Genomic DNA, 57,435 nt, shown 5'->3' on the forward strand with positions numbered 1-57,435 from the left:
TGCGGGGGCGCGCCACGCGCACCCCGCACGCAGCGCACCACGCGCGCAGCGCACGCGTCAGCGCAGCCGGGCCTTCAGGTACGGGGCGGTGCGGCTCGCCGGCGAGGCCGCCACCCGCGCGGGCGTCCCCTCGGCGACGACGCGGCCGCCCTCGCCGCCCCCGCCCGGCCCGAGGTCGATGACGTGGTCGGCGGACGCGACCACGTCCATGTCGTGCTCGACGACCACCACGGTCGCGCCGCCGTCCACCAGGGCGTGCAGCTGCCGGTCCAGCAGCTCGGTGTCGGCCGGGTGCAGGCCGGTCGTCGGCTCGTCCAGCAGGTACAGCACGTGGCCGCGGCGGGCGCGCTGCAGCTCGGCGGCCAGCTTGATGCGCTGCGCCTCGCCGCCCGACAGCTCCGTCGCCGGCTGGCCGAGCCGCAGGTAGCCGAGGCCGACGTCGCGCAGCGCCGCCAGCGCGCGGGCGGCCGGGGCGACCTCGGCGAGGAACCCGGCGGCCTCCTCGACCGTCATCGCCAGGACGTCGGCGACGCTCGCGCCGTGCCAGGTGATCTCCAGCGTCTCGGGGTTGTAGCGCGCACCGCGGCACACCTCGCACACCGCGTAGGTGGACGGCAGGAACAGCAGCTCCACCGACACGAACCCCTCGCCCTGGCAGTTCTCGCACCGGCCGCCCGGCATGTTGAACGAGAACCGGCCGGCGCCGTACCCGCGCGCCCGTGCCTCATCGGTGGCGGCGAACCGCTTGCGGACGGCGTCGAACAGGCCGGTGTAGGTCGCCAGGTTGGAGCGGGGCGTGCGCCCGATCGGCCGCTGGTCGACCCGCACGACCCGCTGCACGTCGCCGCCCGCCTCGGCGTGCTCGGCGAGCACGTCCACGAACGTCGACTTCCCCGACCCCGACACCCCGGTGACCGCGGTGAACACGCCGAGCGGGACGTCGGCGTCCAGCCCGCGCAGGTTGTGGCGGGTGACGCCGCGCAGCTCCAGCGCCCCCGACGGCTCGCGCGGCGCCCGCCGCGGACGGGCGGCCTCCCCGAACAGGAACCGGCGCGTGACCGACTCCGGCACGTCCCGCAGGCCCTCGACGGGCCCGCTGTGCAGGACCCGGCCACCGTGCACGCCCGCGCCGGGACCGACGTCCACGACCCACCCGGCGCGGCGCACCACCTCCATGTCGTGCTCGATGACGAACAGGCTGTTCCCCGCCGCCTTCAGCCGCTCCAGCACCGTCATCAGCGCCTCGGTGTCGGCGGGATGCAGGCCGGCGGACGGCTCGTCCAGCACGTACACCACGCCGAACAGCCCGGACCGCAGCTGCGTCGCCAGCCGCAGCCGCTGCAGTTCCCCCGCCGACAGCGTCGGCGCCGGGCGGGACACGGCGAGATACCCCAGGCCCAGCTCCTCCAGCACCTCGATGCGGGCGGTCAGGTCGCGGGCCAGCACGGCCGCGGGCCCGTCCCCGGCCAGATGGGGGCGCAGCACGTCCGCCAGCGCCGACAGCGGCAGCGCGGCCAGCTCGGCGATGCCGCGGCCGGCGAAGGTCACCGCCAGCGCCTCGGGCCGCAGCCGCCGCCCGCCGCACACCGGGCACACCGCCGCGACCAGGAACGACTCGGCGCGGCGGCGGCGCGCCTCGCTCTTGGAGTCGGCATAGGCGCGCAGCACCAGCCGCTTGGCGCTGGAGTAGGTGCCCTGGTAGGGGCGGTGGATGCGGTGCGCCTCCCGGACCGGGTGGACGGTCACGACGGGCTGCTCGTCGGTGAACAGGATCCAGTCGCGCTGCTCGCGTGGCAGGTCCCGCCAGGGCCGGTCGATGTCGTAGCCGAGGGCGTCCAGGATGTCGCGCAGGTTCTTGCCCTGCCAGGCGCCCGGCCACGACGCGATCGCCCCCTCGCGGACGCTCAGCGACGGGTCGGGGACCAGCGACTCCTCGGTGACCTCGTGGACCTCGCCGAGGCCGTGGCAGCGCGGGCACGCGCCGGCGGCGGTGTTCGGCGAGAACGCGTCGGAGTCCAGCCGCTCGGCGCCCGGCGGGTACTCCCCCGCCCGCGACATCAGCATCCGGAGCGAGTTCGACAGCGTCGTCACCGTCCCGACCGACGACCGCGACGACGGCACCGACCGGCGCTGCTCCAGCGCCACCGCCGGCGGCAGCCCCGTCACCTCCTCGACGGCGGGCGCCGCGACCTGGTGCAGCAGCCGCCGCGCGTACGGCGCGACCGACTCCAGGTAGCGGCGCTGCGCCTCGGCGTACAGCGTGCCGAACGCCAGCGACGACTTGCCCGACCCGGACACGCCGGTGAACGCCACCAGCGCGTCGCGGGGGATCGCGGCGTCCACGCCGCGCAGGTTGTGCTCGCGGGCGCCGCGCACCCGCACGAACGGGTCGTCGGCGGCCTGCATGATCAGCACACTACCGGCCCGCCGCCGCGCGCCGGCGCGCACCGCCGCGCCGGGGCCGCAGGTCAGGGGCGGCGGCCCACCCCGCCGAACACCAGGAACCGTTCGGGGTCCCGCACCTCGTCGCCGTCGTCGGGACGCCACAGCGGCACGTACACCAGGCCCGGGTCCAGCAGGTCCCAGCCGTCGAAGAAGCGCAGGATCTCCGCGTGCGACCGCGACACCGCCGGGGAGGTCGCCCGGTCGTACAGCTTGCCGATCGCGGCGGTCTTGCCCGGCTGCGCCTCGTGGGTGAGGTGGGACAGCACCAGGTGGCTGCCCGGCGCGCCCGCGTCGCGCAGCGCCGCGGCGATCCCCGCCGGGTCCTCGTCGTCCTTCACCAGGTGCAGGGCCGCGACGAGCAGGAACGCCACCGGCTTGGACAGGTCGACGACCCGGTTCAGCTCGGCGTGCTCCAGGATCTCCGCGGGCCGGCGCATGTCCGCCTGGACGACGGTGGCGCGGTCGTTGCCCGCAAGGATCGACCGGCTGTGCGCGACGGCCACGTCGTCGTTGTCGACGTACACCACCCGGGCGTCCGGATTGACACTCTGCGCGACCTCGTGCACGTTGCCCTGTGTGGGGATCCCCGACCCGATGTCGACGAACTGGTCGACGCCGGCCCGCGCCGCCGCGCGGACCGCGCGGCGCAGGAACGCCCGGTTCGCGTGCGCCAGTTCCCGCGCCCGCGGCTCGATCCGCAGCAGCCCGGTCGCGAGGTCACGATCGGACGCGAAATTGTGCCCTCCGCCGAGCAGGAAGTCGTACACCCGTGCGACGCTTGGCCTCTGACTGTCGACCTCGGGTGGGATCCACTCGGAGTCCATGCATCGTCTCCCTTTTCCGCCGAGGGGGCTCGTCCGCGGGGGATTCAGCGTAACGGCAATCACACCGCGGCGACCCTGACGCAGCCGACCGTGAAGGACCGATGTCAGAGCCATTCGCAGCGCACGCCGGCCCGGTGACCGTCCTGCTGACCCCGGACGGCGAGGTCACCGCCTGCGGCGACGGCGCGGCGCGCCTGTTCGGCTGCCCGGCGGCGGCGGCCGTGGGCGCGCGGCTGCCCGACCTCCTCGGCGCCGCGTCCGCCGAACCGCTCGAGGCGGCGCTCAAGCAGGCCGCGGCGGGCCGCCCGTGGCGCGGGACGCTGCCGCTTGCCGGCGGGCCGCTGGAGGTGTCGTGCGACCCGATGGCGGCCGGTTCCGGCCGCACCCTGGTGGCGCTGACCGTCGCGCCGCCCTGGGCGGCCGGGCTGGAGCTGCTGAACGAGGCCGGCCGCAGGATCGGCTCCACCCTGGACCTGCACCGCACCGCCGCGGAGATCGTCGGGGTGACGGTGCCGCGGTTCGCCGACGCGGGCGCCATCTACGTCCTGGAGTCGCTGCTGGCCGACGGGCGGCCCGCCCCGCCCGCCGGCGGCGCGGGCGGCGCGCACGGACCGGCGGTGGTGCGGCGGCTCGCGATCGCCTTCGCCGAGGACGACCCGAGCGGCTGGGCCCGCGAGTTCCCCGTCAACGAGGTCATCGTCTACCCGCCCGACACCCCCTACGCCCAGTGCGTCGGCGGCGCCCGGATGGTCGAGTTCGGCAGCGACGCCATCCCGGACGCGATCGCGCACCGCACCGGCCCGTCCATGGACGGGCTCCTCGACCACGTGTCGCTGCTGGCGGTGCCGCTGGTGGCGCGGGGACGGGTGCTGGGGTTCGCGGTGTTCAGCCGCAAGCGCGGCCGGCCGCCGTTCGCGCCCGCCGACACCGCGCTCGCCGCCGAGCTGGCGGCGCGGGCCGCGACGTGCGTCGACAACGCCTGCCTGTACCGGCGCGAGCACCGCACGGTGACCGCGCTGCAGGCGACCCTGAAGCCGGGCCGCGTCACCGCCCCCGCCGGGCTGGAGATCGCGCACCGGTACGTGCCGGCGGGCGGTGACGTCGGCGGCGACTGGTACGACGTCGTCCCGCTGCCGGACGAGCGGGTCGCGATCGTGATCGGCGACTCGGTCGGGCACGGGGTGACCGCGGCCGCCGCGATGGGCCAGCTGCGGATCGCCGCGCACACCCTGGCGGGCGGCGGGCTGCCGCCCGCCGAGGTGCTGACCCGGCTCGACACGATCGCGCAGGGCCTGGACGCCGCGCAGTTCGCCACCTGCCTGTGCCTGGTCTGCGACCCGGCGACGATGCGTTGCGAGCTGGCGTGCGCCGGGCATCCGCCGCCGCTGCTGGCCCTCGCCGACGGGACGGCCCGGCACTTCGCCGTCCCGCACGGGCTGCCGCTCGGGGTGTCGGACCCGGCGCACCCGCCCGAGTACGAGCAGCTCTCCGCGGTCATCCCGGCGGGCGCGACCCTCGCGTTCTACACCGACGGGCTGGTGGAGAGCCGGATGCGCAACGTCGACGAGGGCATCGCCCGGCTGGCGTCCGCGCTCGTCGCCTCGCGGTCGGAGTCGCTGGAGGCCACCGCCGACGGCGTCCTGGCCCTGCTGCCCGACCAGCAGGGCCACGACGACATCGCCCTCCTCCTGGTCCGCGCCGCCGCCCCCGAGAGCGCGAACCGCTGACCCCGCCGGCCGACCCCACCGGCCGACCGGGCCGGCGGCGGCTACAGGCCGGGGATCAGGTGGTTGCGGAAGGCGTCGACGAAGTACTCGTGGTCGCGGCGCACGACCTCGGCGTAGCCGGTGCCGAACGCGACCATGTCCTCGACGAACGCCGACTCGTCGGCGCCGATCACCGCGTTGATGGCGTCCTCGACCTGGAACCCGACCAGGGTGTGGTCGGAGTCGGTGTCGGACACGCAGTGCACCTTGGCGGTGGCGCGGCCGAGGTCGTCCAGGACCGACAGCATGTCCTCCGGCTCGGTGAGCCCGCCCCAGTCCAGGTCCTCCTCGTAGGGCGACAGCTCCTGCACCACGTAGCCGACCCCGTCGATCTGGGTGTAGCCGAGCCACGGGTCGGTGTTGGCCTGCAGCGCCCGCCGCGACACCGCCGTGCGGTGCCCGTGGTGCTGGAAGTACTCGCGGATGCGCGCGTCGTCGACGACCCGGCTCGGCGCGGCGACGTTGCCCTGCTTCATCGACAGGATGACGTCGTTCTCCAGCGCCTGCGTGTTGCCCTCCACCAGGATGTTGTACGCCGACAGCCCCGCCGACCCGATCCCGAAGCCGGACGCGCCGACGATGTCCTTCACCTGGTAGGTCAGGCTGCCGAACCGCTTCTCCGACGGGATGGTGCGCAGGTAGTCCTGGTAGGCGGCCTCGACCTTGGCGCGCTCGGCGCCGTCCAGGCGGCGGACGCCGGCGCGGTCGCGGAACCGGCGGTCCGGGCCCTCCACGACCGTCATGCCGTCCAGCAGCCCGATCCGGGTGCCGCCCATCGCCTCGATCAGCACGTCCCGCACGTAGCCGTCGGAGTTGTCGAGGGTCAGCGCGAACTTCTCGTCGCCCTCGTGGGCGGCGAACAGGCGGACCTGGTCGACGTAGGCGCGCACGTAGGTCTCGATGAGCCGCCGGATGTCGGCGTCGGAGATCGCCTTCTGCCAGGCCAGCAGCGCCAGGCTCGCCACGAGCCGCTTGACGTCCCAGGTGAAGTGCCCGACGTAGGCCTCGTCGAAGTCGTTGACGTCGAACACGAACACGCCGTCGTCGTTCATGTAGGTGCCGAAGTTCTGCGCGTGCAGGTCGCCCTGGATCCACACCCGGCTCGTCCGCTCGTCGGCCCACCGGTCGTCGTCGTGCTGGACGTCGGCGTAGAACAGGCAGGCGCTGCCGCGGTAGAACGCGAACGGGTCGGAGGCCATCTTGCGGAACCGGCGGCGGAACTCGGCGGGGCTGCGCTCCATGAGGTCCGAGAACGCCTGGACCAGCACGTCCACGATCTGCGTCTGCCGCTCCTTGGGATCGCGCCCGTGCAGTTCCCCGATGACGCTCGCCATGCTCTCTCCCTCGATGATCACCTGATCCCCGCCGCTTCCGGGGGATTCGGCGATCATTCTGCCGAATCCGCCCCCGCCCGGGCGGTGAACAGCGGGAGAAGGGCCGGTTCCGACCGCAACAGGCCGAGCGCGGTCTCGGCGTGGCCGGGGACGTAGCCGTTGCCGATCAGCATGGTCACGTCGGCGGCCAGGCCCTCGGCGCCGAGCGCGGCGGCGGAGAACGACGTCGCCATCGAGAAGAACACCACGGTCCCGCCGGGCGCGGTGGCGAGGATCGCGCCGTGCTCGCAGCCCGGCACGTCCACGCACACCACGGTGACGTCGGCGGGCTCGCCGATCGCGGCGGCGACCGCGACCGGGTCGCGGGCGTCGGCGCGCACCACGGCGTCGGCCAGGCCGGTCGCGGCCAGCCGTTCCTCCTCCTCCGCGGTGGGGACGAGGCCGATGGTGCGGGACGCGCCCGCGCGGCGCGCCGCCGCCAGCGACAGCGAGCCGCTCTTGCCGGCGCCGCCCAGCACCGCCACGACCGGGCGTTCGCGGGCCGCGACGACCCGCTCGGTGAGCGCGGGCGCGCCGCACACGTCCATCACGGCCAGCGCGACCGGCACCGGCAGGTCGGCGGGCAGGACGGCGGCGATGGAGCGGGCGAACAGGATCGCGTGGCCGTCGGCCGGGACCTGCTCGGACCGGCCGTCCCAGCGGGCCAGTCCGTCGGTGACCGCGAGCGGGGTCAGGGTCAGCGAGACGAGGGTGGCGACGCGGTCGCCGGGCTCCAGCCCGAGCGGGGAGTCCGGGCCGGCCTCCTCGACGGTGCCGACGAGCATCCCGCCCGAGCCGGTGACCGGGTTGTGCATCTTGCCGCGCTCGCCGATGATCCGCAGCACCTCGGCGCGGATCGCGTCGGGGTCGCCGCCGTGCGCGGTGTGCAGCTGCCGGTAGGACGCGGCGTCCAGGTTGAGGCGCTCCACCCGGACGCGGACCTCGTCGGGGCGGATCGCCGGATCGGTGTCCAGCCGCGCCGCCGCCTGCGGCAGCACGCCCGCCGGCTCCAGCACCCGGTGCAGCCCCACCGCGGTCCCCGCTCCCGCCGCCGTCCCGGTTCCGCTCATCCCCGCGCCCCTTCGCAACGTCCGTGTCCCGTGTGATCCATGGTGATGCCCCGGAAGATATACCGAGTACCTCTGGTTTCAGTGGAAGTCTTCCCGTAACGTCGGCTCCATACAAGACTTTTATGCGATCGATGTGACGCGAGGAGGCGGTCGACGATGACCACTGCCCTGCATCCGGACCCGGACGCGGCCGTCCGCGGCGCCGCGGCCCACCGGGACGCGGCGCGCCAGCCCTACGCCTACCGGCGCCGGCCGCTGGAGGAGCCCGACTGGCGGCGGCTGCCCGGCTGGAAGGACGTCACGGACGCGGAGTGGGAGTCGGCGCAGTGGCAGCGCTCGCACTGCGTGAAGAACCTCCGCCAGCTCCGCGCGGTCATGGGCGATCTGCTGGACGAGTCGTTCTACGCCGACCTGGAGCGCGACCAGGCGGAGCGGGCGACGATGTCGATGCTGCTGCCGCCGCAGATGCTCAACACGATGGACACCTCGTCCACCGAGGCCTTCTACGCCGACCCGGTGCGCCGGTACATGCTCCCGGTGTTCAGCGACCGGCGCACCGACTGGCCGTCGCATCCCTACGCCACCCGCGACTCGCTGCACGAGGCGGAGATGTGGGCCGTCGAGGGGCTGACCCACCGCTACCCCACCAAGGTGCTGGCCGAGCTGCTGCCGACCTGCCCGCAGTACTGCGGGCACTGCACCCGGATGGACCTGGTCGGCAACTCCACGCCGAACGTCGACAAGCACAAGTTCACGATCCGGCCACCGGACCGGCACGAGGCCATGCTCGACTACCTGCGCCGCACGCCGGGCGTCCGCGACGTCGTGGTGTCCGGCGGCGACGTGGCGAACCTGCCCTGGCCCCGACTGGAGTCGTTCGTCGACGCGCTGCTGGACATCGACAACATCCGCGACATCCGCTTGGCCAGCAAGGCGCTGATGGGCCTGCCGCAGCACTGGCTGCAGGACGAGGTCCGCGCCGGGATGGAGCGGCTGGCGGCCAAGGCGCACGAGCGCGGCGCGCAGATCGCGATCCACACCCACGTCAACGCCGCCGGGTCGGTGACGCCGCTGGTCGCCAAGGCGGCGCGGGCGATGCTCGACACCGGCATCCGCGACGTCCGCAACCAGGGGGTGCTGCTGCGCGGCGTCAACGACTCCCCCGACGCGCTGCTCGACCTGTCGTTCGCGCTGCTCGACGAGGCCGGCATCATGCCGTACTACCTCTACATGTGCGACATGATCCCCAACAGCGAGCACTGGCGGCTCGCGGTCTGGGAGGCGCAGGAGCTGCAGCACGCCATCATGGGCTACCTGCCCGGCTTCGCGACCCCGCGCATCGTGTGCGACGTCCCCTACGTGGGCAAGCGCTGGGTGCACCAGCTGGCGGACTACGACCGCGAGCGCGGCGTGTCCTACTGGACGAAGAACTACCGCACCGGGCTGGAGCTGTCCGATCCGGACGCGCTGACGCGCCAGTACGAGTACTACGACCCGATCTACACGCTCCCCGACCGCGGTCAGGAGTGGTGGCGGGAGCGGGCCGAGGCGGCGTGACCGCCAGGCGCCTTTACATTGTAGATCTGTTCCATGGGTGATCGGGCGGAATATCCTCGGACGGGTGACCTCTGAGCCGACGTCCCCTTTCCCGATCGGCGCCGCCGCGGCGGTGGCCGACCTGGAGGACGACCCGCATCCCCTGCTGGCCCGCCTGCGCGCCGCCGAGCCCGTCTCCTGGCTGCCCGCCCTCGGCGGCTGGCTGGTCACCTCGCGTGACCTGGCGCAGCGGGTGATGCGGGACGCGGCGGCCTTCACCGTCGACGACCCGCGCTTCTCCACCGCGCGGGTCGTCGGGCCGAGCATGCTGTCGCTGGACGGGCCCGTCCACACCCGGCACCGCGACCCGTTCGCCCGGCCGTTCCGGCCCGCGCGGACCCGCGAGCGGTTCACCGCGTTCGTCGAGGCCGAGGTCGCGCGGCTGGTCGGCGGGCTCGCGCCGGCCGGCCGCGCGGAGCTGCGCGGCGAGCTGGCCGGTCCGCTCGCCGTCGCGGTCGTCGCCGAGGCGCTCGGCCTGGAGGGCGTCGACGCCGCGACCATCCGGTCCTGGTACGGGGCGTTCGTCGAGGCCGTGTCCGCCATCACCGCGGGCGGGGACGCGCCCGCCCGCGCGGACGAGGCGTACGCGCTGCTGCGCGCGGCCGTCGAAAAGGCGATCACCGAGAAGGCGGTCACCGCGGACGCCCCCGGGTCGCTGCTCGCGGAGGCCGCCGCGGACGGGGCGGGCCTGACCACCGCCGAGGTCGTGGCGAACGCGGCGATCCTGATGTTCGGCGGCATCGACACCACCGAGGGGATGATCGCCAACACGGTGCTGCACCTGCTCGGCCACCCCGGCCAGCTCCGGCTCGTCCTGGACGACCCCGGCCTGCTGCCCGCCGCGATCGAGGAGTCGCTGCGGCTGGAGCCGTCGGCGTCGGTCGTCGACCGCTACGCCACCCGCGACACCGCCCTCGGCGGCGTCACGGTGCGCGCGGGCGACCTGGTGCGCGTGTCGATCGCGGGCGCCAACCGCGACCCCGCCGTGTTCCCCGACCCCGACCGGTTCGACGTGCGGCGCGCCAACGCCGGCGAGCACCTGGCGTTCGCGCACGGTCCGCACTTCTGCTTCGGCGCCCATCTGGCCAGGCTGGAGGCCCGCACCGCGGTCGCCGCGCTGCTGGAGCTGCCCGGCCTCCGGCTCGACCCGTCCCGCCCGGCGCGCGCGCACGGGCTGGTCTTCCGCAAACCGCCGCACCTGCACGTCCTCTGGGACCGATAGCGGCCGCACGGGCGCGGGCGCGGCGGGCCGGAACGGCGCCCGTTTTATGGGAGCATTCCGCTCATGATCGTGGAACGCCAGGTCGAGCTGCGCTTCGGGCTCGAGAGCCGGGAAGCCGGGACGCACACCAACCTGTCCGCCGTGCGCCAGGACGGCCGCTGCCTGTGGGTGGCGGGCGACGAGACCGCCACCATCGAGCGGCTCACCGCGACGCTCGACGGCGACGGGCTCGTCACCGGCTACGAGGGGCACACCACGGTCGCGCTCGCCGACCTGGTCGACCTGCCCGCCGGCCCCGGCGAGGAGGCCGACATCGAGGGCCTGGCGCGCGGCAACGGATGGCTGTGGGCGATCGGCTCGCACAGCCTGAAGCGCAAGAAGATCAAGCCGGGCCAGTCCGGGGCGAAGGCCCGCAAGCGGCTGGCGTCGGTGGTGCGCGAGGACAACCGCTTCGTGCTCGCCCGCCTCCCGCTGGCCGCCGGCGCGGACGGGCTGCCCGAGGTCGTCCGCGAGGACGGCGACCGCACCGCCGCCGTGCTCGGGCTGCACGGTGACTCCGTCACCGACCTGCTCGCGGACGACCCGCACCTGGCGCCGTTCCTGTCGATCCCCAGCAAGGACAACGGCATCGACATCGAGGGGATCGCCGCGCACCGCGACCGGCTCTACATCGGACTGCGCGGGCCGGTGCTGCGCGGCTGGGCCGTGCTGGTGGAGATCCGGCCGGGCACCGACCCCGACGACCCGCGCCGGCTGCGGCCGCTGCCGGTCGGCGACGGCAAGGCCCTGTACCGCACGCACTTCCTGGACCTGGGCGGGCTCGGCATCCGCGACCTGTGCCCGCAGGGCGACGACCTGCTGATCCTGACCGGTCCGAGCATGGACCTGGACGGCCCGGTGCGGGTGCACCGCTGGCCGGGGATCGCGGAGGTCGACGCGCCCGAGGTCGTCCCCGCCGAGGACCTGCCCCGCGTCGGCGACCTGTCCTACGGCGACGGCGACGACCACCCCGAGGGCCTCGCCGTCCTGGACGGCCTGCACGGGGAGGGAACCCGGCTGATGGTCGTGTACGACAGCCCGTCGTCCAAGCGGCTCACCGCGGGCGGCGGCGTGCTCGCCGACGTCGTCCGCCTCCCCGAGTAAGCGCTCGCTTTTCGAATCTGCTTGGATGGTGCCCGCAACCTGCGGGAACCGGAAGGGCGAGGCTGAGCATGATCGAGTGGTCCGAGGAAGACCTGATGATCCGGGACGCCGTGCGCGGCTGGATCGACGCGGAGGTCCGGCCGAACCTGGACGCCCTGGACTCCGGCGAGCTGCCGCCCTACGACCTGCTCCGGAGCCTGTACAAGACGTTCGGGATGGACGAGATGGCGCGCTCGTCCTTCCAGGCCCGGATCGCCAGGGAGCGCGAGGCCGGCGGGGACGGGGACGCGGCGAAGAAGGACTCCGACGGCCCCGGCGGCGGCAACGCGGCGATGACGATGCTGCCGGTCATCGAGCTGTGCAAGGTCGCCCCCGGCATGGTCTCGGCGATGGGCGTCGGCCTCGGCCTCGCCGCCGGGACGATCATGAAGCGGGGCACCCCCGACCAGAAGGAGCGCTGGGCGCTGCCCCTGCTCACCATGGAGAAGGTCGGCGCCTGGGCCATCACCGAGCCGAACTCGGGGTCCGACGCGTTCGGCGGCATGCAGGCCACCGCGAGGAAGGTCGGCGACGAGTACGTCATCAACGGTGGCAAGACCTTCATCACCAACGGCCCCTACGCCGACACGATCGTCTTCTACTGCAAGCTCGACGACGGCCGCGAGCCCCGCGACCGCGAGATCCTCACGTTCGTCCTGGACCGCGGCATGGAGGGCCTGGAGCAGAGCAAACCGCTGCGCAAGATGGGCCTGCACTCCTCCCCCACCGGCGAGCTGTTCCTCAACGACGTGCGCGCCGGCGCCGACCGGCTCCTGTCGTCCGGCTCGCAGGGCGGCAAGGAGTCGGCGAAGCAGAACTTCGTCACCGAGCGCGCCGGCGTCGCCGCGATGGCCCTCGGCGTCATCGAGGAGTGCCTGAAGCTGTCGGTCGAGTACGCCAAGACCCGCGAGCTGTGGGGGCAGCGGATCGGCGACTTCCAGCTCATCCAGCTCAAGCTCGCCAAGATGGAGGTCGCCCGCCTCAACGTGCAGAACCTGGTGTTCCGCCACGTGGAGATGCAGCGCTCCGGCCGCACCCCGACGCTCGCCGAGGCGTCGGCGATGAAGCTGTACGCCGCGCAGGCCGCCAGCGAGGTCGCGCAGGAGGCGGTGCAGCTGTTCGGCGGCAACGGCTACATGAGCGAGTACCGGGTCGAGCAGCTGGCCCGCGACGCCAAGTCGTTCCAGATCTACGCCGGCACCGACGAGATCCAGGTGACCCACATCGCGCGGGACCTGCTCTCCCGCTGACCCGGCACGGCACCGGAGAACCCGCGGAGGGGCACCGCGGGAACTCCGCGGAACGTTCCCGAACTTCCGGCGGCTTCCAGGCATCGAAAAGGTGGAGGGCGGGTGAGGGCGATCGCCCGCCCTCCGCCTGACGGCCATTCTGGACAGCCGACGACGGGGACTGGATACTCACAGCCATGGACGGTCAGCCCTCTTACCCGGTGCGAGCGTCCGACACCGAGCGGGACCGGGTGCTGCGCGTCCTCAGCGAGCGCGTGTCCGAGGGCCGGATGTCGCACGAGACGTTCGAACGCCGCGTCGACCAGGTGCTGCAGGCGCGCAGCCGCGCCGAGCTGGACGACATCGTGCACGACCTGCCCCCCACGAGCCGCGTCGTCGGCCGGCTGACCGGCCTGGTCGCGACCGTCTCGCAGGTGACCGCGCGGATCGAGGCGGCGTGGCGGGGCCCCCGGCTGCCGCGCTTCGTGCTGCCGCCCGCCGGGTCGTCCCGGATCGTGGTCGGCCGCGCCCCCGCCTGCCAGTTCGTGCTGACGGACCTGACCGTCTCCCGCTTCCACGCCGAGCTGTACCAGGCCGAGGAGGGCTGGATGGTCTCCGACCTGGGCTCGATGAACGGCACCCGGGTGAACGGCTGGCGGCTCACCGGCCCGGCCCGCGTCCGGCCCGGCGACGAGATCGGGTTCGGCAACGTCGGCTTCATCGTCGCCGCCCCCTGACGCGCCCCCGGCCCGCCCGCTCGACTCCCCGCCCTGACCGCCCGCCGCCCTCCCGGCGCCCCGTCACGCCCTCATCCGTGACCTCCGCCGTGCCCTCCCCTCGGGCCGCCCGCGCGGCCGCCCGCCCGGAACCGGCCGTCGCAGGGTCTTGACGTGTTCGTTAAGAGTCCTTACTTTCTCCTCCAAGTTAGGAAACCTTCTTAACTCTCCGAGGAGCCGCCGTGACCGCGCCCGTCCCCGGGACCCCGAGCCTGCTGCGCGCCATCAACGACCGCGCCGCGCTGGAGGCGCTGCTCGCCCGCGGCCCGCTCACCCGCCCGCAGATCTCCGACCTCACCGGCATCTCCAAGCCGACCGCCTCGCAGCTGCTCGCCCGGCTCGAGGAGGCCGGCCTCGTCGTGCGGGACGGCCTGCGCGAGGGGCTCCCCGGCCGGACCGCCGAGCTGTACCGCGTCAACGGGGCCGCCGCCCACGTGGCGGGCGCCGACGTCACCCCGGCCCGCATCAGGGTCAGCGTCGCCGACCTGACCGGGACGGTCGTCGGCGAGCACACCCTCCCCACCCCCGCCCGCACCGGCGTCGACGTGGTCGCCCGGATGGCGGAGGCCCTCGACAAGGCCGCCGCCGCGGCCGGGCTCGCCCGCACCGCGCTGAACCGGGCCGTCATCGGCATCCAGGGCGCGATCGACCCGTCCACCGGACGGCTCGGCTACGCCGCGCACATCCCCGGCTGGCACATCCCCGACCTCGTCGACACCCTCGCCGGCGGCCTCGGCGTCCGGATCGCCATCGAGAACGACGTCAACCTCGCCGCGCTCGCCGAGCGCGCCGGCGGGCAGGCCGCCGGGACCCGCGACTTCGTGCTGCTGTGGGTCGCCGACGGCGTCGGCATGGCCGTCGTGCTGGACGGCGCGCTCCACCGCGGCGCGACCGGCGGCGCCGGCGAGATCGGCTACGCGCCCGCGGTCGGCGCCCCGCTGATGCGCGACGTGCGCCGCACCCACACCGGCGGCGTGCACAGCCTCACCGGCGGCGCGGCCGTGCTGAAGCTGATGCGCGAGCACGGGTTCCGCGGCCGGGACGCGGCCACCGCGCTCGGCCGCGCCGCCGCCGAGGTCGGCGCGACGCCGGCGGGGACGCGCACCGCCGCCGACGCCGGGGCCCGCGCCGAACGCGCGCTGACCGAGCTGGCGACCCGCCTCGGCGCCACCCTCGCCACCGTCGTCGCCGTCCTCGACCCGGCCCTGGTCGTGCTCACCGGCGACGTCCTGCGCGCCGGCGGCGAGCCGCTGCGCGCCCGCGTCCGGCAGCACCTGCACAGCCTGACGATCCCGCGCCCCGAGGTCCGGCTCAGCTCCCTGCGGGGCAACCCGGTCGTCGCCGGCGCGCTGCAACTGGCCCTCCAGGAGACCCGCGACGAGGTGTTCTCCACGACCGTCCCCGACACGCCCCGTCCCTGAGCCGCCCCGTTCCTCAACCGCCCCCTCTCCGAACCGCCCCGTCCCCCGGACCGACCGCACCCATCCCACCCCACTCCCCCACAGCGGACGGCGGCACCGGCCGTCCCTCCCCCGAAGGAGAACCGGAGTGCGCACATCGACAACGCGCCGGCTCGCCGCGGCTTTGGCCGCCGCCGGGCTCGGCCTCACGGCCTGTACGGCCGGCGGCAACGGCGGCCAGTCCGGCGGCCCGAAGGTCGGGGACAAGCAGACCATCGAGGTCTGGCACGGCTGGAGCGCCCCGCACGAGGTGAAGGCGTTCCAGGACGCCGTCGCGGGCTTCCACAAGCTGCACCCGAACATCACCGTCAAGCTCGTCAAGGACCAGACCGACGACCGCATCACCAACGCCATCCGCGGCGGCAACCCGCCCGACGTCGTGTCGTCGTTCACCACCGACAGCGTCGGGCAGTGGTGCCAGAGCGGCGCCTGGCAGGACCTGTCCGGCGACATCGCCGGGTCCAGGCTCGACATGAACCAGTTCCCCAAGCCGGTCCAGCAGTACACGCAGTACAAGGGCCGCCGGTGCGCGATGCCGCTGCTCGCCGACGCCTACGGGCTCTACTACAACAAGGCCCTGATGAAGGGCGAGCAGCCGCCGCGCACGTTCTCCGAGCTGACCGCGCTGGCCAAGAAGCTCACCGTCCGCAACCCCGACGGGAGCATCAAGGTCGCCGGGTTCATGCCGTCGGCGCAGTACTACGAGCACCAGGTGCAGCACCTCGCCACCCAGTTCGGCGCGAAGTGGCTCACCCCCGACGGGCGCGCCGCCTTCGCCGCCGACCCCGCCGTCAAGGCGTACCTGCAGTGGGACAAGAGCCTCATCGACTGGTACGGCTACGACGACGTCAAGAAGTTCCTGCACTCGATGGGCCAGGAGTTCGAGTCGTCCAACCCCTTCGAGAAGGGCAAGGTCGCCATGGCCGTCGACGGCGAGTGGCGCACCAAGTTCATGCAGGAGGAGGCGCCGAAGGTCGACTACGGGACGGCGCCCGCCCCCGTCCCCGACGGGCAGGACGCCCGCTACGGCAGCGGATTCGTCACCGGCACCGTCATCGGCATCCCGCGCGGCGCCAAGCACCGCGCCGCCGCGTGGGAGTTCATCCGCTACCTGACGACCGACACCGGCGCGCTCGTCACCTTCGCCAACGCGCTCGGCAACGTCCCCACCACGATCGCCTCGCTGTCCTCGCCGGACCTGAGCCTGCCGCCGCAGTTCAGGACGTTCCTCGACATCTTCAAGAACCCCGCGAGCGCCACGACGCCGCCCACCCCGAACGGCAACGACTACGTCGTGAAGTTCCAGCAGTTCGTCCAGGACCAGTGGGAGCCCGGCAAGGCCGGCGACCTCGGCAGGGCGCTCACCGGCCTCGACGGGAAGGTCGACGCGTCGCTGAAGCTGGCCGGGGGCTGACGCCGTGGCCTCCGGCTCGCTGCGCCTGCCCCTGCGGCGCGGCCGGCTCGGGACGGCGTCCCGGGCCGGCCGCCGGCGGCGGCTGCGGGTGCTGGCGTTCCTGTCGCCGTGGCTGGCCGGGTTCGGGCTGTTCTTCGCCTACCCGCTCGCCGCGACCGTCTACTTCTCCTTCACCCGCTACAACCTGTTCACCTTGAAGTACGTCGGGCTGGACAACTACCGCTACCTGCTGCACGACGGCGACGCCTGGGCGGCGATGCGCAACACGCTGTGGCTGGTGGCGGTCCTCGTCCCGCTCCGGGTGCTGTTCGGGCTCGGCGTCGCGCAGCTCCTCACCCGGATCAGGCGCGGCGGCAACCTGCTGCGGGCGGTGTTCTACGTCCCGTACCTGATCCCGCCGGTGTCGGCGACCGTGGCGTTCGTGTTCGTGCTGAACCCCGGCACCGGCCCGTTCCCGGTGATCGCCCGCCATCTCGGGTTCTCGCTGCCGGACTTCTTCAACGACTCCGCGTGGGCCAAGCCCGGCCTGTCGCTGCTCGGGCTGTGGGCGGTCGGCGACGTCATGATCATCCTGCTGGCGGCGCTGCTGAATGTGCCCCGGTCGCTGTACGAGGCGGCCGCCATCGACGGCGCCGGCCCCTGGGCGCGGTTCCGGCACATCACGCTGCCGACGGTCTCGCCCGTCCTGGCGTTCGCCGCCGTCACCGGCGTGATCGAGACGCTGCAGTACTTCACGCAGGCCATGGTCGCCGGGAAGGTCGCCGCCGGGCAGGCCGACCTGCCCGGCACCCAGTTCGCGCCCGGCTACCCCGGCGGGTCGACGCTGACGTTCCCGCAGTGGCTCTACGACGAGGGGTTCCGGCAGTTCAACATGGGATACGCGTGCGTGCTGGCGCTGGTCATGTTCGTCATCGCGATGGCGTTCACGCTCCTCCTGCTGCGGCAGTTCCGCGCGTTCGCCGGAGAGGAGGCGCAGTGACCGCCACGACGGGAGCCGTCCCGGCCCACGGGGGGCGGGGCCGCCGCACGCTGATGTGGATCGCCACGCACGCCGCCGCGGTCGTCCTCGCGGTGATGTTCCTGGCGCCGCTGGCGTTCATGTTCCTCACCGCCGTGATGAGCGACTCGCAGGCGCTCAGCACCTCGCTGTGGCCGAGGGAATGGCACTTCGAGAACTTCCGCCGCGCCTTCAGCGGCGACATGGTGCGGTGGACGGTCAACAGCACCGTGTACGCGGCGCTGTCGACCGCGCTGATGCTGGTGTCCAGCGTCCCGGTCGCCTACGCGCTGGCGCGCTTCCGGTTCCGCGGCCGCAACCTCGCGCTCGTCGTGGTCATCTCGGCGATGATGCTGCCGCCGCAGGTGACGATGGTGCCGCTGTACATCGTGTGGTCCCGCTTCCACCTCACCGGGACGCTCTGGCCGCTGATCATCCCGCAGGCGTTCGGCGACGCGTTCTCCATCTTCCTGCTGCGCCAGTTCCTGGTGACGATCCCGCGCGAGTACGCCGACGCCGCGCGGGTCGACGGCTGCGGGGAGCTGCGCACCATGCTGCGGGTCGTGCTGCCGATGGCCAAGCCCGCGCTCGCGGCCGTCGCGCTGTTCCAGTTCTTCTACTGCTGGAACGACTACTACGGGCCGCTGGTGTACGCCAAGCCGGAGAACTGGACCCTCGCGATCGGCGTGGCGACGTTCCGCGCCGCGCACCACGTCGAGTGGAACCTCACGATGGCGGCGACGCTGCTGACCATCATGCCGGTGCTGGTGGTGTTCTTCCTCGCCCAGCGCGTGTTCATCCAGGGTGTGACGTTGACGGGAGTGAAGGGTTGAAGCTGACGGTCATCGGGGGCGGGTCCACCTACACCCCGGAGCTGGTCGACGGGATCGCCCGCGAGCGGGCGGCGCTGCCGGTGTCGGAGCTGGTCCTCGCCGACCCGGACGCGCGGCGGCTGGAGCTCGTGGGCGGGCTCGCCGCGCGGATGCTGGCCCGCGCCGGCCACCCCGCGAAGGTCGTCACGACCGGCGACCTCGACGCGGCCGTGGACGGCGCCGCGGTCGTGCTGGTCCAGCTCCGGGTCGGCGGGCAGGCGGCCCGGCGGGTCGACGAGACGCTGCCGCTGGAGTGCGGCTGCGTCGGGCAGGAGACCACCGGGGCGGGCGGGCTCGCCAAGGCGCTGCGCACCGTCCCGGTCGTGCTGGACATCGCCGAGCGCGTCGCCGCACGTGCCCCGGACGCGTGGATCATCGACTTCACCAACCCGGTCGGCATCGTCACCCGCGCGCTGCTGGACGCCGGGCACCGCGCCGTCGGGCTGTGCAACGTGGCCATCGGCGTGCAGCGCCGCGCCGCCGCGCTGCTCGACGCGGCGCCCGAGCGGATCGCGCTCGGCCACGCGGGCCTCAACCACCTGACCTGGGTGCGCTCGATCGCGCTGGACGGGCGCGACGTCCTGCCCGAGCTGCTCGACGGCCACGCCGAGGACCTGGCCGGAATGTCCGGGCTGCCCGCGCCGTTCGTGCGACGGCTCGGCGCAGTCCCGTCCTACTACCTGCGCTACTTCTACGAGCACGACCGTGTCGTGCGCGAGCAGCGCGGCGCGCCGACGCGCGCGGAGGAGGTCGCCGCACTGGAGCGCGACCTGCTCGCCATGTACGCCGACCCCGTCCTGGACACCAAGCCCGCGCGGCTGGAGGAGCGCGGCGGCGCCTACTACTCCGAGGCCGCCGTGCAGCTCGCCGTGTCGCTGCTCACCGGACGCGGCGACGCGCAGGTCGTCAACGTCCGCAACGGCGGCACGCTCCCGTTCCTGGACGACCGGGCCGTGATCGAGGTGCCCGCGCGGATCACCGCGTCCGGGCCGGTCCCGCTGCCCGTCCCGCCGCTCGAGCCGCTGTTCTCCGGGCTGGTCGCGCACGTGTCCGGCTACGAGGAGCTGGCGCTGGACGCGGCGCTGCGCGGCGGCGTCGAGCGGGTCGCGGACGCGCTCTTGGCCCACCCGCTGGTCGGGCAGCTCGCGTTCGCCGACCGGCTCGCCCGCGACCTGGTCGCCGCGAACCGCGCCCACCTGCCGTGGGCCGCCTGATGGCCGCAGCGCCGGCGCGGCGCCGGGACGAGGTGCTCGTCGCGGTGGACGGCGGCAACAGCAAGATCGACGCGGCCGTGGCGGGGACCGGCGGGGAACTGCTGGCGACCGCGCGCGGCGCCGGGTTCCGGCCGCAGGCCACCGGGCTCGACGGCGCCGTGGACGCGCTCGCCTCGGTCATCGGCGCCGCGCTCGCCGAGGCCGGCGTACCGCCCGGCGACGTCGTCCACCTCGCCGCCTACATGGCCAACGTCGACCTGCCGGGCGAGGAGGAGCGGCTGGAGGGGCTGCTGCTGGAGCGGGGGCTCGCGCCCACCGCGGTGGTCGGCAACGACACGTTCGCGCTGCTGCGCAGCGCGGTCACCGAGGGCTGGGGCGTCGCGGTCGTCTGCGGCGCCGGCATCAACTGCGCCGGCGTCGCCCCCGACGGCCGCACCGCCCGCTTCCCCTCGCTCGGCGAGCACACCGGCGACTGGGGCGGCGGCGGCGCGCTCGGCCGCGCCGCGCTGTGGCACGCCATCCGCGGCGAGGACGGCCGCGGCCCGCGCACCGCGCTGACCGGCGCGGTCGCCGCCCACTTCGGCGTGGACCGTGCCATCGACGTCGGGCTCGGCATCCACCTCGGCGAGTTCGACGAGGGGCGGCTCACCGCCCTCGCGCCGGTGCTGATCGACACCGCCGAGGCCGGCGACGCGGTGGCGCGCGAGGTCGTGCTGCGCCTGGCCGAGGAGATCGCCGTCCTCGGCTCGGTCGCGCTGCGCCGCCTCGGCCTGCTGGACTCCCCGGCCGACGTGGTGCTCGGCGGCGGCGTGCTCGCCGCCCGCCGCCCGCTGCTGATGGACGCGGTCGCCGAGCGCTACGCGGCCCTCGCGCCGCGCGCCCGGCTGATCGTCCCGGACGACCCGCCGCTGCTCGGCGCCGCGCTGCTCGCGCTGGACCATCTGGCCGCCCCGCGCGCCGCGCACGCGGCGTTGCGGGAGGCGTTCCGGCGACCGCGAGTCCGGTAGATTCGGCGCTTCGACCACGCCGCACCGGGCTCCGCCCTTGACGCTGTAAGGTGCGGCCCGACGAGGAGGAGGAGCGCCGTGCAGATCGGGTTCGCAGTACCGGTGGCGGGGGCGTGGTCCACTCCGGCCAACCAGGTGCTGATCGCGCAGCGGGCCGAGGAGCTCGGCTACCACTCCCTGTGGACGCTCCAGCGCGTCGTCAACCCGGCCGGCTCGGCCGACCAGACCTACCGCAACGTGCCCGACCCGCTCGTCACGCTCGCCTACCTCGCGGGCTACACCAGCCGGGTGCGGCTGGGCGTCGCCGTGGCGAACATGCCGTTCTACTCCCCCGCCATGCTCGCCAAGCAGGCGATCACCCTGGACCACGTCACCGGCGGCCGGCTGGACCTCGGGCTCGGCAACGGCTGGATGCCGGAGGAGTTCGCCGCGGTCGGCGCGTCGATGGAGCGGCGCGGCGCCCGCGCCGAGGAGTTCCTCGCCGCGCTGCGCGCGATGTGGACGGGCGAGCCCGGCGAGGTCAGCGAGTTCCACGGCGAGTTCTACGACGTCCCGCCCGTCACCATGGACCCCCGTCCGCTGCAGGAGCCCGAGCCGCCGGTCCTGCTCGGCGGCGCGTCGGAGGGCGCGCTGCGCCGCGCCGGGCGGCTCGCCGCCGGCTGGGTCAGCTCCAGCCGCGCCGACCTGGCCGCGATCGGCCGCTCGATCGAGATCGTCCGGGACGCCGCCGACAAGGCCGGCCGCGACTCGGCGGCGCTGCGGTTCGTCTGCCGGGGCGCGGTGCGGGTCCGCACCGAGGAGGCCGCGCCGCCCGAGGACGGCCGGCGCCCGCTCACCGGCACCTACGAGCAGATCATCGCCGACTTCGCCGCGCTGGAGGAGCAGGGCGTGACCGAACTGTTCGTCGACCTGAACTTCGACCCGGAGCTCACCGGGCCGGACGCCGACCCGTGGGACTCGATGTACCTGGCCCGCGAGGCGCTGGAGGCGTTCGCCCCGCGTTCGTGAGCGCGCGCGCCGCACGCGCCGGGGCGGCCGCCCGCGCGCGTCCTCACAGCGACGGGCGGCGCCCCTCCCACGGGGTGCTGAGCACGACGGTGGTCCGGGTGGCGACGTTCGCCGCCGCCCGGATCTGCTGCAGCAGCTCCTCCAGCTCGTTGGGGGACGCCACCCGGACCTTCAGGATGTAGCTCTCGTCGCCCGCGACCGAGTGGCAGGCCTCGATCGCCTCCAGGTGGGTCAGCCGGTCGGGCGCGTCGTCGGGCGCCGCCGGGTCGATCGGCTTGATCGACACGAACGCGGTGAGGGGCAGCCCGATCTGCTCGTTGTCGAGCTGGGCGGTGAAGCCCCGGATGACGCCGCGCTTCTGCAGCCGCCGCACCCGCTGGTGCACCGCCGACACCGACAGGCCCGTCCGCTTGGCCAGATCGGTGAAACTCATCCGCCCGTCGTCGGCCAGCAGCGCCATGATCTGACGATCGATCTCCTCCACGCGGGAAATCTAGCGTGCCGGGGCGGCGCACGTGACCCCAGCAGATCACAGATCAGCTCTAATCGCCCGTCCACCACCGGAAGCGGGCCCTGACGGCGGGGGGGTCAGCGCCGGGAGCCGCGCAGCGCGCCGCAGCTCCCCCGCACCACCAGCTCGGTCGGCAGCAGCAGCGGGCCGCCCCGGCCGCGCCGGGCCTGGTCGCGGAGCAGCAGCTCGCACGCCCGGTGGCCGATGTCGCGGCCCGGCCGCGCCACCGCCGTCAGCGGCGGGTCGCACAGCTCCGCCCACGCCACGTCGTCGACCATCGCGATCGACACGTCGGCGGGGACGCGCAGGTCCAGCTCCCGGGCCACCAGCACGGCGGCCTCGCCGAGCAGGTGCCCGGCGGCGAGCACGGCGGTCACGTCCGCGCGGCGCTGCAGCAGCCCCGCCGCGGCGGCGTACGCGGCGTCCCGCGCGGGCCGCGCCGCGACGACCAGGTCCTCCTCCACCGGGACGCCGAGCCGGGCCAGCGCGTCGCGGAACGCGCGCTCCCGCACGCCGGGACGCTCGCCGGGCGCGGCGCCGCCGAGGAACGCGATCCGCCGGTGCCCGAGCCCGGCGAGGTACTCCACCAGGGACCGGACGCCGCCGGCGTCGTCGGCGAGCACCGCGGGGATCTCCGGCAGGCCGGGCAGCACCCGGTCGGCGAACACCACGCTGGAGCAGACCCGGACGGCGGCGCGCCAGTCGGCCTCGTCCCCGGCGGGCAGCGCGATGATCCCGTCCACCCGCTGCTCGACGAGCCGGTCGACGATCTCGGCCTCCTGCGCGGGGTCGCCCTCCGACGCCTCCACGATCACGTGCCCGCCGAGCGTGCGGGCGCTGGCCAGCACGCCGGCGACCAGCTCGGCGTGGAAGGGGTCGGTGACGCCGGGCAGCACGAGGCCGATGCCGCCGCTGCGGCGCAGCTTGAGGCCGCGGCCGAGGGCGCTCGGCCGGTAGTCCAGCTCGGCGGCCGCGGCCAGCACCCGCTCGCGGGTCGCCGCGCTGACCGAGCCGCCGGAGAACACCCGGGACACCGTGGCGATGCCGACGCCCGCCGCGGCCGCCACGTCCTTGATCGTCGCCGATCGCCCGTCCCCCACCGGCCGCCTCGCCTCCCCATATCCGCAGATCTGCGATCTTATCCTGATCAACTCTCCCATGGAAACGATTCCATGTTGTTTACTCCAGCCATTGAGAGAAAGCCCTGCTGAGCAGGGGTGGATGGGAAACGTTTCCAAAGGGGGCGGGATGGCCGAGATCAAGCTGGACCAGGTGGACAAGGTCTACTCGGGCGGCGTCAAGGCGGTGGACGGCCTGGACCTGACGATCCAGGACGGCGAGTTCATGGTGCTGGTCGGCCCGTCCGGCTGCGGCAAGTCGACCGCGCTGCGGATGATCGCCGGCCTGGAGGAGATCAGCGGCGGCAAGATCTCCATCGGCGGCCAGGTCGTCAACGACCTGGCGCCCAAGGACCGCGACATCGCGATGGTGTTCCAGAACTACGCGCTCTACCCGCACATGACCGTCGAGCAGAACCTGGCGTTCGGCCTGAAGCTGCGCGGCACGCCGAAGTCGGAGATCAAGCAGAAGGTGCACGAGGCCGCGAAGATGCTCGGCCTCGAGCAGTTCCTGTCCCGCAAGCCCGCCGCCCTGTCCGGCGGCCAGCGCCAGCGCGTCGCGATGGGCCGCGCGATCGTCCGCGAGCCGCAGGCGTTCCTGATGGACGAGCCGCTGTCCAACCTCGACGCCAAGCTCCGCGTGTCCATGCGGGCCTCGCTCAGCCAGCTGCACGAGCGGCTCGGCGTCACCACCGTGTACGTCACCCACGACCAGATCGAGGCGATGACCCTCGGCTCGCGGGTGTGCGTGCTGCGCGAGGGCAAGCTGCAGCAGGTCGACACCCCGCAGCGGCTGTTCGACAACCCGGTCAACATGTTCGTCGCCGGGTTCATCGGCTCGCCCGCGATGAACTTCGTCACCGCCCGGCTCGACCGGGGCGACGGCGGCGCGCAGGTCTCCTTCGCCGGGTTCTCGCTGCCGGTGCCGGACGCGCTCCTCAACGACCGTCCCGCGCTGCGCGACTACATCGGCAAGGAGGTGATCCTCGGCGTCCGCCCGTCCGACTTCGAGGACGCCGCGCACGCCAACCCCGACTGGGCGCCGATGTCGGTGAAGAGCAGCGTCACCGAGGAGCTCGGCAGCGAGATCAACGTCATCTTCACCATCGACGCCCCGCCGGTCGAGCACAAGGACACCGCCGACCTCGCCGAGGACGCCGCCGAGGGCGATGCCGACATGGCGATCCCGCTGGTGGACAACAAGGCGCTGTGGACCGCCCGCGTCAACTCCCGCTCGCACGTGCGGCCCGGGCAGGACATCGACCTGGCCGTGGACACCAAGCGGCTGCACTTCTTCGACCCGGCCAGCGGCCTCGCGATCGGCCACCCGGGCGCCGCGGCCGCCGCCGCGCCGGACCTGAAGAAGGCCGTCGACTGATCCCGGCGGCCCCGGCCGGAGGCCGGAGCCGCCCCCGGTGACGCGAAGGCCCGTGCGGGGCGATCCCCCGCACGGGCCTTTCCCGTCTTCGCGCCATGCCCGGCGCGCGCACCGGTACGCCCAGCGCGCCGCACGGGCGCGTCCGCTACTTGACCGAACCGGCGAGGACGCCCTGGACGAAGTAGCGCTGGAAGGCGAAGAACACGACCAGCGGCACCAGCAGCGACAGGAACGCGCCGGGCGCGAGGATGTCGATGTTGCCGGTGAACTGCCGCATCTGCGACTGCAGCCACTTGGTCATCGGCTGCGCCCCGGTGTTGGCGAACACCAGCGCGACCAGCAGGTCGTTCCACACCCACAGGAACTGGAAGATGCCGAGCGAGGCGATCGCCGGGCCGCCCAGCGGGAAGATCACCCGCCGGAAGATCGTCCACTCCGAGCCGCCGTCCATCCGGGCCGCCTCCAGCAGGTCCCGGGGGATCGCGGCGAAGAAGTTGCGCAGCAGGAAGATCGCGAACGGCAGGCCGAACGCGACGTGGAACAGCACCACGCCGGTGATCGAGCCGTACATCTTGAACCCGCCGACGTCGATGTTCCCGTAGAGCTTCGCGACCGGCAGCAGCGCGACCTGCACCGGCACCACCAGCAGCGCGACGACGATCAGGAACAGCCAGTCGCGGCCGGGGAACTCCAGCCACGCGAACGCGTACGCCGCGAGCGAGGCGATCGCGACGACCAGCACCGTCGCGGGCACCGTGATGAGCACGGTGTTCCAGAACGAGTCGACGAAGTCGGGCTTGTCCAGCAGCGAGCTGTAGGCGCTGGTCGTGATCTGGGACGGGTGGGAGAAGATCTTCCACCAGCCGCCGGCGTTGTTGTCCTCGGTGGAGCGCAGCGACTCCACGAACAGGCCGAACGTCGGCACCAGCCAGAACAGCGCGACCAGCACCAGCAGCACCTGCACGACGGTGCCGCCGGCCCGGCCCACCAGGCGCGACGCCACGCTCCGGCGCGGCGCGCCCGCCGCCCCGTTCGCGGCGGCCGCCGCGGTGGTGCCCTTCGCCTCGCGGTCCTTCTCCGGCGCGGCGCCCGCACCGGTGCCGGTGCCGTCGTCCGGCGCGCCGTCCGGGGTGACGTCAGTGCCGTCCGCGGTGCTCATTTCCGCTCCTGCCGCAGTCGCCGGATGTTGAACAGCATGGCGGGCAGCACCAGCAGGAACAGCAGCACCGCGATCGCGCTGCCGGAGCCGGGGTCGTTGCCGCCGCCGAACGACTTGGTCCACATCTGCAGCGCCAGCACGTTGGCGTTCGGATCGCCGCCGCCGATGATGAACACCAGGTCGAACACCTTCAGCACGTTGATGACGAGCGTGACCAGCACGACGACCAGCACCGGGGCGAGCAGCGGGATCGTCACCCGCCGGAACACCTGCCACTCGGTCGCGCCGTCCACCCGGGCCGCCTCCAGCGCGTCGCGCGGGATCGCGGCCAGGCCCGCGGCGATCAGCACCATCGCGAACCCGGACCACACCCACAGGTACGACCCGATGATCGCCGGCGTGATCAGCGTGCTGCCGAGCCATTCGGCGCCGCCGTAGGAGGCGGTGAAGTTGCTCTTCGGCAGCCGCAGCGTGACCGGGCCCGACGGCACCTTCTTCAAGGTGAACGCGCCGTCCTTGCCGGTGGTCGCCGTGGCGACGACCTTCCCGCCGCGCACCGCCTCCACCTTGACGCCGGGCAGCCCGGACTCGCCGGCGTTCGGCTTGTTCAGCTCGCCGCCGCCGCCCTTGGTGAAGTCGAACCAGACGGTCCCGGTCACCTGCCCGGCCTTCGCCGCCGGCGGCTGCGCGGCCGGCTTCGCGTCCTTCGGCAGGTACTCGGGCTTGACCTTCACGAGGGGCAGCAGCGCGGTCTGCCCTGCCGACACCGGGCTGGACCCGACCACCGCGCCGCCCTGCATGTGGACGAGCTGGTCGCCGCCGGTGCGCGGGCCCGCGCCCGGATAGGCGGTGCCCGACTTGAAGGTGTCGTGGATCGCGACCAGTGCCGCGTTCGCCACGCCCTGGTCGGGGTCCTGCTGGTACACCAGCCGGAAGATGACGCCGGAGGCGAGGAACGAGATCGCCATCGGCATGAAGACGACGAGCTTGAACGCCGTCGCCCACCGGATCCGCTCGGTGAGGACGGCGAAGAACAGCCCGATGATCGTGACGAGCGTGGGCGCGACCACCACCCACACCACGGTGTTGCGCACCGCGACGAGGTCGTCGTGCCCCTGGAACACCCCGGTGTAGTTGTCGAAGCCGACGAACGAGCCGCCCGAGGCGTCGAAGAAGCTGCGGATCACCGAGTACACGATCGGGTACACGACCAGGAAGCCGAGCAGCAGCAGCGCGGGCAGCAGGAACATCAGCGCCAGCCACGACGGCGGCGTCAGCCGCTCGCGCGCGCCGCGCCCGCGGCCCGGTGCGGCAGGGCCGGTGACGGCGGCGGCGCCGCCGGCCGTCGCGGCCGGCGGCACCCCCTCATTCGTAGGCTTCATCCGGGGTCGTCCGCTCCCCTACTTGAACGCCTTGGCGGCCGCGGCCTCCAGCTTGGCCTGCGTCCCCTTGACGTCGGTCGGCTTGCTCACGAACTGGCGCAGCGCCTCCCACTCGCCGGCGCCCGGCGTCGCGCCGAACGCGGCGGGCGCGAGGTCGGACATGTCGTAGCGGGCGGCGTCGCCGGCCTGCTGCATCTGCTGGATCAGCTGCTTGGCGATCGGGTCGGAGTAGGCGTCCGGCGGGACGGACTTGTTCGGCGTCAGGTAGCCGCCGAGCCCGGCCCAGACCTTGCCGGCGTCCGGGGAGGCGAGGAACTTCATCAGCGCCTGCGCGCCCTTGCCGTCCTTCATCGCGACCGCGACGTCACCGCCGATGACCGCCGGGGCGGTGTCGCCGGCCTTCGGGAAGGCGAACACCTTCGCGTCGGTGCCGACCTTGGCCTTGGTGGTGCCGATGTTGGCCGCGGCGAAGTCGCCGCCGTAGGCCATCGCGGCCTTGTTCTGGCCGAAGACCTGCGTGATCGACTCGTCGAACTTGGTCTTGGTCGCAGTGGCGACGCCGCCGTTGAGGAACTGCGGCTTGCCCCAGATCTCGGCGAGCGTCTGCAGCGCCTTGGCGACCGTCGGGTCCGTCCACTTGATCTCGTGCTTGGCCAGCTTGTCGTAGTTGTCCGGGCCGGCCTGCGAGAGGTAGACGTTCTCGAACCAGTCGGTCAGCGTCCAGGAGTCCTGGGGGCCGGCGGCCAGCGTGAACGGGGTGGTGCCCGAGTCCTGCAGCGTGCCGGCGTCCTTCACCAGGTCGGCCCAGGCCGCCGGGGGCTGGACGCCCGCGTCGGAGAACGCCTGCGGCCGGTACCAGATGATCGACTTGTAGGCCGCCTTGGCGATCACGCCGTAGGTCTTGCCCTGGTAGGAGCCGAGGTCCTTCCAGTACGGCGAGAAGTTCTGCGACACCTCCGACACCACGTCGTCGGCCAGCGGCTTCAGCTGGCCCTTGGCGGCGTACTGCTGCATCAGGCCCGGCTGCGGCAGGATCGCCACGTCCGGCGGGTTGTGCGCGGCCAGCTTCGGCCCGAGGTAGGCGTCGGTGTTCTCACCGGTCGAGGCGTACTGGACGGTCGCGCCCGTCTGCTTCTCGAACGCCTGCAGGACCTTGCGGAAGTTGGTCTCCTCCGTCCCGGTCCACTTGGCGGCCACCGAGACGGTGACGCCCTTCAGCTCCGTCCCCCCGGAGGTCTTCGAGCCGCCGCCCTTGTCGTCGTCGCCACCGCCGCACGCGGCCGCGGCCGACAGCAGCAGCCCCGCCGCGACGGCGGCGCCCACCGTCCGGTGGCCCATCCCTCTGCTGACCCTCATCCCTCATCCTTCCTGAGCGAACCGGCCGCGTCCGATCCCCAGATCGACGCGCCGGACTCGATATCGAAGAAGTGCAGGCGACCGGTGTCGACGCGGATCGTCACCGGGTCGCCGACCTTCACGCGGGTGCGGGGGCTGAACCGCGCGACCAGGTCCGTGCGGGGCCGCTCCATGTGCCCCAGCACGTCGGTCCCCGCGTCCCGGGCGAGCTCCTTGGTGTCCTCGGTGACGACCTGGGCGGCCTCGACCGCGAAATGGACCAGCACGTCCGAGCCCATCGCCTCCACGAGGTCGGCGGTGGAGGTCAGCCCGGACCCCTCGGGCGTCTCCACGAGCTCGGAGTCCTCCATGTCCTCGGGACGGATCCCGACGACGACGTCGCGCCCGAGGTAGGACGCGAGGCCGGGGCGCTCGTGCAGCACCGCGGCCGGCAGCGTCAGGGTCTGGCCGCCGATCTCCAGGCGCGGGTTCGCCGCGTCCCCGGACAGCGCGCCGTGCAGCAGGTTCATGGCGGGTGAGCCGATGAAGCCGGCGACGAACAGGTTCGCCGGCCGGTCGTAGAGCTCCTGCGGCGGTGCCACCTGCTGGAGCTCGCCCTTCTTCATCACCGCGACCCGGTCGCCGAGCGTCATCGCCTCGGTCTGGTCGTGCGTGACGTAGATCGTGGTGACGCCGAGGTCGCGCTGGATGCGGGCGATCTCCGCGCGCATCTGGACGCGCAGCTTGGCGTCGAGGTTGGACAGCGGCTCGTCCATCAGGAACGCCTGCGGCTCGCGGACGATCGCGCGGCCCATCGCCACCCGCTGCCGCTGGCCGCCCGACAGGTTGCGCGGCTTGCGGTCCAGGTGGTCGGTCAGGCCGAGGATCTCCGCGGCGCGGTCGACCTTCTCGCGGATCTCGGCCTTGGGCAGCTTGCGCAGCGACAGCCCGAACCCGATGTTGTCCCGCACCGACAGGTGCGGGTAGAGCGCGTAGCTCTGGAAGACCATGGCGACGTCGCGGTCGCGGGCGGGGACCCGGTTGACGACGCGGCCGCCGATCGTGACGGTGCCCTCGGAGATGTCCTCCAGCCCGGCGACCATCCGCAGGGCGGTGGTCTTGCCGCAGCCGGACGGTCCGACCAGCACCAGGAACTCCCCGTCGGCGATGCTGAGGTTCAGGTCGGTCACGGCCCGCGTCCCGTCGGGATAGACCTTCCCGACGCTGGTCAGGTCGACCTCTGCCACGGCGTCTCCTCTGCTCGACAAGCGCTACCCCGGCGTAACTCGAAACAAGGTGGTACATGGCGGGACGGCCGGACCGCAATACGCGCGGCACCGGCTGGCGCATTTAGTACAGAGATCGTTACCGGCCTGTTTCCGGGTCATTTTCCGCCGACCGAAAACAAGCAGAAGGCGCGGACGAAAACGTCCGCGCCTTCGCGCCCTCACCCCCCGGAGGCCCCGGGAGGCCGGAGGATCAGCCGACGACCACCAGGCCCCGCTCCGTCACGTTCATCGGCTCGTGGCCGTCCTCGGTGCACACGACGATGTCCTCGATGCGCGCGCCGTGCGGGCCCGGGTAGATGCCCGGCTCGATCGAGAACGCCATTCCCGGCTCCAGCGGCTCGCGGTTGCCCGCCACGATGTACGGGTCCTCGTGCGACTCCAGGCCGATGCCATGCCCGGTGCGGTGGAAGAAGTGCTCGCCGTGCCCCGCCGCCGCGATGACGTCGCGGGCCGCCGCGTCCACCGCCTCCGGTGTCACGCCCGGCCGGACCGCCTCGCGGGACAGCCGCTGCGCCTCCTCCAGCACCGCGAAGTAGGCGGCGTAGTCGGCGGGCGGCTCGCCCACGCAGTAGTTGCGGGTGGAGTCCGAGCAGTAGCCGCTCGGCATCGTCCCGCCGATGTCGACCACCACCGGCTCGCCCGCGCGGATCACCCGGTCCGACAGCTCCGCGTGCGGGTTCGCGCCGTTCGGGCCCGACCCGACGATGACGAAGTCGACGGCCTCGTGGCCCTCCGCGATGATCGCGTCGGCGATGTCCCGGCCGACCTCCCGCTCCGTCCGGCCGGCCCGCAGGAACTCCGGCACGCGCCGGTGCACCCGGTCGATCGCCGCGCCGGCCTCGCGCAGCGCGGCGACCTCGGCCGCGCTCTTGCGCATCCGCAGCTCCCGCAGCACGCCGCCCGCCGCGACCTGCTCGGCGCCCGGCATCGCGGCGCGGAACCGCAGCGCCATTACCGCCCACATCCGGTCGGCCACGCCCACCGACGCCAGGCCGCCCGGCAGGCGGCGGGCGACCAGCGCGTACGGGTCGTCGGTCTCGTCCCACGGGACCAGTTCCACGCCGAGCGAGCCGGCGGGCGACTCCTGCGCCGCCGGCAGCTCCAGCCGCGGCACGACCAGGAACGCCTCGCCGTCCGCCGGCACCACCAGGCAGGTGAGCCGCTCGAGCTGCTTGGCGTCGTAGCCCGTGACGTAGCGCAGGTCCGGGCCGGGCGTCAGCAGGACCGCGCCGAGGCCCGCCTTCGCGGTCGCCTCGCGCACCCGCCCCAGCCGCTCGCGCGGATACAACTCCGTTGTCACATCCGTCTCCATACCGGTCGCGGTGCCGGGCCGCCCCGCCGCCGGGCGTGGGCCGCGCCGCGGATCACCGCTTCCTCCTCCCCTGTGACCTGCTCCTGTTACATTCTGTCCGTGCTCCGACACAGTTCGCACCGCCTCGGATACCGCACCAGGATCCCAACAACGCCGCCGGGCCGCCGCCCCGGCCCGCCCGCGCCGCCGCGCCGCGGCTGAGCCGATGCGGCGCACCCGAGACACCGCCGGACGCGAGGATACGGCGGCGGCCCGCGTTCCCACCCTCGCCGAGCGGCCCGCCGTCGAGCCGCCCACCGCCGGGCAGGCCACCGTCGAGCAGGCGAAGGGCGTGCTGGCGGAGCGGTTCGGCTGCGACGTGGAGACCGCCTACGACCGGCTGCTGGAACTCGCCGCCGGGGCCGGCGTGGAACCCGAGACGGCCGCCGCGCTGCTGCTCGGCGCCGCCCCGAACGCAGCGGCCCAGGCCCGCCTCCCGGCCGCGCCGGCGTCCGGCCGGGCTCCGGACCGCGGCGACGTGCCGCTTCCGCGCGCCGCTTCCGCCGGCGACCCCGCCGGCCCGGAGGACGACGCCGATCCCGCCGCGCGGCTCGCGCTCGTCGAGCGGCTCGGCGGCCTCGGCTGGGGCCGCTGGGACCTGGCCACCGGCGGGGCCCGCTGGTCCGCCGGGCTGTACGAGCTGTTCGGGCGGGACCCCGCCGCCGGGCCGGTGCCCCTGGACCGGCTCGCCGAGCACGTCGTCCCCGCCGACCGGCGGCACGCCGAGCACTTCACGCGCGCCCTGCTCGGCCGCCGCGAGCCCGCCGAGGCGGAGTTCCGCGTCCGCGCCGGGGGCGCCGTCCGGCACCTGCGCGCGATGGCCGAGCCGGTCCTGGACGCCCGCGGCGAACCCGTCGCGCTGCGCGCCGTCTTCCAGGACGCCTCGCGCGGCCGCTGCGACGAGCTGCTGGCGGCCACCCGGCTCCAGCTGGTGCGGCAGCGCCGCCGCGTCGCCGAGGAGCGGCGCACCGCCGTGGAACTGCAGCGCGCGCTGCTGCCCCTCCCCCGCGGCCCGCGCGACCTGCCGGGGCTGCGCGCCGCCGTCCGCTACCTGCCCGCCTGCGGCGCGACGCGGGTCGGCGGCGACTGGTACGAGGCGACCCCGCTGTCCGGCGGCGAGGTCTTCCTCGCGATCGGGGACGTGGCCGGGCACGGGCCGCCCGCCGCGGCCGGGATGGCGCGCGTCCGCAACGCGCTCAGCGGCCTGGCCTGCACCGGCGCGCCGCCCGACCGGCTGCTGGCGGCGCTGAACCGGATGCTGCTGAACCGGACGCCGCTCGACGAGCCCGCGCGCGGGCGGGACCGGCCGCTGACCGCGAGCGCCGTCGCCGCCCGCTACGAGCCCGGGTCCCGCGTCCTGACCTGGGCGCGGGCCGGGCACCCGCCGCCGCTACTGGTCCGCGACGGCGCCGCCGCGCTGCTGGAGGCCCCCGAGGGCGTGCTGCTCGGCGCGCACGAGGCGCCGGACCTGGAGGCGGTCATCACCCGGCTGCACCGCGGCGACCTGCTGCTCTTCTACACCGACGGGCTCGTCGAGCGCCGCGACCGCGACCTCGCCGACGGGTTCCGGATGCTGCTCGCCGCAGCGGCGGAGCGTCCGGGCGCCGGGCCCGACGCCGTCATCGACCACGTGCTGCGCTCGCTCGGCGCCGCCAATCCCGACGACGACACGTGCGTGCTCGCCGTGCGGGTCGCCTGAACCGAGCCGACCGGCCCGCACGTCCGGGCGGCGCGTCCGGGCGGCCTGCCGTGGCGCCGCCGGGATGTCGGGGGCGCGTGGGAGCATGAGGCCATGAGCGGGCTGATGCTGCTGGACACGCCGTCGTTGTACTTCCGCGCCTTCTACGGGGTGCCCGAGTCGGTGACGGCGCCGGACGGCATGCCGGTGAACGCCGTCCGCGGGCTGATCGACATGATCGCCCGGCTCGTCCAGGACCGCTCCCCCGACCGCCTCGTCTGCTGCATGGACGCCGACTGGCGGCCGGCGTTCCGGGTCGAGGCGCTGCCGTCCTACAAGGCGCACCGGGTCGCCGAGGACGGCGGCGACCAGACGCCCGACGCGCTGGAGGCGCAGCTGCCCGTCATCGACGCGGTGCTGGACGCGTTCGGGCTGGCCCGCATCGGCGTCCCCGGCTACGAGGCCGACGACGTCATCGGCACCCTCGCCGTGCGGGGCGCGGCGGACGGCCCGGTCGACATCGTCACCGGCGACCGGGACCTGTTCCAGCTCGTCGACGACGCCGGCCCGGTGTCGGTGCTGTACACCGCGCGCGGCATCAGGAACCTGCAGGTCATGGGCGAGGCGGAGGTCGCGGCCAAGTACGGCATCCCCGGCCGCGGGTACGGCGACTACGCGACGCTGCGCGGCGACCCGAGCGACGGGCTGCCGGGCGTGCCGGGCGTCGGCGACAAGACCGCCGCCGCGCTGATCACCCGGTTCGGGTCGGTCGACGGCATCCTGGCGGCGCTGGACGCGGGGATCACCGACGGGTTCCCGGCGGGCGCCCGCAAGCGGATGGAGGCGGCGCGGGAGTACCTGGCGTCCGCCGAGACCGTGGTCCGGGTCGTCACCGACATCGACGCGCCGGAGCTGGCGAAGCTGGACGACCGGCTGCCCTCCGAACCGCGGGACGCCGAGGCCCTGGTGGAGCTCGCCGACTCCTGGAACCTTTCCAGTCCCGTGAACCGCCTGCTGAACGCCCTTTCCCGCTAGCCCGCCGGTCCCGCCGCGCCGCGGGACGCGCACGGATTCTCGCGGCGTGGGAATTCCCGGCTGCAATTTTCCGCGAAAGTGTCAGATGACGCAGACGCGGTGCGCCCGCGCGCGCAGCATGTGGATCAATGAGGGGTTCTCCTAGGGACATGCGGAGAGCACGCACGCCGCCGCGGGACGGGCGATGACGGCCGTCGACCGGGCACCGGGTCCGGCCGCGGCGGCCGCACGAGCGGACCGGTATCCGCGGCACTGGGCCTCACCGCCCCACTCCCCCCATCTGCCGCGGGTACCGGTTCACCAGGCGGCGCGCACCGGCGCGCGCCCGTCCGTCCCGACCCGTGAGCCCCGCGGGGCTCGGAAAGCCGGCACCCCGTGAACACCAGGACACCGCCCCTCGGCGGCCTCGCCGCCCCCGCCGCGCCCGGCGGCGACGGCTTCTGGACCGAGCTCGACCACGGCCAGCGCGCCGCGCTGGCGGCGGCGGCCCGGCAGCGCAACTACCCGGCGCGGGCGCCCCTGTGCTACCAGGGCGAGGACTCCGACCACATCATCGTCATCCGGTCGGGCTGGGCGAAGGTGACGTCCACGACGCCGGACGGCCACGAGGTGGTGCTGGCCGTGCGCGGCCCCGGCGACCTGGTCTGCGAGAGCGCGGTGCTCGGCAGCCGGCACCGGTCGGCGACCGTCACCGCGCTCACCCCGGTCCGCGGGCTGGTCGTCCCGGCCGGCCGCTTCACCGCGTTCCTGGACGCCCATCCGGGCGTCTGGCGGCTGGTGAGCGGCACGTTCGTGCGGCGGCTGGACGACGCGGACCGGCGGGTGCGGGCGAACGTGTCGGCGCAGGGCGCGCGGCGGCTGGCGATGCTGCTGGCGCATCTCGCCGAGCTGTCGGCGGCGTACGCGCCGCCGTCCGCGGACGGTTCGGTGGACATCGGCCCGCCGCTGTCGCAGGAGGAGCTGGGCAGCTGGATGGACGCTTCGCGCGAGACCGTCGCCCGCGCGCTCGCGGTGCTGCGCCGCGCGGGCCTGGTACGGACGGGGCGCCGGCGGATCACCGTGGTGGAGCCGGGCGCGCTCCGCGCGTTCGCGCACGACCCCGCCGACTGACCGGCCCGATGCCTTTACGTTGTAGATCACGAACGCGCGGGCGGTGGCGGTGAACACGGCGGCGCCTGTGCGGACCTGCGCTGTCGCGGAGTTGTGCTGGTGCGGCCTCCGGCGGTGCGGGGCCGAGCGCGGTCAGCGCCGGCGGCGGCGCGTGTAGTGGCGCCAGTCCCGGCCGGCGCCGACGCCCGCGAAGTGCAGCGACAGGAGCAGCAGCCCGAGGACGGTCAGCGTCCCGTTGTTGATGGCGTCCGACGACACGTCGGCGAGGTCGGCGAGCAGGGCGAGGGCGAAGACGATCGCGGCGACGATCGCGAGCATGGTGTCCTCCGTCGGGGGGTTCGGGACGCGCCGGGCGCCCCGCGGGTACCGTCCCGATCACCGTTCGCGGGCCCGCGAAAACGGCGCCCCGGTTTCGGACGCCCGAATCAGCCGCCGATGCCTTGTCCCGAGCTCTGCCCCGAACACTGCCCTATCCGGTGCCCTGGTCCGAGCCGAGGTCGTCCGCGATGCCGGGGTAGACCCGCATCGCGTTGCCGCCGAGGACGAGCGAGACGGTCTCCTCGTCCAGGCCGAGGCCGGCGACGGCACGGGCGTTGCGGGCGATGCCCGGGACGCCCGGCCAGTCCGTCCCGAACACGAACTTGCGGGCCAGCCGCTTCAGGTCGTGCCGGGCGTAGTACTCGGGGAGGCGGCGCGGCGGCAGCCCCGACAGCTCGATCCACACCCCCTCGCGGGACAGCGCGAGGAACGCCGCCGCGTCGTACCACCAGCCGCGCCCGCCGTGCGCCAGCACGAACGTCAGCCCGGGGAACAGCCGGAGGACGTCGTCGATCGGCGTCGGGTCGGCGTACCGGTTGGCCGAGCCGGGGAAGGAGCTGGTGCCGCAGTGCACGACGACCGGCACGCCCGCGTCCCGGCACAGCGCGTAGGCCGGGTACAGCTCGGGGTCGGCGACGGAGAACCCGCCGTGCACCGGGTGCAGCTTGAGCGCGACGGCGCCGAACCCGAGCTGGCGCTCTAGCTCGGCGTCGATCGGGTAGTGCAGGTGCGGGTTGACGTTGGCGACCGGCTTGAAGCGGCGCGGGTTGTGCTTGACGAGCGGCACCAGGTCCTCGATGGGCTGGTAGCCGGTGGTCTTGGGGCTGTACTCGCACAGCAGCAGCGCGACGTCCACGCCCTCGGACGCGAAGTAGGCGTCGACGCGGTCGGGGACGAGGGTGCCGGAGTCGTCGTAGAGGTCCTGCCAAGGGTGCGCGGAGCCGAACTCCTCGGCCCACTGCCGCCAGGCCGGGGGCAGGGTCGGCAGCCGCGCGGTGTGGACGTGGGCGTCGATGAGGGGACGTCCGTCGAGCATGTGCGCCTCCCCGCGTCAGTCCTCGATCAGCTCGAGCTCGGCGGCATAGCGGCGCCCGTTGGCGACGTACATCGCGACCGCCTCGGCGTGCCACTTCTCGTCGATGCCGCCGGGCCGGGGCTTGGCGGGGACGCCGAGGGCGGTGTGCCCGGACGGGACGACGGCGCCCTCGGTGACGACGGCCCCCGCGCCCACGACGGCGCCGGTCTCCACGCGGGCGCGGTTGAGCACGACGGAGCCGGACCCGACGAGGCAGCGGTCCTCCACGACGCAGCCTTCGAGGTGGGCGTTGTGGCCGACGACGCAGTCGGCGCCGATGACGGTCGGCCACGCCTCGGTGGTGTGCACGACGGTGCCGTCCTGGACGGACGTGCGGGCGCCGACGGTGATCGCGCCGTAGTCGCCGCGCAGCACGGCGCCCGGCCAGACGGTGGCGCCCTCGGCGAGGGTCACGGACCCGATGACGGTCGCGCCCGGATGGACGTACGCGGTCGGATGGATGTCGGGGACCTGGTCTCCCAGCGCGTAGACGGCCATGCGGCGGAGCCTACCGGCCGCCCCCGGCCGCGCCGCCGCCGAGGGCGCCCAAGATCGTCGAAACCAGCGTCTCCGCGGCCTCCGCGGCGTCCAGCCGCCCTTCGTCCACCTCCTGCGCGGCCGCGTGCATCAGCGTGTAGACGGCGGTGACCTGCCAGCCGGGCGGCGCGGCGGCCGTGAAGACGCCCTCGTCGCGGCCGCGCCGCAGCAGCCGCTCAAGGCGGGCGAGGACGGGGGCGTGCCGGTCGCGGACCCGCGCGGGTCCGAGCACCCGCAGCGCGACCGTCAGCACGGTGCGCTGCCGGTCCAGGACGCGCCAGGACGAGCGGACGAGGCGCGCAAGGGCCTCGTCCGCGCGCCCGGCGTCGACGTCGACGGCGCCGAGGACGGCGTCGGCGTCGGCCAGCGACCGGTCGAACAGGGTGTCCACGAGCGCCTCGCGGGACGGGAAGTGCCCGTAGAGGGTGACCCGCCCGACCCCCGCGGCCTTGGCGATCTCGGTCATGCTGGCCGAGGGGTCGCGGCCGAGGCGGGCGAGGGCGGCGTCGAGGATGGCCTCGATGTTGCGCTCGGCGTCGGCGCGGCGGCGCGTGGTCGCGGGGGTCATGGGATCAGCGTACGGGGCGTCAGTGCGCGAACACCGGGCCGTCGCCGAGGTCGGGGCGGCCCGGCGGCACGAGGACGAGGGCGAGCAGCGCGACGACGGCGGCCGCCACCCCGAAGGTCGTGAACGCGGTGTGGAAGCCGCCGGCGGTGCGCCCGCCTATGCTCGCGCCCGCGATGGCGGTCGCCAGCGCGATGCCGAGGGCCCCGCCGATCTCGTGGCCGGTGTTGACGACGCCGGACGCGAGCCCGGCCTCCTCGTGCCCGATCCCGCTCATCGCGGTCATGGTGGCGCTGACGAAGCCGGCGCCCGCGCCGACGGCCAGCAGCACGAATCCGGGGAGGACGTCGGGCAGGAGGTGGCCCGCCGCGGGCGCGCGCGCCAGCAGGAGCACCCCGGCCGCCGCGACGAGGAAGCCGGCGGCCGCGACGGGCCGGGTGCCGGTCCGGCCCGCCAGGTGCGAGGCGAGGTGGGCGCCGGCGATGGTCGCGACGGCGGCCGGGAGGAACGCCAGGCCGGTCTTCACCGCGGAGAACCCCAGCAGGTTCTGCAGGTACTGCGAGCAGAGGAAGAACCCCGACAGCAGCAGCGCGGACGCGGCCACCATGAGCACGTTGCCGGACGCGATCGTCCGGCGCCGCAGCAGGGCGGGCGGGACGAGCGGCGTGCGGACGGCCCGCTCGATCAGCAGGAAGGCGGCGGCGAGCACGGCGGCGGCGCCGATCGGGGTCAGCGCCCGGGCGGCGCCCCATCCGTGCTCCCCCGCCTGGACCAGGCCGTAGATGAGGGCGGCGGCGGCGAGCGTGGCGGTGACGGCGCCGCCTGGGTCCAGCGGGCGGCGCACCGGCGGGATGTGCGCCACGGCCGACGGCAGCAGCGCCAGCACCGCCAGCCCGACCGGGACGTTGACGAAGAACACCCACTTCCAGCCGGGGCCGCTGGTGAGCAGGCCGCCGGCCAGCACGCCCACGGCGGCGCCGGTGCCGCCGATGCCCGCCCACACGCCGAGGGCGCGGTTGCGCTCGGGGCCGTGGAAGGTGGTGGTGACGATCGAGAGGGCGGCCGGGGACAGCAGCGCGGCGCCGACGCCCTGGGCCGCGCGCCCGGCGATGAGCATCCCGCCGGTGGCGGCGAGGCCGGAGGCCAGGGACGCGGCGGTGAACAGCGCGAGGCCGAGCAGGAAGGCGCGCCTGCGGCCGATCGTGTCGGCGAGCCGGCCGCCGAGCAGCAGCAGGCCGCCGAAGCACAGCGAGTACGCGGTGACGACCCAGGTCTGGCCGCCGCGGCCGAGGTGCAGGTCGGCGGCGACGGACGGCAGGGCGACGTTCACCACGGTGATGTCGATGATCAGCATGGACTGGGCGACGCACAGCAGGACGAGGGCCCGCCACCGGTGGGGGCGGGGGGCCGGCGCGTCCGGGTGCGCGTGCGGCGGCGCGGTCGCGTGGTCGTGCACGGAGGCTCCTAACTCGAACACCATTGTTCGGGTTAGCGTAGCCCGGAAGGCCGAGAAGTTGAACAGGTTTGTTCGACTTATCTCCCTAGGCGTCCACCGACTCCTGCTCGTCGAGCCAGGACACGATCCCCTCCAGCGCGTCGCGGCAGCTCCCGCAGCCGGTCGCCGCGCGGGTCCGCCGGGAGACCTCGTCGGCGGTGCGGGCGCCGTCCTGCCAGCAGGCGCGGATCTGCCCCTTGCTGACGTTGTTGCAGTTGCAGACCGTCGCCGCGTCCGGCATCCGCACCGGCGAGGCCGCCTCGGGCGCGCCGCCGAGCCCCGGGAACAGCAGGTCGAGGCGCTCGGACGGCAGCGGCGACGCCCGGTCGTAGAGCTGGGTGAGCGTCCCGGCGGCGGACGTCTCGCCGAGCAGGATCGCGCCGATCAGCCGGCCGTCCCTGATCACCGCCTTCTTGTAGGTGCCGCGCGCCATGTCGCTGAACCGGACGACCTCCACGCCGTCGTCGTCGTCGCCGAAGTGCGTCTCCCCCATCGACGCCAGCTCGATGCCCGCCGCCTTCAGCCGGGTGATCTGCCGTGCGCCGGTGAAGCGCGCGGCCGGGTCGGTGCCCGCGAGCAGCCCGGCCAGCACCGTCGCCTGCTCCCAGGCGGGCGCGACCAGCCCGTAGACCTCGTCGCGGTGCTCCGAGCACTCGCCGATCGCGCGGACGGACGGGTCGCTGACCGAGCGCAGCTCGTCGTCCACGACCACCGCCCGGCCGATCGCCAGGCCCGCGTCGCGGGCCAGCGACACCTCGGGCCGGACCCCGCACGACAGGATGACCAGGTCGGTGTCCAGGACCTCCCGCCCGCCGTCCGGCAGCGCCAGCTCGACGCCGGTGACCGCGCGGTCGGCGCCGGTGCCGGCGGTGCGCAGCCCGGCGACGTTCGCCTGGACGCGGGTGCCGATGCCCAGGCGCGCGAGCGTCCGCGCCAGCACCTTGCCCGCGGCGGGGTCGAGCTGGCGCTCCATCAGGTGGCCGGCCAGGTGCAGGACCGTCACGTCCAGCCCCCGGCCCATCAGCCCGCGCGCCGCCTCGATGCCGAGCAGCCCGCCGCCGACCACCACCGCCCGCTTCGCCGACTCGGCCAGCTCGGAGATCCGGCGGCAGTCGTCGAGCGTCCGGAACACCAGCGCGCCGCCGGGCAGCCCGTCCTCCAGGCCCGGCATCGGCGGGACGAACGCGGTGCTGCCGGTCGCCAGCACGAGCGTGCCGTACCGGGTGACGGTGCCGTCGGAGGCGTGCACGGCGCGCGCCTCCCGGTCGACGCGGACGACCTCCACGCCGAGCCGGGCGTCCACGCCGTGCGAGGCGTACCAGGCCGCGTCGACCAGACTGATGTGGTCCGGCCTGGTCTTTCCGGCGAGGACGTTCGACAGCAGCACCCGGTTGTAGGGCCGCTGCGTCTCCGCGCCGAACACCGTGACGGGCACGCCCGGGTCGCGGGAGCGCAGCTCGCTGACGAACCGCGCCCCGGCCATCCCGTTCCCGACGACCACGATCCGTTCGCGGTTCACTTGACCTCCAGCGGCAGGAGCACGGGCTTGATCTGCTCGCGCTCGACCTCGAACTCGATGCTCGGGTCGGGGGTCTGCGGCGCGTTGACGAACGAGACGAACCGGCGGAGCCGGTCGGGATCGGCGAGGGTGTCGCGCCATTCGTCGGAGTAGGCGGCCACGTGCCGCTCCATGGCGGCGTCCAGCTCGGCGCAGATGCCGAGCCGGTCGTCCACGATCACCTCGCGCAGGTACTCGACGCCGCCGTCGAGGGCCTCCAGCCAGCTCGCGGTGCGCTGCAGCCGGTCGGCGGTGCGGATGTAGAACATCAGGAACCGGTCGATGGTGCGGATCAGCTCCTCGTCCGACAGGTCGGAGGCGAACAGGTCGGCGTGCCGGGGCCGCATCCCGCCGTTGCCGGCGAGGTAGAGGTTCCAGCCGTTCTCGGTGGCGATGACGCCGAAGTCCTTGCTCTGCGCCTCCGCGCACTCCCGGGCGCAGCCCGACACCGCCGACTTCAGCTTGTGCGGGGCCCGCAGCCCCCGGTACCGCAGCTCCAGGCGGATCGCCATCGCGACCGAGTCCTGCACGCCGTACCGGCACCAGGTGGAGCCGACGCACGACTTCACCGTCCGCAGCGCCTTGCCGTAGGCGTGCCCGGACTCGAACCCGGCGTCGACGAGCCGCCTCCAGATCTCCGGGAGCTGCTCGACGCGGGCGCCGAACAGGTCGATCCGCTGACCACCGGTGATCTTGGTGTAGAGGCCGAAGTCGCGGGCCACCTCCCCGATCACGATCAGCCTCTCCGGGGTGATCTCGCCGCCGGGGACCCGCGGGACCACCGAGTACGTGCCGTTCTTCTGCAGGTTGGCCAGGAAGTGGTCGTTGGTGTCCTGGAGCGCGGCCTGCTCGCCCTCCAGGATGTGCCCGTTGCCGAGGCTGGCCAGGATGGACGCGACGGCGGGCTTGCAGATGTCGCAGCCCCGCCCGCGGCCGTGCTCCTGGACGAGCTGGGTGAAGCTCGTGACCCGCCCGCCGCGGACGATGTCGAACAGCTCGGCGCGGCTGTAGTCGAAGTGCTCGCAGATCGCCCTGCTGACCTCGATGCCGGCGGCGGTCAGCTCGGCGTCCAGGATCCGCTTCACCAGCGGGACGCAGCTGCCGCAGCTCGTCCCGGCCTTCGTGCAGCCCTTCACCGCGCCGACGTCGGAGAGGGACTCCGCCGCGATCGCGCCGCGGATCGTCTCGGCGGTCACGTTGTTGCAGGAGCAGATGACGGTCGCGCCGGGCAGGTCGCCGCCCGCCGCCTCCGTCCCGCCGAACAGCATCTGCTCGGGGGCGCCGGGCAGGTTCCCGCCGACGTAGGCGCGCAGCGTCCCGTAGGACTCGGCGTCGCCCACCAGGACGCCGCCGAGCAGGGTCTTCGCGTCGTCGCTGACCACGAGCTTCTTGTAGACGCCGGCGACCGGGTCGGTGTAGGTGACGCCGAGCGCGCCCTGGTCGGGGCCCGCGAACGGGTCGCCGAAGCTGGCGACGTCGACGCCCATCAGCTTCAGCTTCGTCGACATGTCGGCGCCCTCGAACGCCGCGGTGCCGCCGGGGTTGAGCAGCCGGTCGGCGACGACCTCCGCCATCGAGAAACACGGCCCGACCAGTCCGTACACCGTCCCGCCGACCAGCGCGCACTCGCCGATCGCCCAGATCGCCGGGTCCTCGGTGCGGCAGGCGGCGTCGACGACGATCCCGCCGCGCTCCCCCACCGGCAGCCCGCAGCCGCGGGCCAGCTCGTCGCGCGGCCGGATGCCCGCGGAGAACACCACGACCTCGGCGTCGATCCGCCGCCCGCCGGCGAGCGCGATGCCCGCGACGGCGCCGTCCGCGCCCGCCTCCAGCCGCTCCATCGGTTCCCCGGCGTGCACGGCCATGCCGAGGGCCTCGATGTGGCGGCGCAGCATCGCGCCGCCGCCCTCGTCGAGCTGGCGCGGCATCAGCCACGGCGCGACCTCGACGACGCCGCTGCGCAGCCCGAGTCCCTGGATCGCGCGGGCCGCCTCCAGGCCGAGCAGGCCGCCGCCGACCACGGCGCCGGTCGCGCGGTCCCGGGCGTAGTCGCGGATGGCGTCCAGGTCGTCGATGGTGCGGTAGACGAACACGCCGGGCAGGTCCCGGCCCTCCACCGGCGGCACGAACGGCGCCGACCCGGTGGCCAGCACCAGCGCGTCGTAGCCGACGGTGCGTCCGGCCGAGGTCGTGACGGTGCGGGCGGCGCGGTCGATCGCGGTGACCCGCTCGCCGGTGACGACGGAGACCTCCGCGCCGTGCGCGGGGTAGGCGAGGTCGGCGCCCTCCAGGTGGGTGGTCAGCGCCACCCGGTCGTAGGCGGTGCGCGGCTCCTCGCCGATGACGGTGACCTTCCACGTCCCGGCGGCGTCGCGCTCGCGCAGGGCCTCCACCAGCCGATGCGAGGCCGGTCCGTGGCCGACCACGACCAGGTGCATGTCCGGTTCGTTGCGGGCTTCCATGGCTTGATCCTCGATAAGCCGTATTTCCCGTATGGGTCCCGAACGTCACCCGCGCGTTAACTGGCACTCACATCGGCAGGCCCGGCGGGGTGGGCGGATCCGGCCCGCCGGACCGGGCCCCGTCGCGGGCACAGGCGCGGGCGGGCGCGGCTGGGCGCCCGCACAAATTTTCGGTTTCCCGACCATATCCATTCATTTCGGCGCCTTCTTGGCGGACGATGTGCGGACCGGGCGCGGCGCCCGGCCATCGGGGCGAGGGAGCAGCGAAGGACGAGGAGGCGGCATTGCGCAACGTCATCGGCATGGCGCTCACAGGGCTGGGCGCGTTCCTCCTGATCACCGCCGTGCTGGTCCGGTTCTACGTCGCTCCCCGGCTGATCGCCGCGCCGACGGACGTCTACCAGGTCACCCGCCTGCGCGCCGACAACGCCACCTACTTCGACGCCACGTCGGCCAAGCAGGTCACCGGCGCGACCGTCGTCGCCACCAACACCGTCCGCGGCGACGTGACGTCGTCGCACGGCGACATCGCCGTCTGGGACTCGGCGACGATGATCCAGGACGTCGGGCGCCGCACGACCATCGAGATCCAGAACCAGCGGGTCGCGTTCGACCGCCGCACGGGCATGCTGAGCGGGTGCTGCGGCGCCTCGGTGAACGGCGACGTGTCGGCGCGCCAGTCGGGGCTCGGGCTGTTCTGGCCCGTGGACGCCACCAAGAAGACCAAGCCGGTCTACGATCCGGCGACGCGCCGGGCCTGGCCCGCCGTCTACGCCGGCGAGGAGCGCGTGCACGGCATCCGCGCCTGGCGGTTCGTCCAGCACATCCCGAACACCAGGCTGCAGGGCCAGGACCTGCCGAACGTCCCCGGCGAGCTGCTCGGGCGCGCCAAGGGCGCCCCCGCCGTCCCGGTCGACCGCTACTACCAGGCCGACGGCACATACTGGGTGGACCCGCGCACCGGCAACCCGATCGACCAGGAGCAGAAGGTGCTGTCCACCCTGCAGCCGAGGAGCGGCCCGGGGCGCCTCGTCGTGGGGCAGATGGACCTGCGGATGACGCCGGAGTCGCAGAAGTCGCTGCAGGACACGTCGGCGGACGGCGCGTCCAAGATCAACCTGCTGCGGATCGCCGTCCCGGTCGGCTCGGCGGCGGTCGGCGCCGTCCTGCTGGCGGCCGGGGCCGTCGTCGGCCGGGCGGGGCGCCGGCGGGCCCCGCGCAGCCGGCAGCCCGGGGAACCCCTCGCCACCACGCGCTGACCTGCCCGTTAAGTCCGTGATGTGGGGGTACATCCCCTAGGACGCCCGGGCCGGCCCGGTCCGCCGCGCCGGCCGCACATCCATGAGGGAAGGGGGACCCGATGGGCGGGCAGAACCATCCGATCCGCGGCGAGCACAAGTACGACCGCCGGATCACCGCGCCGGACCAGCACGAGGAGCGGCCCGGCCAGAGCCTGGTCACCACGGACCACGACGTGATCCGCCAGTGGGCCGACGAGCGCGGCGCCGAGCCGTGCAGCGTGCCCGGCAGCGACTACGGGGGCAGGCCCGGCCGGCTGCTGTTCGACTTCCCCGGCTACGGCGGGGAGAACCTGGAGCACATCTCCTGGGACGACTGGTTCCGCACCTTCGACGAGCGCGAACTCGACTTCATCTACCAGGAGCACAAGAAGAACGGGGCGCAGAGCAACTTCTTCCAGCTGGAGAACCCCGGCCGCTGACCCGCCGCTCCGCCCGCACCGGGCGCGCCCCGGTGCGGGCGCGCCCCGCCGCGTCCGGGACGGGGACGATCGCGAATCGCGAGATTTGTGGATCTTGAGGGCGCGTTCCGGCGTCCGAGTACCCGTGACGACAGAGAAGAAGAGCCGCGCGGCCGTCCTGGTCCTGACGGGCGTCGCGCTCGGCGCGGCCCTCACCGGATGCAAGGTGGGCGACACGGGCACCGCTCCGGGCGGCACCAGGACGAACGCCGGGACCGGCACCGCACCGGCGGGCGGCCGCACCGCCGAAGGAGCGGGCGGCGACGCCGGATCGGGTCCGGGCTCGCTCGCCCGCTGCCACACGCGCGACCTCGCGGCGCGGGTCGGCCGCCTCGACGGGGCCGCCGGATCGCGGTCGACCAAGATCGTCCTGACCAACGCCTCCGGCCGCGCGTGCCGGGTCTACGGATGGCCGGGCGTCGGCATCGCCGTCGCGGACGGGTCGGCGCTGCCGAGCAGCGACCAGCGGGTGGGCGGCCCGCCTCCGCACCTGGTGCTCCAGCCGGACGGGCACGCCTACACCGAGATCGACTGGGCGGCGCCGGGCGCCGCCGACCCGCAGTCCCGGTCGGAGGCCGCGCTGCCGGGCCTGCTGACGGTCATCCCGCCGGACGAGACCCTGGCGCTGCGCGTCCCGTGGTCCTTCGGGCCGGTGGCGGAGCAGGGGAACTTCCGGGTGACCCCGCTCAAGCCGGGCAGCGGACCGGCCTGACCCGCCGGCGCCTCACCCCGGCGCGTCCTCAGGCCGGGGTGAGGACGAGCGCGGCGTCGTGCCCGCCGAACCCGAACGAGTTCGACAGGACCGGCGCCGACGCGGGGATCGCGCGCGCCTCGCCGTGGACCACGTCGATCAGCCCGGTCTCCGCGTCCGGCCCGGCGAAGTTCGCGGTCGGCGGGACGAGCCCGGCGGCGCCGCAGCGCAGCGCGACGATGGCCTCCACCGCGCCGCCCGCGCCCAGGATGTGGCCGGTCACGCCCTTGGTCGCGGTGACGGGCGGGGCGTCGCCGCCGAAGCAGCGGTCGATCGCGAGGGCCTCGGCGCCGTCGTTGCCGCGGGTCCCGGTGGCGTGCGCCGACACGTGCCCGATGTCGCGCGGGGCGAGGCGCGCGTCGGCGAGGGCCGCGGCCATGCAGCGGGCGGCGACCCGGCCGTCCTTGCGCGGCGCGACGATGTGCGCGGCGTCGCTCGCGGCGGCGTACCCGGTGACCTCGCCGTGCACGCGGGCGCCGCGCGCGGCGGCGCGGTCGGCGCGCTCCAGCACGAGGAACGCGGCGGCCTCCCCGACGACGAACCCGTCCCGGTCAGCGTCGAAAGGGCGGCTCGCGGTGTGCGGCGCGTCGTCGCGGCGGGCGAGCGTGCCGATGCGCGCGAACGCCGCCATCACGAACGGCGTCAGGATCGCGTCGACGCCGCCCGCCACGGCGGCGTCGATCCGCCCCGCGCGGATCGCGAGGGCGGCCTCCCCGATCGCGGTGGCGCCGCTCGCGCAGCCCGTCGAGTACGTCGGGCACGGCCCCTCGCACCCGTGCCGGATCGAGATGTTCGCGGCGGTCGCGTTCGGCATGATCATCGGGACGGCGGGGACCGGGACGCGGTGCAGCGTCCCCGCGTGCTCGTGCCCGCCGAGCGCGACCACCGACGCGAGGTTCGCGGCGGCCGTCCCGACGTACACCCCGCGCCGCCCCGGCGCCGGGGCGTCCGGCCCGCGCAGGGCCGCGTCGGCGAGCGCGTCCTCGGCGGCGGCGACGCCGAGGCGCGTCATGCGGTCGAGGCGCCGCAGCTCGGGACGGGTGAAGTAGCGCTCCTCCTCGAACGGCTGCGCGGGGCACCCGTAGGAGACCGCCGCCCCCGCCTCCAGCAGGTCCTGGACGTGGACGGCCTGCGACTTCCCGGAGAAGACGGTGGCGACGACCTCGTCCGGGGTGCCGCCCGCCGGGCTCTTCACGCCGAACCCGGTGACCACCACCCGGGGAGTTCCGTCGGCCCGGCGCGCAGCAGTCATCCGTCACCTCGCGGTCGTCTGGGAAAACGCAAGGATTGGAAGCTAGCCGCCCTCCGCGCGCCGCCACTTGGCCCTCCGGGCACATTTCTCGCGGGTGTTTTTGTCACCGCCATGCGAGAACTCCGGAAACGCCTTCACGGCGGTACGGATCAGGGGACGCTGGTGCTTTTCCGTTTCCGGGGAGCGGGACTTCGGCGCGGTTCCGTCAGCGTTCGCGGCCCGCGGCCGACGTCATGGGCAGCCGCTCGTCGGCGTTCTCGGCCGCCCAGGTGCCGCGGACCCAGGCGTGGGCCGGGTCGTCGCAGATCCGCCAGGCCCGCTCCTCCCCCGGCCCCGCCATCACGTTCAGGTAGTACAGGTCGTAGCCCGGCACCGCCATCGACGGGCCGTGCCATCCGTGCGGGATCAGCACGACGTCGCCGGTGCGGACCTCCTCCAGCACGTCGATCGGGCGCTCCGCGGTGCCGTACACCCGCTGGTAGCCCATGCCCGGACGGCCGTCGGGACCGTCCGCGACCTCGAAGTAGTAGATCTCCTCCAGCACCGACTCGGTCGCCGTCTCCTCGTCGTGCTTGTGCGGGGGGTAGGACGACCAGTTCCCGCCGGGCGTCAGCACCTCGCAGGCGATCAGCCGGTCGGCCTCGAACGCCTCCGGGGTGCAGAAGTTGTTCACCTGGCGGCTCGCCGCCCCGGCGCCGCGCAGCTCGACGGGCACCCCTTCGGCGGGTCCGTAGCGCGGCGGAAGGCGGCGCTCGCAGCGGGCGGACGGCAGCGCGAACCGGCCGCCGTCGCGCGACGACACGACCACCGTGGCGTCGCGCGGCGCGTAGGCGAAGTCGGTGACGCGGGAGAAGACGTCGGCGCGCCCCCGCAGGTCGAACGGCACGGCCTCCTCGCCGGGGACCGTGACGGCGGCGCGGCACGATCCGGCGAGCGGCAGGACGAGGGTCTCGGAGTCCCCCGTCTCGACGGTCACCTCCTCGCCGGGGCCGAGCGTCACGACGCGCAGGCCCGAGTACGTCCACCCGGCGTCCGCCGGCGCGATGTCCACCCCGGTCGTTCCGTCACCCCAGGTCATTCCGTCCTCCTCGCGGGGGTTCACAGCGCCGCCACCGCGGCGTCGACCGCCGCCGCGACGTCGCCGCCCGGCGGGTACAGCAGGCTGCGGCCGATGACCAGGCCGCGGACGGTCGGCAGCTTCAGCGCCTCCCGCCAGCCGGCGAGCGCGGCGTCCGGGTCGGCGGACACCTCGCCGCCGAGCAGCAGCGCGGGCAGCGTCGAGGCCGCCATGACCCGCTCCATCTCCGGCACGACGGGCACCTTGAGCCAGGTGCGCGAGGACGTGGCGCCGAGCCCGGAGGCGATCGCGACCGCGCGGATCATCGCCTCCGCCGTGAGCTCGTTGCGGACGCGCCCGTCCTCGCCCCGCGCCGACATGAACGGCTCGACCATCGCCATCAGGCCGTGCGCGGCCAGGTCGGTCACCGCGCGCCCGCACGCCTCCAGCGTCCGCGCGGTGGCCGGGTCGGCGGGGTCGACGCGCAGCAGCATCTTGCCGCCGTCCAGCCCGGCCGCCGCGATCGCGGGCGCGCTGTAGGCGGTGAACCGGTCGTCGATCTCGAACGACGCGCCGGCGAGGCCGCCCCGGTTCATGGAGCCGACGGCGAGCTTGCCGTCCAGCGCGCCGAGCAGGAGCAGGTCCTCCAGCACGTCGGGGGTGCCGAGCACGCCGTTCACGCCGGGCCGCGCCAGCGCCGTGCACATCCGCTCCAGCAGGTCGCGGCGGTCGGCCATGGCCAGCGGGTCGGATCCGGCGCGCAGCGCGCCGCGCGCCGGATGGTCCGCCGCAATGATCATCATGGGGCCGGACGCGCCGGGCGGGCCGGCCGGCCGCACCCGCCGGGCGGCGGCGCGCGCCACCGCCTCCGGATGCGCCGCCCGGACCTCGGCGAGGGCGGCGTAGCGTTCCGCGAACGTTCCCGCGCTCACGCGGTCACCTCACTTCCAGGGCCCGGCGTCCGCCGGGCGGCGAGCAGCCGCTCGACCTCGTCGGCGGCGGGCATGGCGTCGGCGCAGGCCAGCCGGGACGCGACGATCGCCCCGGCGGCGCCGGCGAACCGCACGATCCGTTCCAGGTCCCAGCCGCTGAGCAGGCCGTGGCAGAGGGCGCCGCCGAACGCGTCCCCCGCGCCGAGCCCGTTGACCACCTCCACCGGCGTCGGCGGGACCTCGACGACGCCGTCCGCGGACGCGGCGAGGACGCCGCGCGGGCCCTGCTTGACGACGGCGACCGACACGCCACGGTCCAGCAGCGCGCGGGCGGCGGCGCGCGGTTCGCGCTCGCCGACGGCGACCTCGCACTCGTCGAGGTTGCCGACCGCGACGGTCGCGTGCCGCAGCGCTTCGCGCACGCGCGCCCGGGCAGCGTCCGGCGACTCCCAGAACATCGGCCGGTAGTCCAGGTCGAGGACGGTGGTGCCGGGGTGCGCCGCGAGCGCGGCGACCGTCGCCTCCCGGCTCGGCTCCTGCGACAGTCCGGTGACCGTCGCCCAGAAGATCCGGGCGGCGGCGATCGCGTCCAAGTCCAGCTCCCCGGCGCGGATCTCCATGTCCGGCGCCTTCGGATACCGGTAGAAGTACAGCGGGAAGTCGTCCGGCGGGAAGATCTCGCAGAACGCCAGGGGCGTCGGCAGGCCGGGCACCTCGGTGACGAACCGGTCGTCCACGCCGTAGCCCTTCAGCGCCGCATGGACGAACCGCCCGAACGGGTCGGCACCGGTGCGGGTGATGACCGCGCTGCGGCGGCCGTAGCGGGCCGCGGCGACCGCCACGTTGGTGGCGCTGCCGCCCAGGTACTTGCCGAACGTCTCGACGTCCTCAAGCGGAACCCCGACCTGCCGCGGGTAGACGTCGACGCTGACGCGGCCCATCGTGATGAGGTCGTGCGGCACCCCGCCCTCCGGCGCGGCCGTCATCGGCGCACCTCCTCGATCGTGACGGTGCGCCGCTCGCGGCGGGAGATCCCGCACGCCTCCGCCACGTAGAGCGCCTCCAGGCTCTCCTCGGGCGGGCACGGGCTGGCCGTGCCGTCCGCCACCATCAGGGCGAACGCCGCCAGCTCGGCCGCGTAGGCGTCGGCGAACCTCTCCAGGAAACCGGTGTGCGCGGGACCGGCCGGGCGGATGCCCGCGGCCGCCGGGGACAGCGGCGTCCCGTCGTCCAGCCCGGCGACGACGCCGCCCTGCGAGCCGAGGACCTCCAGCCGCACGTCGTAGCCGGCCGCGTTGTAGCGGGTCGCGGACACCAGCGCGAGCGTCCCGTCGTCCAGGGTCAGCACGGCCGCGCCGGTGTCGACGTCGCCGGCCTCGGTGAAGACCGGCGACCCGCGGTTGGCGCCGGTCGCGGTCACCTCGGTCACCTGGCGTCCGGTGACGAACCGGACGGCGTCGAAGTCGTGCACCGAGCAGTCGCGGAACAGCCCGCCGGAGCCGGGGATGTAGTCGTCCGGCGGCGGCACCGGGTCCAGCGTGCAGGAGCGGACGGTGTGCACCCAGCCGAGCCGGCCCGAGGCCACCGCGTCCCGTGCCGCGACGTGGCCGGGGTCGAAGCGGCGTTGGAAGCCCACCTGCACGGGCACGCCCGCGCCGCGGACCGCCTTCAGCACCTCGATCGTCCCGGCCAGGTCGGGCGCGACGGGCTTCTCCACGAACACCGGCATCCCGGCCTCGACGGCGCGCACCACCAGGCCGGCGTGCGCGTCCGTCGGCGCGGCGACGACCAGCGCGTCCAGTCCCGCGGCGAACAGCGCGCCGACGTCCTCGGCGGCGCGGACGCCGAGCCTGCCGGCCGCCTCCCGCGCCCGGCGCGGGTCGGCGTCGGCGACGACGACCTCCGCGACCCCGGGCAGCGCGCGCAGCGTCTCCGCGTGCGCGCTCCCGATCCGTCCCGCTCCAGCGAGCCCGATCCTCATCGCACCCCTTCCGGCCGTGAATCGCGACCGAGTCTCATGGAACGATCCAACATCTGTCAACACTATGTCCTGACATAAGGACTTAAATATCTCCGGACGGCAGTGGACTAAGCTGCGTCACACCCCCGAGAAAGGAGCCCCGCGTGCACGGACCGACGGTCACGCTGGACCGCGGCAGCCCGGTGCCGCTGTACTTCCAGGTCGCCCAGCAGCTCGAGGCGGCCATCCGGTCCGGCGAGCTGCCGCCCGGCGCCCGGCTGGACAACGAGCTCGACCTCGCCGCCCGGTACCGGCTGTCCCGGCCGACCGTCCGGCAGGCGATCCAGCACCTGGTCGACAAGGGGCTCCTCGTCCGCAAGCGCGGCGTCGGCACCCAGGTCGTCCAGTCGCAGGTCCGCCGCCCCATCGAGCTGACCAGCCTGCACGACGACCTCGCCGCGGCCGGCGCCGAACCGCGCACCCGGGTGCTGGAGTTCGGGCCCGCCCCGGCGGGCGACGAGGCCGCCGAGCGGCTCGGCGTCCCGGCCGGGACCGAGGTGCTGCGGCTGCGCCGGCTGCGGCTCACCGGCGGCGAGCCGCTGGCGCTGCTCACCAACGTGCTGCCCGCCGGGCTGATCGACGTCACCGCCGAGCACCTCGCCGAGCACGGCCTGTACGAGACGCTGCGCGCCGCCGGGGTCAACCTGCGGATCGCGCACCAGACGATCGGGGCGCGGGGCGCGACCGCCGCGGAGGCGCGGCTGCTGGACGAGCGGAGCGGCACGCCGCTGCTCACCATGACCCGCACCGCCTTCGACGACAACGGCACCGCGGTCGAGTACGGCGACCACGTCTACCGGGCCGACCGGTACTCCTTCTCCCACACGCTCGTCGGCCGCTGACCGGGCCGGCGTGCCCCCGCGCGCCGGCCCGGCCCTCGGCCGGATGCCGCCGCGCCGGGCGCGAGCCCGGCGCGGCGGCGCCGTTCACCGGCTCAGCCGGGCGATGCTGCTCGCCGTGCCCCCCTTCTTCGCCTCGAACGCGACGGCGAGCAGGCCGCTCGCGCCCGTGACGGTCACGGACTGGGAGCCCGCGCGCTTCACCTCGACGGTCTTGGTGCCGAGGACCTTGCCGTCCCAGACCGTCACGTGCGCCGTGCCGGGACCGGTGGCCTGCAGGCTGAAGGTCGCGGACCCGCCGGACACCGTCGGCCGGCCGGCGATGCGCGCGCTGTCGGAGCGCGGCGCCGCCGGGCCGCCCGCGAGCGGGATCCCGGTGCGGACGGCCTGCTCGATCGACTCGGGCGAGTTCACCGAGGCCGCCGCGTCGGTCGGCATCACCGGCGCCGGCGGGGTGGTCGGCAGGCTCGGGTCCGGGGTGTAGCCGGGCAGGGTCGTCTGGCCCCACCGGTACGGGTCGCCCTGCACGCCGCCCCAGGTCGACCAGCCGATCCGGGTCTGGCCGGTCTTGTCCTGGGTGTCGGAGTCGTAGACGAAGACGTTCAGGCCCATCCGCGCCGGGTCCACGGCGGTCGGCAGGTCCTTGAACGGGATCTTCGCCTCGATGGTGTAGCCGTCGTAGGGCTGGTTCACCGTCGCGGCCACCTGCATGCCGGGCGCCGCGTCCGCGCCGCCCTGGTGGGCGTCCGCGTCGCGCTCGAAGCACGGCTTGCCGTCCGACATCTGCGGGAAGATGCCGGTCTTGAAGGTGGTCGAGGTGTTCTCCGAGTCACCGCGCGGGTCGATCCCGATCTCCACCGAGTCGGTGCGCCAGTGCCGCTTGCAGTCGTCGGCGCCGAGCACCGTGCCCTGCTTGTCGTCGCGGACCTTGACCAGCACGTTCAGCGCGTCGTCGGTCCAGGTCACCTTGCCGGTGGCCGAGCAGTCGTCGGCCGACGCGCAGGCGTCGCCCTCCCACACCCGCGACAGGTTCAGCTCGGCGCCGGCGTACTCGCCCGGCTCCTCCTTGCCGTCGATCTTCGGGGCGGCGGACGCCTTGGGGATCTCGGCGACCGGGACCAGTTCCAGCGCCGCCGTCTCCACGTCGGCCGGGCCGGACGACGGGGTGGTGGTGATGGTGTAGTCGAAGTCGCCGCCGGAGCCGCCCTGGTTGGAGGTCGGCAGCGAGGCGTCGGTGTTGGTCACCTTGAAGGTGGCCGTGCCCTTCGCGCCGGCCGCGAGGGTGTACGGCTTGGACGCGGCGTCGGCCGAGAAGCCCTTCGGCAGGTCCAGCTTCACCGTGCCCGACTGCGCGGACGAGGTGGTGTTCGCCAGGTCCACCCGCACGTCGCGCGACTTGCCCGACCCGACGGTCAGCACCCGCTTCATCTGGCCGATGAGGGCGGGCACGCCGGTCTTGGTGGCCCAGGTGTCGAAGTCGTCGACGCGGGGCAGCGGCTGCTGCTGGCCCGTGACCGGCGGCTGGACGTTCACCATCGTCGCGGTCTGGCCCGCGGCGCGGCCGGACGTGAGCTTCGCGGAGATCTGGGCGCGGCCGACGGAGGCGCCGGCGGGCGGCGTCACCTTGAACGTCGCCGTGCGCTCGCTCGACCCGACCTTGCCCAGGTCACCGTTTCCTGTCACGTTCCAACCGGACGGCACCGAGAGCGCGGCCCGCGCGTTCTTCAGCTGCTCCGGCGCGCTCGCGTGCGCCGTCACCGTGAACGCCGCGCCGGGCGTCACCCCGTACGACTGCGTCGTCAGGAAGAACCGCGTCCCGAGCGGCAGGCCGCCCTTGCCCGGCGTGACCGCGCCCTCCAGCGGAGCCGACGGGTCGGTGTTGCCGAGCGTGAACGGCACGCGGCTCGCGATCTGCGTGAGGTAGTCGCAGCCGATCTTGGACGGGTCCGACGGCGCGTCCGGGAACCCGGCCCAGCCCTGGCTCACGTACAGCCGCTGCGCCTCCCGCTCCACCTGCGCCCACGTCTTGCCGCCGTTGCGGGCCGACGCGCGGCCGCCCCACACCCCGTACGCCACCGACGCCGGCGTGCTGGGGGTGACCTTGGCGGCGCACTCCTGCCCGGTCGGGCCGGACGCCCCGCCGCCCTGGAACAGCCGTCCCGGCGCCCAGGCCTTCAGGCCTTCCTTACTGAGCTGCGTCGGGAAGGCGTTGGGGTCCGCGGCGGCGTAGTACGCCTCGGTCGCCAGCCGCGCGGCCTCCTGGTGGTTGCCGTGCTGGCCGGGCAGCGGCGCCGGGTTCATCGTCACGATCACCTTGGGCCGGGTCTCGCGGACGATCCGCACGACCTTCGCGAGCGTGTCGTCGTGGCCCCAGGTGTCCTCGGTGAGCGGCGCGCTCACCGTGTAGTAGAAGTCGACCTTGTCGAGGTTGTGGACGTCGGTGACGCCCGCCTTGCCGACCGCGCGCCGCTCCTCGTCCTCGCGGAGCAGGCCGAGCGCCGGGCCCTCCTCGGTCCCCGCGGCGTTGCCGCCGCCCTCGCCGCGGGTGACGGTCAGCACGCCCGTCCGGGCCTTGTCGAACTCGTTCCACTGGCCGAGCGTCGACAGGGTGCCGGACTCGTCGTCGGGGTGCGCCCCGACGAACAGCACGTCCAGCCGACCCTGTTCCGACGTCGCCGTGGACGGTGCCGTCCGCGCCTGCGCGGGCGGGCCGGCCAGCGCGATGGCCGAGCCCGCCAGCGCGGCGGACAGGACGGCGGGTAGGGCGAGTCTTCGCATGAACTCTCCTGTTCCGTTGCGGGGCCGCTGGGGGGCGGCCCCGGACTCCCTACTCCTTGATGGCCCCCGAGAGCATCCCTGCAATGAACCGCCGTTGCAGGAAGACATAGACGATCACGATGGGCGCGGCGATGATCAGCGCGCCCGCCATGAGCAGTGCGTAGTCGGTCTTGTGCGCGCCCTGGAAGAACGACAGCCCGAGCGGCGCGGTGCGCAGCCCCTCGTCGGAGTTCACGATCACCAGCGGCAGCAGGAACTCGTTCCAGGTCCACATGGTGATCAGCACGACCATGGTGAGGATCGCGGGCCGGCCGATGGGCACCAGCACCCGCCACAGGGTCGTCCAGCTCGACGCGCCGTCCATCCGGGCCGCCTCCATCAGCGAGGGCGGGACGCTGCGGAAGTAGGCGCGCATCCAGAACGTGCCGAACGCGACCGACATCGCGACCTGCGGCAGGATCAGCCCGGCGTAGGTGTTGTCCAGCCCGGCCGAGCGCAGGTCGAAGTAGAGCGGCACGACGACGGCCTCGGTGGGGATGGTGAGGCCCGCCAGGAACAGCAGGAACACCGCCCCCGCGCCGCGGAAGCGCATGACGCCGAGCGCGTACCCGGACATGATCGAGAAGACGCTGGCCAGCACCACCGTGACGGCGGTGACGACGACGCTGTTGCGCAGGTAGGCGGCGAAGTGGCCCTCGGTCCAGGCCACCCGGAAGGTGTCGAACGACAGCTCGCCGGGCAGCTTCAGCGCCTGCGCGACGATGCCGATCATCGGGAACAGGGCGATCACCGCGAACAGCGCCAGTACGGCGTGGTTCAGGATCCGCTCGTAGCGCCTGCTCATTCGCCCCTCCCCTCGACGAGGCGGCCGATGCCCGCGGTGATCGCGAACGCCAGCACGGCCAGGGTGACGCCGATCGCGCAGCCGAGGCCGACCTCGCCGGTGTTGAACGTGCGGTTGTAGACCTCGTAGGCGGGCACCTTCGTGGAGTCGCCCGGGCCGCCGGCGGTGGCCATGTAGATGAGGTCGAAGTTGCGCACCGCCATGATCGTGGTGAGCGTCAGCGCCACCGACAGCTCGCGGCGCAGCCCCGGCAGGGTGACGGTGAAGAACTCCCGGATCGCCCCGGCGCCGTCGATCCGCGCCGCCTCGTACAGCTCCCGGGGGATCTTCTGCACGCCGGCCAGGAACAGCACCAGCGCCAGGCCGATCTCCACCCACGTGCCGACGAGCCCGATGGCGGGCAGCGCGAAGGTGAAGTCGCCGAGCCAGCCGTGCCGCCAGTCGGGCAGCCCGATGTCGTGCAGCCAGCCGAGGACGGTGTTGACGGGCCCGTGCGTGGAGTACACCCACTGCCACGCCACGGCGACCGCGACCATCGCGATGACCTGCGGCATGAACAGCACGGTGCGGAAGAACGTCAGGCCGCGGATCTTCGTCCTGGACATGATGGCGACCAGCACGAACGCGATGCAGCACGGCAGGATCGCGTAGAACACGATCAGGATCAGCAGGTGCCCGAACGCGCCTCGCAGCGTCGGGTCGGTCCAGGTGGCGGTGTAGTTGGACAGCCCGGCCCAGGTCGCCGGGCCGATGCCGTCCCAGTGGTAGAGGGAGAACTGCGCCCCCCGCACCAGCGGCCACAGCAGGAACGCCCCGTACACCGCCAGGGCCGGCAGCACGTACAGCCAGCCGACGGAGCGGGGCTCCCCCGGCGGCCGGGACCGGGCCCGGCGGCCTGCGGGCCGCCCGTTGCTCGTGCCGGGCGCCTCGGGCCCCGGCTCGGGGGTCTTCTGCCGCGCGACGGTCGTCATCTGCGCGCTCCTCGCTGTCACCTCGTCGGCGCGGGCCGCCCTCGCGTTCCGCGCGGGGCGGCCGGTGCCCCGCCGCCGCGCCGGGGGTGCCGGGCGGCGGCGGGTCCGGCGGTCACGCCGGGCCGGTCGTCACTACTTCTTCTTCTGGAAGGCGGTGTAGTCGTCCTGGGCCGCCTTCATGGCCTCCTGCGCGGACTTCTTGCCGGCGACGACGCCCTGCAGCGGACCACCGAACGCGTCGGTGAACGTCGGGGTCGTGTAGTCGATGTAGGGGGTGGTGCCGTCGTTCTTGCTGAGCTCGGCCCAGGCCGTCGACACCTCCTTCATCAGCGGCTTGTCCGGCTGCGTGGTGGCGGGCAGCACGGGAAGGCTGCCGGCCTGCACCGCCACGTTCATCGCCTCCGGCGAGGTGATGAAGTTGATGTAGGCGGCGGCGACGTCGGCGTGCTTGGACTTGGAGGTGATCGACCACGGCAGGCTCTCGCCGCCCATGGTCGCCACGGGCGCGCCCGCCTGCGGCGCGGGCGGCAGCGCGAAGCCGACCTTGTCCTTCATCCGGTCGTTCAGGTCCGGCGCCCACCAGGTGCCGCCGAACATGAACACGCCCTCGCCCTTGGCGAAGTTCACCGGGGTGTCGTCCCACTTCACCGAGTTGGAGTCCTTGGTGAGGTAGCCCTTCTTCGCCCAGTCCGCGAGCTTCTGCGCGGCCTGCACGTTCGAGGCGTCCGTCCAGGAGCCGCCGGTGCCGAACACCAGCTTGCGGACGGCCTCCTTGCCGGTCGCGGCGTCCTGCAGGATGCCGTACAGCTGCATCGCGGGCAGCTTCTCCAGGTTGCCGAACGCGATCGGCACCTCGCCCTTGCCCTTGGCGGTGGCGAGCGCCTGCTCGAACTCGTCCCAGGTCTTCGGCGGCTGGATGCCGAGCTTGGCGAGCTTCTCCTTGTTGTAGTAGAGCCCGACGATCTCGCCGTTCAGCGAGACGCCGTACAGGTCGCCCGACCCGATGAGCTTGCCGTCCTTGGTGACGCTGTTCAGGTCCAGCAGGCCCTTCGGGTACCGCTTGGACCACCCGTACGCCTGGTCGTAGGCGCCGAGCGGCAGCAGCATGCCGTCCTTGACGTACTGGGCCATGGCCGCGTAGCCCTGGTTGGCCTCGACGACGTCGGGCGGGGTGCTGCCCGACAGCGCGAGCCGCAGCGTCTTCTGCAGGTCGCTGAAGGAGCGCGAGACCCGCTTGATCTTCACGTTCGGGTACTTGGCCTCGAACTGGGCGTTGAGCTTCTCGATCTGCTCCTTCAGGCCGCCCTGGACCTCCTGGTCCCAGACGGTGAGGGTCACGTTGCCGGCCTTGGCGACGTCGGTGCTGACCGCCGCGGGCGCCTTGCTCGCCGGCTTGTCGTCCGACGAGCCCGGCGCGCAGG

Annotated in this window: 48 protein-coding genes (1 of these 48 only partly in view); 21 read left to right on the forward strand and 27 right to left on the reverse strand. The window is 74.0% G+C overall.

What is annotated here, in order from left to right; translation table 11 throughout:
• Positions 1–57: 57 nt before the first annotated feature.
• Positions 58–2,406: an excinuclease ABC subunit UvrA gene (locus tag amrb99_RS35030; protein WP_190864394.1), complete on the reverse strand. Its 2,349-nt coding sequence runs from the start codon at positions 2,404–2,406 to the stop codon at positions 58–60.
• A gap of 62 nt (positions 2,407–2,468) precedes the next feature.
• Positions 2,469–3,269: an SAM-dependent methyltransferase gene (locus amrb99_RS35035; protein WP_190864396.1), complete on the reverse strand. Its 801-nt coding sequence runs from the start codon at positions 3,267–3,269 to the stop codon at positions 2,469–2,471.
• Between the two features lie 101 nt (positions 3,270–3,370).
• On the opposite strand from amrb99_RS35035, the gene amrb99_RS35040 reads away from it, so the two are divergent.
• On the forward strand, positions 3,371–4,996 hold the full coding sequence (locus amrb99_RS35040; protein ID WP_190864398.1) for a SpoIIE family protein phosphatase: 1,626 nt from the start codon (positions 3,371–3,373) through the stop codon (positions 4,994–4,996).
• A gap of 41 nt (positions 4,997–5,037) precedes the next feature.
• On the opposite strand, the gene amrb99_RS35045 is transcribed toward amrb99_RS35040, so the two are convergent.
• Both amrb99_RS35045 and amrb99_RS35050 read right to left on the reverse strand, forming a co-directional pair.
• Positions 5,038–6,369, reverse strand: a complete 1,332-nt coding sequence (locus tag amrb99_RS35045) for a DUF2252 domain-containing protein (protein ID WP_190864400.1) — start codon at positions 6,367–6,369, stop codon at positions 5,038–5,040.
• Between the two features lie 53 nt (positions 6,370–6,422).
• The gene (locus amrb99_RS35050; RefSeq protein WP_190864402.1) at positions 6,423–7,478 is read right to left on the reverse strand and encodes a zinc-binding dehydrogenase; all 1,056 of its coding nucleotides are present in this window, start codon (positions 7,476–7,478) and stop codon (positions 6,423–6,425) included.
• A 156-nt stretch (positions 7,479–7,634) separates the two neighbouring features.
• Between amrb99_RS35050 and amrb99_RS35055 the strand changes: the two genes are divergently transcribed.
• The 12 genes from amrb99_RS35055 to amrb99_RS35110 all read left to right on the forward strand — a co-directional run bounded on the left by amrb99_RS35055 (position 7,635) and on the right by amrb99_RS35110 (position 21,455).
• The gene (locus tag amrb99_RS35055) at positions 7,635–9,035 is read left to right on the forward strand and encodes a lysine 2,3-aminomutase (protein WP_190864405.1); all 1,401 of its coding nucleotides are present in this window, start codon (positions 7,635–7,637) and stop codon (positions 9,033–9,035) included.
• A 64-nt stretch (positions 9,036–9,099) separates the two neighbouring features.
• Positions 9,100–10,296 carry a cytochrome P450 gene (locus amrb99_RS35060; RefSeq protein ID WP_190864407.1) on the forward strand — a complete coding sequence of 399 codons (1,197 nt, stop codon included), beginning with the start codon at positions 9,100–9,102 and terminating at the stop codon, positions 10,294–10,296.
• Positions 10,297–10,359: 63 nt separating this feature from the next.
• Positions 10,360–11,439, forward strand: coding sequence for a DUF3616 domain-containing protein (locus amrb99_RS35065; RefSeq protein WP_190864409.1), 1,080 nt, complete (start codon positions 10,360–10,362; stop codon positions 11,437–11,439).
• Between the two features lie 68 nt (positions 11,440–11,507).
• Positions 11,508–12,728, forward strand: coding sequence for an acyl-CoA dehydrogenase family protein (locus tag amrb99_RS35070; protein ID WP_190864411.1), 1,221 nt, complete (start codon positions 11,508–11,510; stop codon positions 12,726–12,728).
• A gap of 176 nt (positions 12,729–12,904) precedes the next feature.
• Positions 12,905–13,444: a DUF1707 and FHA domain-containing protein gene (locus amrb99_RS35075; protein ID WP_190864413.1), complete on the forward strand. Its 540-nt coding sequence runs from the start codon at positions 12,905–12,907 to the stop codon at positions 13,442–13,444.
• Positions 13,445–13,665: 221 nt separating this feature from the next.
• Complete coding sequence (locus amrb99_RS35080) at positions 13,666–14,904, forward strand: ROK family protein (RefSeq protein ID WP_190864416.1); 1,239 nt, start codon at positions 13,666–13,668, stop codon at positions 14,902–14,904.
• 127 nt (positions 14,905–15,031) lie between these two features.
• Positions 15,032–16,357, forward strand: a complete 1,326-nt coding sequence (locus tag amrb99_RS35085) for an ABC transporter substrate-binding protein (protein ID WP_190864418.1) — start codon at positions 15,032–15,034, stop codon at positions 16,355–16,357.
• Between the two features lie 4 nt (positions 16,358–16,361).
• The gene (locus amrb99_RS35090; protein WP_347256978.1) at positions 16,362–17,336 is read left to right on the forward strand and encodes a sugar ABC transporter permease; all 975 of its coding nucleotides are present in this window, start codon (positions 16,362–16,364) and stop codon (positions 17,334–17,336) included.
• Complete coding sequence (locus tag amrb99_RS35095; protein ID WP_347256979.1) at positions 17,333–18,187, forward strand: carbohydrate ABC transporter permease; 855 nt, start codon at positions 17,333–17,335, stop codon at positions 18,185–18,187. The genes amrb99_RS35090 and amrb99_RS35095 overlap by 4 nt, the downstream gene beginning before the upstream one ends.
• Complete coding sequence (locus amrb99_RS35100; RefSeq protein ID WP_190864420.1) at positions 18,184–19,440, forward strand: 6-phospho-beta-glucosidase; 1,257 nt, start codon at positions 18,184–18,186, stop codon at positions 19,438–19,440. The genes amrb99_RS35095 and amrb99_RS35100 overlap by 4 nt, the downstream gene beginning before the upstream one ends.
• Positions 19,440–20,447: a BadF/BadG/BcrA/BcrD ATPase family protein gene (locus amrb99_RS35105; protein WP_190864421.1), complete on the forward strand. Its 1,008-nt coding sequence runs from the start codon at positions 19,440–19,442 to the stop codon at positions 20,445–20,447. Before amrb99_RS35100 ends, amrb99_RS35105 begins: the two co-directional genes overlap by 1 nt.
• A gap of 78 nt (positions 20,448–20,525) precedes the next feature.
• Positions 20,526–21,455 (forward strand): TIGR03619 family F420-dependent LLM class oxidoreductase, encoded by a 930-nt coding sequence (locus amrb99_RS35110; RefSeq protein WP_190864423.1) that lies wholly within the window; start codon positions 20,526–20,528, stop codon positions 21,453–21,455.
• A gap of 43 nt (positions 21,456–21,498) precedes the next feature.
• Here amrb99_RS35110 and amrb99_RS35115 read toward each other — a convergent pair whose 3' ends face one another.
• Positions 21,499–21,939 (reverse strand): winged helix-turn-helix transcriptional regulator, encoded by a 441-nt coding sequence (locus amrb99_RS35115; RefSeq protein WP_190864425.1) that lies wholly within the window; start codon positions 21,937–21,939, stop codon positions 21,499–21,501.
• Between the two features lie 104 nt (positions 21,940–22,043).
• Entirely contained in the window at positions 22,044–23,066 is a 1,023-nt protein-coding gene (locus amrb99_RS35120; protein WP_347256980.1) for a LacI family DNA-binding transcriptional regulator, read from the reverse strand.
• Between the two features lie 148 nt (positions 23,067–23,214).
• Between amrb99_RS35120 and ugpC (amrb99_RS35125) the strand changes: the two genes are divergently transcribed.
• Positions 23,215–24,462 (forward strand): sn-glycerol-3-phosphate ABC transporter ATP-binding protein UgpC, encoded by a 1,248-nt coding sequence (gene ugpC / locus amrb99_RS35125; RefSeq protein WP_190864430.1) that lies wholly within the window; start codon positions 23,215–23,217, stop codon positions 24,460–24,462.
• A gap of 145 nt (positions 24,463–24,607) precedes the next feature.
• On the opposite strand, the gene amrb99_RS35130 is transcribed toward ugpC (amrb99_RS35125), so the two are convergent.
• The 5 genes from amrb99_RS35130 to amrb99_RS35150 all read right to left on the reverse strand — a co-directional run bounded on the left by amrb99_RS35130 (position 24,608) and on the right by amrb99_RS35150 (position 30,927).
• Positions 24,608–25,621 (reverse strand): carbohydrate ABC transporter permease, encoded by a 1,014-nt coding sequence (locus tag amrb99_RS35130; RefSeq protein WP_190864432.1) that lies wholly within the window; start codon positions 25,619–25,621, stop codon positions 24,608–24,610.
• Positions 25,618–27,003: an ABC transporter permease subunit gene (locus amrb99_RS35135; RefSeq protein WP_190864434.1), complete on the reverse strand. Its 1,386-nt coding sequence runs from the start codon at positions 27,001–27,003 to the stop codon at positions 25,618–25,620. Before amrb99_RS35135 ends, amrb99_RS35130 begins: the two co-directional genes overlap by 4 nt.
• A gap of 18 nt (positions 27,004–27,021) precedes the next feature.
• Positions 27,022–28,359: an extracellular solute-binding protein gene (locus amrb99_RS35140; protein WP_190864436.1), complete on the reverse strand. Its 1,338-nt coding sequence runs from the start codon at positions 28,357–28,359 to the stop codon at positions 27,022–27,024.
• Entirely contained in the window at positions 28,356–29,585 is a 1,230-nt protein-coding gene (gene ugpC / locus amrb99_RS35145) for a sn-glycerol-3-phosphate ABC transporter ATP-binding protein UgpC (RefSeq protein ID WP_190864438.1), read from the reverse strand. The genes amrb99_RS35140 and ugpC (amrb99_RS35145) overlap by 4 nt, the downstream gene beginning before the upstream one ends.
• 232 nt (positions 29,586–29,817) lie before the next feature.
• Positions 29,818–30,927, reverse strand: coding sequence for a Xaa-Pro peptidase family protein (locus amrb99_RS35150; RefSeq protein ID WP_347256981.1), 1,110 nt, complete (start codon positions 30,925–30,927; stop codon positions 29,818–29,820).
• Positions 30,928–31,144: 217 nt separating this feature from the next.
• Between amrb99_RS35150 and amrb99_RS35155 the strand changes: the two genes are divergently transcribed.
• From amrb99_RS35155 to amrb99_RS35165, 3 genes are all read left to right on the forward strand, one after another.
• A complete protein-coding gene (locus amrb99_RS35155) occupies positions 31,145–32,677 on the forward strand; it encodes a SpoIIE family protein phosphatase (RefSeq protein WP_190864442.1) in 1,533 nt (510 codons plus the stop codon).
• Between the two features lie 93 nt (positions 32,678–32,770).
• On the forward strand, positions 32,771–33,691 hold the full coding sequence (locus tag amrb99_RS35160) for a 5'-3' exonuclease (RefSeq protein ID WP_190864444.1): 921 nt from the start codon (positions 32,771–32,773) through the stop codon (positions 33,689–33,691).
• Positions 33,692–34,066: 375 nt separating this feature from the next.
• Positions 34,067–34,801 (forward strand): cyclic nucleotide-binding domain-containing protein, encoded by a 735-nt coding sequence (locus tag amrb99_RS35165; protein ID WP_190864446.1) that lies wholly within the window; start codon positions 34,067–34,069, stop codon positions 34,799–34,801.
• Between the two features lie 132 nt (positions 34,802–34,933).
• Here the strand turns inward: amrb99_RS35165 and amrb99_RS35170 are convergent, their stop codons facing one another.
• The 7 genes from amrb99_RS35170 to nirB form a co-directional block, all read right to left on the reverse strand.
• Positions 34,934–35,119, reverse strand: a complete 186-nt coding sequence (locus amrb99_RS35170; RefSeq protein WP_190864448.1) for a hypothetical protein — start codon at positions 35,117–35,119, stop codon at positions 34,934–34,936.
• Positions 35,120–35,270: 151 nt separating this feature from the next.
• Positions 35,271–36,155 carry an amidohydrolase family protein gene (locus amrb99_RS35175; protein ID WP_190864450.1) on the reverse strand — a complete coding sequence of 295 codons (885 nt, stop codon included), beginning with the start codon at positions 36,153–36,155 and terminating at the stop codon, positions 35,271–35,273.
• Between the two features lie 15 nt (positions 36,156–36,170).
• A complete protein-coding gene (locus amrb99_RS35180) occupies positions 36,171–36,692 on the reverse strand; it encodes a gamma carbonic anhydrase family protein (RefSeq protein ID WP_190864453.1) in 522 nt (173 codons plus the stop codon).
• A 10-nt stretch (positions 36,693–36,702) separates the two neighbouring features.
• Positions 36,703–37,299: a TetR/AcrR family transcriptional regulator gene (locus tag amrb99_RS35185; RefSeq protein WP_190864455.1), complete on the reverse strand. Its 597-nt coding sequence runs from the start codon at positions 37,297–37,299 to the stop codon at positions 36,703–36,705.
• Between the two features lie 19 nt (positions 37,300–37,318).
• Complete coding sequence (locus amrb99_RS35190; protein ID WP_347256982.1) at positions 37,319–38,752, reverse strand: MFS transporter; 1,434 nt, start codon at positions 38,750–38,752, stop codon at positions 37,319–37,321.
• Between the two features lie 85 nt (positions 38,753–38,837).
• Positions 38,838–40,310: an FAD-dependent oxidoreductase gene (locus tag amrb99_RS35195; RefSeq protein ID WP_347256983.1), complete on the reverse strand. Its 1,473-nt coding sequence runs from the start codon at positions 40,308–40,310 to the stop codon at positions 38,838–38,840.
• A complete protein-coding gene (nirB, locus tag amrb99_RS35200) occupies positions 40,307–42,811 on the reverse strand; it encodes a nitrite reductase large subunit NirB (RefSeq protein WP_277820142.1) in 2,505 nt (834 codons plus the stop codon). Before nirB ends, amrb99_RS35195 begins: the two co-directional genes overlap by 4 nt.
• Before the next feature lie 284 nt (positions 42,812–43,095).
• Between nirB and amrb99_RS35205 the strand changes: the two genes are divergently transcribed.
• From amrb99_RS35205 to amrb99_RS35215, 3 genes are all read left to right on the forward strand, one after another.
• On the forward strand, positions 43,096–44,070 hold the full coding sequence (locus amrb99_RS35205; protein WP_190864460.1) for a DUF3068 domain-containing protein: 975 nt from the start codon (positions 43,096–43,098) through the stop codon (positions 44,068–44,070).
• A gap of 101 nt (positions 44,071–44,171) precedes the next feature.
• Positions 44,172–44,531 (forward strand): hypothetical protein, encoded by a 360-nt coding sequence (locus amrb99_RS35210; RefSeq protein ID WP_190864462.1) that lies wholly within the window; start codon positions 44,172–44,174, stop codon positions 44,529–44,531.
• A 124-nt stretch (positions 44,532–44,655) separates the two neighbouring features.
• Complete coding sequence (locus amrb99_RS35215) at positions 44,656–45,282, forward strand: DUF4232 domain-containing protein (protein ID WP_190864464.1); 627 nt, start codon at positions 44,656–44,658, stop codon at positions 45,280–45,282.
• A 28-nt stretch (positions 45,283–45,310) separates the two neighbouring features.
• Here amrb99_RS35215 and amrb99_RS35220 read toward each other — a convergent pair whose 3' ends face one another.
• The 5 genes from amrb99_RS35220 to amrb99_RS35240 form a co-directional block, all read right to left on the reverse strand.
• Positions 45,311–46,573: a beta-ketoacyl-[acyl-carrier-protein] synthase family protein gene (locus amrb99_RS35220; RefSeq protein WP_190864466.1), complete on the reverse strand. Its 1,263-nt coding sequence runs from the start codon at positions 46,571–46,573 to the stop codon at positions 45,311–45,313.
• 205 nt (positions 46,574–46,778) lie between these two features.
• On the reverse strand, positions 46,779–47,651 hold the full coding sequence (gene iolB / locus amrb99_RS35225; RefSeq protein WP_190864468.1) for a 5-deoxy-glucuronate isomerase: 873 nt from the start codon (positions 47,649–47,651) through the stop codon (positions 46,779–46,781).
• A 20-nt stretch (positions 47,652–47,671) separates the two neighbouring features.
• A complete protein-coding gene (locus amrb99_RS35230) occupies positions 47,672–48,562 on the reverse strand; it encodes an aldolase (RefSeq protein WP_190864470.1) in 891 nt (296 codons plus the stop codon).
• Positions 48,559–49,548 (reverse strand): 5-dehydro-2-deoxygluconokinase, encoded by a 990-nt coding sequence (iolC, locus tag amrb99_RS35235; protein ID WP_190864472.1) that lies wholly within the window; start codon positions 49,546–49,548, stop codon positions 48,559–48,561. Before iolC ends, amrb99_RS35230 begins: the two co-directional genes overlap by 4 nt.
• Positions 49,545–50,543 carry a Gfo/Idh/MocA family oxidoreductase gene (locus tag amrb99_RS35240; protein ID WP_190864474.1) on the reverse strand — a complete coding sequence of 333 codons (999 nt, stop codon included), beginning with the start codon at positions 50,541–50,543 and terminating at the stop codon, positions 49,545–49,547. The genes iolC and amrb99_RS35240 overlap by 4 nt, the downstream gene beginning before the upstream one ends.
• 143 nt (positions 50,544–50,686) lie before the next feature.
• On the opposite strand from amrb99_RS35240, the gene amrb99_RS35245 reads away from it, so the two are divergent.
• Positions 50,687–51,424: a UTRA domain-containing protein gene (locus amrb99_RS35245; protein WP_190864477.1), complete on the forward strand. Its 738-nt coding sequence runs from the start codon at positions 50,687–50,689 to the stop codon at positions 51,422–51,424.
• Between the two features lie 84 nt (positions 51,425–51,508).
• Here amrb99_RS35245 and amrb99_RS35250 read toward each other — a convergent pair whose 3' ends face one another.
• From amrb99_RS35250 to amrb99_RS35265, 4 genes are all read right to left on the reverse strand, one after another.
• The gene (locus amrb99_RS35250; RefSeq protein ID WP_190864478.1) at positions 51,509–54,199 is read right to left on the reverse strand and encodes a sugar-binding protein; all 2,691 of its coding nucleotides are present in this window, start codon (positions 54,197–54,199) and stop codon (positions 51,509–51,511) included.
• Positions 54,200–54,248: 49 nt separating this feature from the next.
• Entirely contained in the window at positions 54,249–55,043 is a 795-nt protein-coding gene (locus amrb99_RS35255; protein ID WP_190864480.1) for a carbohydrate ABC transporter permease, read from the reverse strand.
• Entirely contained in the window at positions 55,040–56,014 is a 975-nt protein-coding gene (locus amrb99_RS35260; RefSeq protein ID WP_190864482.1) for a sugar ABC transporter permease, read from the reverse strand. Before amrb99_RS35260 ends, amrb99_RS35255 begins: the two co-directional genes overlap by 4 nt.
• 132 nt (positions 56,015–56,146) lie before the next feature.
• On the reverse strand, positions 56,147–57,435 hold the 3' portion of the coding sequence (locus amrb99_RS35265; RefSeq protein WP_190864484.1) for an extracellular solute-binding protein. 67 nt of this gene lie beyond the right edge of the window; only the last 1,289 of its 1,356 coding nucleotides appear in the window; its start codon lies off the right edge, out of view; it ends in the stop codon at positions 56,147–56,149.

It is taken from the genome of Actinomadura sp. RB99 (assembly GCF_014706005.1).
Classification (GTDB): domain Bacteria; phylum Actinomycetota; class Actinomycetes; order Streptosporangiales; family Streptosporangiaceae; genus Spirillospora.

Bases quoted from the DNA above. Each gene is read 5' to 3' on its own strand.
- amrb99_RS35030 (WP_190864394.1), bottom strand. From the start codon at position 2,406: ATGCAGGCCGCCGACGACCCGTTCGTGCGGGTGCGCGGCGCCCGCGAG.
- amrb99_RS35035 (WP_190864396.1), bottom strand. From the start codon at position 3,269: ATGGACTCCGAGTGGATCCCACCCGAGGTCGACAGTCAGAGGCCAAGC.
- amrb99_RS35040 (WP_190864398.1), top strand. From the start codon at position 3,371: ATGTCAGAGCCATTCGCAGCGCACGCCGGCCCGGTGACCGTCCTGCTG.
- amrb99_RS35045 (WP_190864400.1), bottom strand. From the start codon at position 6,369: ATGGCGAGCGTCATCGGGGAACTGCACGGGCGCGATCCCAAGGAGCGG.
- amrb99_RS35050 (WP_190864402.1), bottom strand. From the start codon at position 7,478: ATGAGCGGAACCGGGACGGCGGCGGGAGCGGGGACCGCGGTGGGGCTG.
- amrb99_RS35055 (WP_190864405.1), top strand. From the start codon at position 7,635: ATGACCACTGCCCTGCATCCGGACCCGGACGCGGCCGTCCGCGGCGCC.
- amrb99_RS35065 (WP_190864409.1), top strand. From the start codon at position 10,360: ATGATCGTGGAACGCCAGGTCGAGCTGCGCTTCGGGCTCGAGAGCCGG.
- amrb99_RS35070 (WP_190864411.1), top strand. From the start codon at position 11,508: ATGATCGAGTGGTCCGAGGAAGACCTGATGATCCGGGACGCCGTGCGC.
- amrb99_RS35075 (WP_190864413.1), top strand. From the start codon at position 12,905: ATGGACGGTCAGCCCTCTTACCCGGTGCGAGCGTCCGACACCGAGCGG.
- amrb99_RS35105 (WP_190864421.1), top strand. From the start codon at position 19,440: ATGGCCGCAGCGCCGGCGCGGCGCCGGGACGAGGTGCTCGTCGCGGTG.
- ugpC (WP_190864430.1), top strand. From the start codon at position 23,215: ATGGCCGAGATCAAGCTGGACCAGGTGGACAAGGTCTACTCGGGCGGC.
- amrb99_RS35130 (WP_190864432.1), bottom strand. From the start codon at position 25,621: ATGAGCACCGCGGACGGCACTGACGTCACCCCGGACGGCGCGCCGGAC.
- amrb99_RS35135 (WP_190864434.1), bottom strand. From the start codon at position 27,003: ATGAAGCCTACGAATGAGGGGGTGCCGCCGGCCGCGACGGCCGGCGGC.
- amrb99_RS35140 (WP_190864436.1), bottom strand. From the start codon at position 28,359: ATGAGGGTCAGCAGAGGGATGGGCCACCGGACGGTGGGCGCCGCCGTC.
- amrb99_RS35155 (WP_190864442.1), top strand. From the start codon at position 31,145: ATGCGGCGCACCCGAGACACCGCCGGACGCGAGGATACGGCGGCGGCC.
- amrb99_RS35160 (WP_190864444.1), top strand. From the start codon at position 32,771: ATGAGCGGGCTGATGCTGCTGGACACGCCGTCGTTGTACTTCCGCGCC.
- amrb99_RS35170 (WP_190864448.1), bottom strand. From the start codon at position 35,119: ATGCTCGCGATCGTCGCCGCGATCGTCTTCGCCCTCGCCCTGCTCGCC.
- amrb99_RS35175 (WP_190864450.1), bottom strand. From the start codon at position 36,155: ATGCTCGACGGACGTCCCCTCATCGACGCCCACGTCCACACCGCGCGG.
- amrb99_RS35180 (WP_190864453.1), bottom strand. From the start codon at position 36,692: ATGGCCGTCTACGCGCTGGGAGACCAGGTCCCCGACATCCATCCGACC.
- amrb99_RS35185 (WP_190864455.1), bottom strand. From the start codon at position 37,299: ATGACCCCCGCGACCACGCGCCGCCGCGCCGACGCCGAGCGCAACATC.
- nirB (WP_277820142.1), bottom strand. From the start codon at position 42,811: ATGGAAGCCCGCAACGAACCGGACATGCACCTGGTCGTGGTCGGCCAC.
- amrb99_RS35210 (WP_190864462.1), top strand. From the start codon at position 44,172: ATGGGCGGGCAGAACCATCCGATCCGCGGCGAGCACAAGTACGACCGC.
- amrb99_RS35220 (WP_190864466.1), bottom strand. From the start codon at position 46,573: ATGACTGCTGCGCGCCGGGCCGACGGAACTCCCCGGGTGGTGGTCACC.
- iolB (WP_190864468.1), bottom strand. From the start codon at position 47,651: ATGACCTGGGGTGACGGAACGACCGGGGTGGACATCGCGCCGGCGGAC.
- iolC (WP_190864472.1), bottom strand. From the start codon at position 49,548: ATGACGGCCGCGCCGGAGGGCGGGGTGCCGCACGACCTCATCACGATG.
- amrb99_RS35240 (WP_190864474.1), bottom strand. From the start codon at position 50,543: ATGAGGATCGGGCTCGCTGGAGCGGGACGGATCGGGAGCGCGCACGCG.
- amrb99_RS35250 (WP_190864478.1), bottom strand. From the start codon at position 54,199: ATGCGAAGACTCGCCCTACCCGCCGTCCTGTCCGCCGCGCTGGCGGGC.
- amrb99_RS35255 (WP_190864480.1), bottom strand. From the start codon at position 55,043: ATGAGCAGGCGCTACGAGCGGATCCTGAACCACGCCGTACTGGCGCTG.
- amrb99_RS35260 (WP_190864482.1), bottom strand. From the start codon at position 56,014: ATGACGACCGTCGCGCGGCAGAAGACCCCCGAGCCGGGGCCCGAGGCG.